We start from the raw sequence: 56,243 nt of genomic DNA, 5'->3' as shown, positions 1-56,243 counted from the left end.
GGGTGCCAACAATCTGATGTTTCCAAACGTTGGCATGCCGAACGTCTTGGTAGGCCTGCAAGGTCGTCAATACATCGGCTGTAAGCAGGTGCAAGTGGTTGAGGATGGCAAGAAGCTGTTCGATCCGTTGACCGGTACGCCTATTACTCATGAGGCCTGCGATCAGTTGGTTGTTGAGCCTAAGACCGGCCAGCTGAGCGCTGAGGAGTTCGATGAGAAGATCCAGAACCTGGTGACCTTCCTCGCGTACTCGGCCAATCCGGTTAAGTTGAAAAGTCAGCGTATCGGCACCTACGTTCTGCTGTATCTTGCTTTCTTCTTTGTCTTCGCCTATCTGCTTAAGCGTGAGTACTGGAAGGACATACATTAATACGCTGCATCTCTGTTGTTGACCTGCGCGCCCCTTTGGGCGCGCAGGTTTTTCTGCTTTACATAACTTTAATAAGCGAGGAGAGACGTCATGGCCGTAGCCAATAGGTTGGCCTGTTACTCTGACCCCGCCGATCACTATTCCCACCGTGTACGTATCGTGCTCGCCGAGAAGGGTGTCAGCGCCGAGATCATCAGTGTCGAAAAGGGTCGCTACCCGGCCGGGTTGCTGGAGGTTAATCCCTACGCCAGCCTACCTACACTGGTGGATCGCGATTTGGCTCTGTATGAGTCAACAGTGGTGATGGAATATCTGGATGAGCGTTACCCGCATCCGCCGCTGCTGCCGGTGTATCCGGTTGCCAGGGCCAATAGCCGTCTGCTGATTCATCGCATTCAGCGTGATTGGTGTGCGCAGGTAGATCTGATTCTTGATCCACGTAGCAAGGAGCCGGCACGTGCACTGGCCCGCAAAGAGCTGCGCGAAAGCCTAACCGGCGTATCGCCGCTGTTTGCCGATAAGGCGTATTTCCTCAGTGAGGAATTGAGCCTGGTGGATTGCTGCCTGCTGCCGATTCTTTGGCGTTTGCCTGTTCTAGGCATAGAGCTGCCAAAGCCTGCCAAGCCGTTGCTAGACTATATGGATCGTCAGTTTGCGCGTGAAGCGTTTCAGGCAAGCCTTTCGCCTGTCGAACGCGATATGCGTTAACCCGAGGAGGTCATGATGAAGTCGAGTCGTCCTTATCTGGTTCGTGCCCTTTATGAGTGGATCGTGGATAACGACTGCACCCCGCACTTACTGGTTAATGCCGAGTTTGCCGGCGTGCAGGTCCCTAGCGGTTTTGCCAGCGATGGCCAAATTGTCCTGAATGTTTCGCCTACTGCGGTGCGTCATCTGCATATGGATAACGAAGCAGTCAGCTTTGAGGGGCGTTTTGCTGGGGTTCCGCAGCGTCTGTATGTCCCTGCCGCTGCTGTATTAGCGATCTATGCGCGGGAGAATGGCCAGGGCATGGTCTTTGATTCGGAGTCGTCGATGCTCGACGCTGGCGAAATCGATGACCCGGACGATCTGGGGCCGCCGGAGGGTGAGCCGCCGCGTCCGAGTGGCAGGCCGAGTCTGAAAGTGGTCAAGTAAATAAAAAGGCGATCCTAGGATCGCCTTTTTATTGCCATGAGAATGGACGGCTGTTCGTGCTGTCGCCGTTAGTTACTGTACTGGAACAGCTTCACTACTTTTTGCACCCCAGACACGCTTTGCACCAGATTAGTGGCGTGGGTGGCTTCGGCTTGCGAGACCAGGCCGAGCATGAACACAACGCCGTTCTCGGTGATGACCTTGATGCGTGAGCCCGGCACGCTGCTGTCGGCAAGCATCTGGGTCTTGATGCGGCTGGTCAGTAGCGAGTCGTTGCTGCGTGCCAGAAGCGAGGTTGGCTGCAAGACCTGCAGTTCGTTGTGCACCTTGCGGACATTATTGACCTTGCGTGCAGCTTGTTCGGCAATACCTTTGAGGTCGTTGCGCGGGGTCTGTCCGGCCAGCAGCACCACCCCGTTATAGCTGGTGACCACAATGTGTGAGGTCGGGCTGGTCAGGTCGATATGCGCGCGGGCCACGTTAGAACTTACTTCCGGGGCAATGAACTGGTCGTCAATCTTGTTGCCGACGCTACGGTTGCCGCATCCGGCCAGGGCGAGGGTCAATGCCAGTGCGGCAAAGACCAGAGGTGAGCGGGTCATTCTTCACTCCCAAAGAGTTGGCAGTCTATGAGGTCGCACAGGCAGTGGATGGCTAGCAGGTGCACTTCCTGAATGCGTGCGGTGACTTTCGCCGGGACGCGGATCTCTACGTCTTCAGGCAATAGCAATGAGGCCATGCCGCCGCCGTCGCGGCCGGTCAGGGCTACCACGGTCATTTCCCGATCGTGGGCCGCCTGGATGGCCTGGATCACGTTAGCCGAATTACCGCTAGTGGAGATCGCCAGTAGTACGTCGCCGGGTTGGCCCAAGGCGCGAATCTGCTTGGAGAAGATCTCGTTATAACTGTAATCGTTGGCAATCGAGGTGATGGTCGAGCTGTCAGTGGTCAGGGCAATAGCCGGCAAGCTCGGACGCTCGCGCTCGAAACGATTGAGCAGCTCCGAGGAAAAGTGCTGGGCATCGCCGGCTGAGCCGCCGTTGCCGCAGGTCAGAATCTTACCCTCGCTGAGCAATGCCTGGACCATGGCCTGGCTGCCTTGCTCGATAAAAGGGATGAGCACTTCCATGGCCTGCTGCTTGGTTTCAATGCTGGCTTGGAAATGTTGGCGAATACGGGCTTGCATATCCATTCGAGGTATAACCTTCAGTGTGGCGTCTGTTCAGGTATCAAAGGCGTTTTGAATCCAGTCCAGTTGCGCGGGGGCTTGGCTGTCGGCGGTTATGGCAATTACATCAAAACGGCATGGGTACTTGGCCCAGCGTGATTGTTGTTGCAGGAAGTGCTGTGCGGCGCGGCAGAGTTTCTCACGTTTACGTGCATCCACGCTTTCCGCTGCGCCACCCCAGGCGCTATAGCGCCGATAGCGAACCTCTACGAATACTACTGTATCGGCATCGAGCATGACCAGATCGAGCTCGCCGAGGCGGCATCGCCAATTCTGCGCCAGCAGGCGCAGGCCGTGCCGCTCGAGATGCTGTCGTGCCAGGGCTTCGGCAGCATCACCGCGTTGTTGTGTGCTGATGCGCTCGCTCAATTAATGCTGTCAGGTAATGGTTGGACCTGGCCGTCTCGGAACTCAGCCCATGGCAGTTCCCGCTCAATGCGTTGTGTCGAGTTCAGGCTAAGCGTCCCCGTCAGGCCTGGTAGTTGAGTGTCCGGCAAGGCTTTTAGTTGGTTCAGGCGCGGAGCCAATAGGTAGGCGTCGGCGCCCATCGCATAGAGGCGCCCAAGACTGGTGCCCGCTTGCGGCCACTGCGTGCTGGCTTGTTGGCGCAGCGGGTCGTTGACGTTGAGCAGCCAGGGCGTTTCGCAGAACATAATGCCGTTAAGGTCGAGGTACTGCGCCTGGTTATGGGTGCCGGTAAATAGGTGCGAGGTGGCGTATACAGGCACGTCGCCGGCGTATTGAAAGGCCAGGGTCGGTTTGATCTGCTGGGCTTGCTGTGGGGTTGCGGCGAGGAAGATAAAGTCGACGTCGCGGCGGCGCGACGGTGCTGCTGCGACGGTGCTGCCCAGAGTGCTTTGCAGGCGTTTACCACGGGCTTCGCTTTGGCGCAGTTGGAACAGGTCTGCGATCTGGTTAGCCAGTTCAACTGGCTGATCGACATGCTCTGCAGCGATTAAAGTGCCACCTTGGGCCTGCCAATCTTTGCGGAAGGCCGCGAGCACGCGGTCGCCCCAATCGCCAGCGGGTACCAAAGCGACAGCGCGACGCATGCCGTCAGCCCAGGCGCGGCGTGCGACTTCTCGCGCTTCGTCTTCGGCGGCTAGGCCGAACTGGAACAGCTGAGCTGGACCTTCCTGGCTGCCTTCGCTGTAATTCAGGGCGAGGGTGGTAATGGGCAGCTGTTCGCGGCTGTTGAGTTGGCTAACCAGATTTTTTTCCAGCGGGCCAATCACCAATTGCACGCCGGTGGCCTGAGCTTGGGCGTAGAAATCGTCCATTGAGCCGATGCGTGAGCTGTCGAACAGCTGGATGTTGGGTGGGTTTTGCCCGGCTTGCTGTGCTTGGTAGTGAGCAGCCAGGAAGCCGTCGCGGAGGGCGCGGGCTACGTTGGCCAATTGGCCGTCCTGCGGCAACAGCAGAGCGATCTCGTTTAGCGGTTGGATGGAGAGCTTTTTCAGCTCGGCCAAAGGTTGTGGCAGCTGTTGAGCGGCGGGGTGCTGCGCGTTTTCAGCAACCCAGGTGTCGATAGCGGCTTGCTGTTGCTCCAAGGTGCCCGCGCTCTTGGTGGTGCGCGCCAGTGCCAGCCAGCCGTCGAGGTCGCTATCACCGCTCGCTTGCAGCTCCGCCAGCGGTAAGCTGGAAACCAGACTCCAGATCGCTTCATTATTTTGTACTGCGCTGGTGCCGCTGAGCAGTGGTGCAATAAAGGCGCGTTCGCGGGCGGCGGAGAGAGTCTGTCCGGTGGCCTGTAGGGCGCTGGCGCGGACTAGTTGGCTGCGCACTTGTTGTTCGACGGGCAGTTCACCGAGACGCTCCATGCTCGAGTGGCTCAGGGCGCGCAGGGCAGCTTTGGGTTTGTGGTTGTGCATGTCCAGTTCGGCGCGCAGGGTGCTGGCGAAGATCTGTTGGGCTGGATTCAGGCTTTCCAATGAAACCTGTTGAAGAATGCTGCTGGCGCGGGCGTAGTCCTTTTGTGTGTACGCCAAGTCGGCGGCCGACAGGCGTAGCGGCGCTGCCTGTTCAGTTGGACTCTGCGTTGCTTGCTGCAACAGTTGTTCGATGCTGGCCTGAGGCGTGCGTGGCAGTTCGCCTAAGGTTGATGAGGGCTGGCTGGCGCAGGCGACGAGTAGGCCGGCAAGACAGAGGGCGGAAAGGGTGCGCAGGCGGGCGATCATGTAAGCGTTCCTGATACTTGATCAAATTGAGCGTTGAATTGTACCCAAGCCCACCGGGTGACGCGATGTCGAAGGTTGGAAACGGGCTACAATACGCGCTTTGTTGATTTTGAGAGGCCTGTGCTGTGACCCCTTCCGCTGCAGCGAATTCGCCTTTGGGCAGTCTTTATGTGGTTGCCACGCCGATTGGTAACCTGGATGACATCAGTGCGCGGGCACTGAATATCCTGCGCAGCGTTGCTCTGGTCGCCGCAGAAGACACCCGCCATTCGGCGCGGCTGATGCAGCATTTCGGTATAGGTACGCCGCTGGCGGCCTGTCATGAGCACAATGAGCGTGACCAGGGTGGGCGTTTTCTCGCGCGGCTACTGGCGGGTGATGATGTTGCGCTGATCTCCGATGCAGGCACGCCGCTGATTTCCGATCCAGGCTATCACTTGGTCCGCCAGGCGCGTGCGGCCGGTATTGCGGTGGTGCCCGTGCCGGGTGCCTGTGCGCTGATTGCCGCATTGTCTGCCGCGGGCTTGCCGTCTGATCGTTTTATTTTTGAAGGTTTTTTGCCAGCCAAAACGGCTGGGCGACGAGCACGGCTTGAGCAGGTAAAAGAAGAGCCGCGCACGCTGATTTTCTATGAAGCGCCGCATCGTATCCTCGAATGCCTGCAGGATATGCAGGCGGTGTTCGGTGATGAGCGTCCGGCGTTACTGGCGCGCGAGTTGACCAAAACCTTTGAGACCCTCAAAGGTATGCCGCTGGCTGAGCTGGCGGCCTGGGTAGCGGCCGACAGCAATCAGCAGCGCGGTGAGTGCGTGGTGCTGGTGGCGGGCTGGCAGGCGCCGGAAGGTGAAGAGGCGGTGAATGCCGAAGCGCTGCGTATATTGAATTTGTTGCTGGCAGAAATGCCGCTCAAGCGCGCGGCTGCTCTGGCGGCGGAAATCACCGGAGTGCGCAAAAATCTGCTCTATCAAGTGGCGTTGGGGCAGCAAAAAGACCTTTAAGCCTTGTTCTGTAAGGCGGGTGCCGTTAACCTTGCCCGCGGAGAGTCGATCGGACAGTCGCTGCCGTGTTGCGTTTTGCGTAATGCGGGGGAGGAAAGTCCGGGCTCCATAGGGCGGAGTGCCAGGTAACGCCTGGGAGGCGTGAGCCTACGGAAAGTGCCACAGAAAATAACCGCCTAAGCACTTCGGTGCCGGTAAGGGTGAAAAGGTGCGGTAAGAGCGCACCGCGCGACTGGTAACAGTTCGTGGCTAGGCAAACCCCACTCGGAGCAAGACCAAATAGGGTTCCATTGGCGTGGCCCGCGCTGGAACCGGGTAGGTTGCTAAAGGCGTGCAGTGATGTACGTCGTAGAGGAATGACTGTCCTCGACAGAACCCGGCTTACAGATCGACTCTCCACCTTTTTCCGCTCATCCGCTTCAATGCTTCACCTCCTTTCTAATACCAAAAAAATCTTACTCTTAACAAACTACTTTAACTTCGTAGTTCAGGGGCCTGTATTGGCTTGTTTTTGCATCCGCATCTTCGAGTTACTTCTCTGCTCCTCCCCCACTAAGCTCGCTAAATCGCCGTTCTATAAGGAGTTTTCCCTCCATGGGTGCCTTGACGGTGGGGGGCGTGCATTCCTATAGTGTGCGTGAGTGGTAGGAAGTGGCATAAAGTGGGTTTCTTAGGCATGGATAGCCAATAAAAAGGGGATGCGCGATCGTGTTTCGCGGAGCAAACGCCATCAGTCTCGACGCCAAAGGGCGACTCGCGATGCCAAGTCGGTATCGGGATGAGCTTGTGTCGCGTTGTTCCGGCCAGCTTATTGTCACGATTGATGCCATTGATCCTTGCCTGTGTGTCTATCCGCTATCCGAGTGGGAGCTGATTGAAGCCAAGCTCCGTGAGCTCGCCTCATTTCGTGAAGAAAACCGCCGCTTACAGCGTTTGCTGATCGGCAATGCTGTTGACCTTGAGCTGGACGCCAGTGGGCGCTTTCTGGTGCCGCCGCGTTTGCGCGAGTACGCCAAGTTGGATAAGCGCGCGATGCTGGTCGGTCAGCTCAATAAATTCCAACTGTGGGATGAAGATGCCTGGAATGCGGTGGCCGATGCCGATTTGGCCGCGATCAAGCAACCCGGTGCTTTGTCCGACGACTTACGTGATTTGATCCTGTGACCATGACCAGTAACTACCGCCATATCACTGTGCTACTCGACGAGGCTGTCGAGGGGCTGGCTGCGCGCGCGAGTGGTTGCTATCTAGACGGTACCTTTGGTCGCGGTGGGCATAGCCGGTTGATCCTGGAAAGGCTCGGGCCAGACGGTCGCCTGCTAGGGTTTGATAAAGATCCCCTGGCAATTGCCACGGGGAATGCGCTAGCGGCCGAAGACGGCCGCTTTGTCGTTGTGCAGCGCAGCTTTGCCGAGTTGGCCGATGAACTCGCGCAGCGCGATCTGGCCGGCAAGGTCAGCGGCATTCTTCTCGATCTGGGCGTGTCTTCGCCGCAGCTGGATGATGCCCAGCGCGGCTTCAGCTTTATGCATGACGGTCCGCTGGACATGCGTATGAACCCGGATGCGGGCGTCAGTGCGGCGCAGTTCATCGCCAGTGCTGGCGAAGAAGAAATTGCCCGAGTATTCAAAGAGTACGGTGAGGAGCGCTTCGCCAGGCGAATGGCTCGTGCTGTGGTCCTGCGTCGCGTTGAACAGCCGTTTGAACGTACCGCCGACTTGGCGCAGGTGCTCACCGTGGCCAATCCGGCCTGGGAAAAAGGCAAGAATCCGGCGACCCGCGCGTTTCAAGGGTTGCGCATTTATATCAATAACGAATTGGGTGATCTGGAAAGCGGTCTCAATGCGGCCCTAGAAAGCCTTGAAGTGGGCGGCCGCCTGGTCGTAATCAGCTTCCACTCGCTGGAAGACCGCATCGTCAAACTGTTTATGCGCAAGCATGCCAAGGGCGAGGCGGACAAGCTGCCGCGTGACTTGCCCATCATCCCGAAAGCCTTCGAGCCGCGCTTGAAGTTGATCGGTAAGCCGGTGTTCGCCTCCGAGGCAGAGTTGCAAGCCAACCCGCGTTCGCGCAGTGCGGTGATGCGTATTGCCGAGAAGGTGCGATGAGCACCCTGTTCGCTAAGCCATTGCCGGGCGGCAGCTTGCTGATGCTGCTGCTGTTTCTGGCTGTGCTGGTGTCGGCCATTGGCGTTTCCTACAGCGCGCATTGGCATCGTCAACTGCTTAATAACTTGTATGCCGAACTGAGCGTGCGCGATAGGTCGCAGGCAGAATGGGGTCGGCTGATTCTTGAGCAAAGTACTTGGACAGCGCACAACCGCATCGAGAAGTTGGCGACTGAGCGCCTGAGTATGCGTATTCCAGATGCTGCTGAAGTTCGCATGGTGGCACCATGACCGGGCTTGAAGGCGCGCTCTATCCGTGGCGTTTTCGCTTAGTGCTGCTGTTGTTGGCATTGATGGTGGGCGCTATTGCCTGGCGCATTGTCGACCTACAGGTGTTTGATCAGCGTTTTCTACAGGCCCATGGCGACGCACGCAGTGTGCGCCATATTCCGATCCCAGCGCACCGCGGGCTAATCACCGACCGTAACGGTGAGCCGCTGGCCGTTAGTACGCCGGTGACCACTCTGTGGGCTAATGGTAAGGAGTTGCAAAGCGGCAAGGCCAGGTGGGATGAGCTGGCAGCCGCGCTGGGCCAAGATCCCAAGGCATTCGGTGTGCGCTTGCAGGCCAATGCCGAGCGCGAGTTTATGTATCTGGTGCGCGGGCTGACGCCTGAGCAGGGTCAGCGCATTCTCGATATGAAAGTGCCGGGCGTATATGGCATTGAAGAATTTCGCCGCTTCTATCCGGCGGGTGAAGTAGCGGCCCATGTGGTGGGATTTACCGACATTGATGACCGTGGCCGTGAAGGCATGGAGTTGGCGTTCGAGGATTGGTTAGCTGGGGTGCCCGGCAAGCGCCAGGTGCTCAAGGACAGGCGCGGCCGGCTGATTAAAGATGTACAGGTTGCGCAGAATGCCAAGGCCGGTAAGACCTTGGCATTGTCGATTGACCTGCGCTTGCAATACCTCGCCCATCGTGAATTACGCAATGCGCTGCTCGAGTTCGGTGCCAAGGCCGGTAGCCTGGTCATGGTCGATGTACGCACCGGTGAAGTATTGGCGATGGTCAACCAGCCGACCTACAACCCGAACAATCGCCGCAACCTGCAGCCAGCGGCGATGCGCAACCGGGCGATGATTGATGTGTTCGAGCCTGGCTCGACCATGAAGCCGTTCTCCATGAGCGCTGCCCTAGCAAGCGGTCGCTGGAAAGCGTCGGATACGGTCGATGTTTACCCGGGTACTCTGCAGATCGGTAAGTACACCATTCGTGACGTCTCGCGCAGCAGTGGCCCGCTCAATCTCACTGAGATACTGATCAAGTCGAGCAACGTCGGCATGAGCAAAATTGCCTTTGATATCGGCGGTCAGTCGATCTTCGAAGTGATGCAGCAAGTTGGCTTGGGTCAGGATACTGGGCTCGGCTTTCCGGGTGAGCGCATCGGCAACCTGCCGAACTACCGTGAATGGCGCAAAGCCGAAACGGCCACGCTGTCTTATGGCTATGGCTTGTCAGTAACGGCTGTACAGCTGGCTCATGCCTATTCAGTGCTGGCCAACAATGGCCGCAGCACCCATCTGTCACTAGCACGTGTCGACCGCAAACCGGACTCCGTTCAGGTGATTCCCGAAGCGATTGCGATCACCATGCAGGGCATGTTGCAGCAGGTGATTGAAGCGCCGGGTGGGGTTTATCGCGCCAAGGTTCCGGGCTACCACGTGGCCGGTAAGAGCGGTACCGCGCGCAAGGTTTCAGTGGGTAGCCGTGGCTATCGAGACAATGCCTATCGCTCGTTGTTTGCCGGGTTTGGTCCGGTCAGCGACCCGCGTATTGCCGTGGCCATTGTAATTGATGAGCCAAGCCAGGGCGGTTACTACGGCGGCCTGGTCTCCGCACCGGTATTTGGCAAAGTCATGGCCGGCGCCCTGCGCCTGATGAACGTCGCACCGGACAACCTGCCAGAACCGCAAACGGCGGTCGTCGAAGCCATTAAAGGAGGGCGTATCTAATGCCTATGCCCCTCAGCAAGCTGCTCCCTGAAGCAGTCAGCTCTACCCTGATTCGTGAATTGACTCTGGACAGCCGCAAGGTCCGCCCGGGTGATCTGTTTCTTGCCGTCCCCGGTACTCAGCAGGATGGGCGCGTACATATCGCCGATGCCGTTGCGCGTGGCGCAGCGGCAGTGGCATTTGAAGCTGAAGGCGCGGCCGAGATGACGGCCAGCAGCAGCGAGCTGGTCGCCATCAAAGGCTTGGTGGGCCAGCTTTCAGCGATTGCCGGGCGTTTCTATGGTGAGCCAAGTCGCGGCCTCAACCTGGTTGGTATCACCGGCACCAACGGCAAAACTAGCGTCAGTCAATTGCTGGCTCAGGCGCTGGACCTGCTCGGCCAGCGCTGCGGCATTATCGGCACCCTCGGCAATGGTTTTTATGGCGCCTTGGAGCAGGGTCGTCACACCACGCCTGACCCCATCGGCGTGCAAGCCACCTTGGCCGATATGAAAAATGCCGGTGCCCGTGCGGTGGCAATGGAAGTGTCATCCCACGGTCTGCATCAGGGCCGTGTCACGGCCTTGGCGTTTGATGTGGCAGTACTGACCAATCTGTCCCGTGATCATCTGGATTACCACGGTTCGATGCTGGCTTACGCTGAGGCAAAAGCGGCGTTGTTCGTCTGGCCGGGTCTGCGCTGCCGGGTGCTTAACCTGGATGATGCCTTTGGTCGTGAGTTGGCGGGTGCTGTGCATGAGTCGCGCCTGCTCAGCTACAGCCTGGAAGATGCAAGCGCCTACCTGTATTGCCGCGATGCGCAGTTTGACGAGCAGGGCGTGCGCGCCACGCTGGTCACCCCACGCGGTGAAGGCAATCTGCGCAGCTCGCTGCTCGGCCGTTTCAACCTTAGCAACCTGCTGGCGGTGGTCGGCGCGCTGCTCGGCCTGGATTATGCGCTGGATGAAATTCTCAAGGTGCTGCCGCAGTTGCAGGGCCCGGTTGGCCGTATGCAGCGCCTAGGCGGCGTTAAGCAGCCGCTGGTGGTGGTTGATTACGCGCACACCCCAGATGCTCTGGAAAAAGTCCTCGAAGCCCTGCGTCCACACGTCAAAGGTCGCCTGCTGTGCCTGTTCGGCTGTGGCGGTGATCGCGACAATGGCAAGCGTCCGTTGATGGCAGCCGTGGTCGAGCGTCTGGCCGATGCTGTGTTGGTCACCGATGACAACCCGCGCAGCGAAGCCCCAGCGCAGATTTTCAGCGATATTCGCAGCGGGTTTGTCAGCCCCGAAGCGGTGCAGTTCGTTCACGGCCGTGGCCAGGCGATTGCCCAGCTGGTTGCCGCGGCTTCAGCCGATGACGTGCTGGTGCTGGCTGGCAAGGGCCATGAGGACTACCAGGAAATCAATGGCGTGCGCCAGCCGTTCTCCGACCTAGTCGAAGCAACCAAGGCTTTGGCAGCATGGGAGGTGGCGCATGCTTAAGTCGCTGCTCTTGAGCGACGTAGCTGAGCCATTGAACGCCCGCGTGATCGGTGCGGATGTGGCGTTCAGTGCCGTCAGCAGCGACAGCCGGGTGATTCAGCCGGGTCAGCTGTTTGTCGCCCTGGCCGGCCCGCGTTTTGATGGCCATGACTACCTGGCTGACGTCGCGGGCAAGGGCGCAGTGGCGGCCCTGGTTGAGCGTGAGGTGGTTGGCGCACCATTGCCGCAACTGCTGGTTGCCGATACCCGTTTGGCCCTCGGCCAGCTGGGCGCGCTCAATCGCCAGGCGTTCAGCGCGCCCGTGGTGGCGATTACCGGTTCCAGCGGCAAGACCACTGTTAAGGAAATGCTCGCCAGTATTCTGCGTGAAGGCCTGCAAGGCCCGGTACTGGCGACTCGCGGTAACCTGAATAACGACCTCGGTGCGCCGCTGACGTTGCTGGAGCTGGCGCCTGAACATGTGGCGGCGGTGATCGAATTGGGCGCCAATCATGTCGGCGAAATCGCCTACACCGTGGGTTTGACCCAGCCGCAGGTGGCCATCATCAACAATGCCGGCACGGCGCATGTGGGTGAGTTCGGCGGGCCAGAGAAAATTGTCGAAGCCAAGGGTGAAATTCTCGAAGGCTTGAGCGACAGCGGTGTGGCCGTGCTCAACCTCGACGACAGGGCTTTCGCCATCTGGCAGCAGCGTACCAATGGTCGCGTTGTCAGCTCTTTTGCATTGAATAACTGCGCGGCCGACGTCTACGCCAGTGACTTAGTGCGCGATGTCCGTGGTTGCTCGGCCTTTACCCTGCACTGCGCCAGCGACCAGGTGCGTATTCAGCTCAACCTGCTTGGCGAGCACAATGTGGCTAACGCTCTGGCCGCTGCTGCTGCCGCTTTGGCGTTAGGGATTGATCCTGCTGCGATCAAGGCCGGGCTGGAAAAATTACAGCCAGTCCAAGGCCGCTCCGTCGCGCAGATTTCGCCGAATGGCTTACGGGTGATTGACGATAGCTACAACGCCAACCCGACCTCCGTGTGCGCTGCCATCGATATCCTCGCCGGTTTCTCGGGGCGTCGGGTGTTGGTGTTGGGTGATATCGGCGAACTGGGTGAGTGGGCTGAGCAGGGCCATCGTCAGGTCGGTGGCTACGCCGTTGGCAAAGTTGATGCGCTGTATGCCGTGGGTCCCCTGATGGCCTATGCCGTCGAAGAATTTGGTTCTGCTGGCCGGTATTTCAATGACCAGGCCAGCCTTATTGCTGCGCTGCAAGACGAGCAGGGCGATACCACCCTTCTAATTAAAGGTTCACGCAGCGCGGCGATGGAAAAAGTCGTAGCAGCGCTGTGTGGCACATCCGGGGAGATTCACTAATGCTGCTGCTGCTGGCGGAGTACCTGCAACAGTTCCACAAGGGTTTTGCAGTGTTTCAGTACCTGACACTGCGCGGCATTCTGGGCGTGTTGACTGCCTTGGCACTGTCGCTTTGGCTGGGGCCGTGGATGATTCGTACGCTGCAGATTCGCCAGATCGGCCAGTCGGTGCGTAACGACGGCCCGCAGTCGCACCTGTCAAAAAAGGGCACGCCGACCATGGGCGGTGCGCTGATTCTTTCAGCGATTGCCGTCAGCACTCTGCTGTGGGCTGATCTGTCCAATCGCTACGTGTGGACTGTGTTGGCTGTCACCCTGCTGTTCGGTGCAGTCGGCTGGGTTGATGACTACCGCAAGGTCATCGAGAAAAACTCTAAGGGCCTGCCGAGCCGCTGGAAGTACTTCTGGCAATCGGTGTTTGGTCTGGGCGCTGCGCTGTTCCTTTATATGACAGCGCAAAGCCCGGTAGAAACCACCCTGATTTTGCCGATGCTCAAGGACTTCAGCCTTGAGCTGGGCCTGGGCTTTGTGGTGCTGAGCTACTTCGTCATCGTCGGCTCGAGCAACGCAGTGAACCTGACCGACGGTTTGGATGGCTTGGCGATTCTGCCCACTGTGATGGTTGGCGGCGCGTTGGGGATTTTCTGTTACCTGTCAGGCAACGTGAAGTTCGCCGAGTACCTGTTTATTCCCTATGTGCCGGGCGCGGGTGAGCTGATTGTGTTCTGCGCCGCGCTGGTTGGGGCTGGCCTGGGTTTCCTCTGGTTCAACACCTACCCGGCGCAAGTCTTTATGGGCGATGTCGGCGCACTGGCGCTCGGTGCGGCCCTGGGCACGATTGCGGTGATCGTCCGTCAGGAAGTGGTGCTGTTCATCATGGGCGGCATCTTCGTGGTGGAAACCCTGTCAGTGATCATCCAGGTCGCATCTTTCAAGTTGACCGGTAAGCGCGTGTTCCGCATGGCGCCGATTCATCACCATTTCGAACTCAAAGGCTGGCCCGAGCCGCGCGTGATCGTGCGCTTTTGGATCATCACCGTGATTCTGGTGCTGATCGGCCTTGCCACCCTGAAACTGCGTTGAGGAACCCATGAGCCTGATCGCTTCTGACCACTTCCGCATCGTTGTCGGCCTCGGCAAGAGCGGCATGTCCCTGGTGCGTTTCCTCGCACGTCAGGGCTTACCGTTTGCCGTGGTCGACACGCGTGCCAACCCGCCGGAACTCGCCACCTTGCGTGAGCAGTTCCCGCAGGTTGAAGTGCGCTGTGGCGAACTGGATGTGGACTTCCTCTGCCGCGCCAGTGAGCTGCTCGTCAGCCCGGGGCTGGCCGTCGCTACTCCGGCGTTGCAGGCGGCTGCGGCGCGCGGGGTGAAGCTGTCGGGTGACATCGACCTGTTTGCTCGCTATGCCAAGGCGCCGATCATCGCCATCACCGGTTCTAACGCCAAAAGCACCGTCACCACCCTAGTGGGCGAGATGGCCGCTGCGGCCGGTAAGAAGGTCGCCGTGGGTGGCAACCTTGGCACCCCGGCGCTGGATTTGCTGGATGACAGCATTGAGCTGTATGTCATGGAATTGTCGAGCTTCCAGTTGGAAACCACCGACCAACTCAATGCGGAAGTGGCGACCTGCCTGAACATTAGCGAAGACCACATGGATCGTTACGCCGATCTGCCGGCCTATCACCTGGCGAAGCATCGCATTTTTCGCGGCGCGCGGCAGGTGGTGGTGAACCGCGATGACGCATTGTCACGGCCACTGGTCGCCGATCAGTTGCCATGCTGGTACTTCGGTTTGGGCAAGCCTGACTTCAAGCGCTTCGGTCTGATTGAGGAAAATGGCGAGAAGAGTTTGGGCTACCAGTTCGCTGCCTTGTTGCCAGTGCGTGAATTGAAGATTCGTGGCGCACACAATCAGTCCAACGCCCTGGCGGCCTTGGCGTTGGGTCATGCCGTCGGTCTGCCGTTCGAGCCGATGCTGGCAACGCTCAAGCAGTTCGCTGGCTTGCCGCATCGTTGCCAGTGGGTCGGCGAGCGCAATGCCGTGAGCTATTACGACGACTCTAAGGCCACCAACGTTGGTGCCGCACTGGCGGCCATCGACGGTCTGGGCGCGGATATCGACGGCAAGCTGGTGCTGATCGCCGGTGGTGATGGCAAAGGCGCTGATTTCTCGGCGCTGAAGAAGCCAGTCGGTCAGTTTTGTCGTGCGGTGATGCTGCTCGGGCGCGATGCTGAACGCTTGGCTGATGTGCTGGGCGACGCTGCCCCGCTGATCCGAGTCAAGACGCTTGAGGAAGCAGTACGGCGCGCTACCGAGTTAGCCGAGGCAGGCGATGCCGTGCTGCTGTCGCCGGCCTGCGCCAGCCTGGATATGTTCAAGAATTTCGAAGAGCGCGGACGTCTGTTCGCCCAAGCCGTGGAGGGTTTGCGCTGATGCTTGCCCGACTGCTCGCCGCGCCATCGCCCCTGCATACCCGTCGCGGGATCGACATCGACTTCCCGCTGCTGGCCGGTTGCCTGGCACTGCTCGGCTTGGGTTTGGTAATGATCACTTCAGCGTCCTCGGAAGTAGCGGCGGCGCAGACGGGTAACCCGCTGTACCACATGATTCGTCACCTGATTTATTTGGCTATCGGCATCGGCGCTGCACTGGCCACGCTGCTGGTGCCCATGGCCCTGTGGCAGCGTTACAGCGGCATGCTGTTACTGGCGGCGGTGGTGTTGCTAGTTTTGGTGTTGTTGCCGGGCATTGGCCGTGAAGTCAACGGTGCCAAGCGCTGGATCGGCCTGGGTATCTTCAACTTGCAGCCGTCTGAGCTGGCCAAGCTATTTAGCGTGATGTTTATCGCCGCCTATCTGGTGCGTCGCCAGACCGAAGTGCGTGAGAAACTCACCGGCTTTATTAAACCGATGATGGTGCTGGGACCCATTGCGGCATTGCTGCTGGCCGAGCCCGACTTTGGCGCGACCGTGGTCTTGGTTGGGGCTGCCATCGCTATGTTGTTCCTCGGCGGGGTCAACTTGTTGCGTTTTATTCCGCTGGCCACTGGCGTGCTGGGGCTTGGCGTGTGGGTGATGACCAGTCAGGCCTATCGCCTAGAACGCCTGACCAACTTTGTTGACCCGTGGGCGGACCAGTATGGCGCCGGGTACCAGCTGAGTCAGGCGCTGATCGCCTTCGGCCGTGGCGAGTGGTTAGGCGTTGGCCTGGGTAACAGCGTGCAAAAACAGTTCTACCTGCCGGAAGCGCATACCGACTTCGTGTTTGCCGTATTGGCCGAAGAGCTGGGCATGGTCGGTGCCTTGCTTACGGTTGGTTTGTTCGTGTTTGTCAGCGTGCGCGCTCTGTATATCGGCTTGTGGGCAGAGAAGGCCAAGCAGTTCTTCTCCGCCTATGTGGCCTATGGCCTGGCTTTCCTGTGGATCGGTCAGGTGCTGATCAACATTGGTGTGAATGTCGGTTTGCTGCCAACCAAGGGCTTGACCCTACCATTCCTCAGTTATGGCGGCAGTTCTCTGGTGATTTGCTGCATCAGCTTGGCGCTATTGCTGCGTATCGAGTGGGAGCGCCGCACGCAACTGGGCAGCGAAGATGTTGAATTTAAAGAATCCGATTTCTTCGAAGGCCAAGCCGTCGAGGAGGTTCAGCATGCGCGGTAATGTCCTGATCATGGCCGGTGGTACCGGTGGCCATGTATTCCCCGCTCTTGCCTGTGCCCGCGAGTTCAAGGCGCGCGGTTACAGCGTGCATTGGCTGGGTACGCCTCGCGGCATTGAGAATGAGTTGGTGCCTGCGGCTGGCCTGCCGCTGCATTTGATTGATGTCAGCGGTTTGCGCGGCAAAGGCAAGCTGTCCCTGCTGAAAGCACCCTTCCAGTTGATCAAGGCGCTGTTTCAGGCACGCAAAGTGATGCATGAGCTGCAGCCAGTGTGTGTGCTGGGTATGGGTGGTTATGTCACCGGTCCAGGCGGCCTGGCTGCGCGGATGAATGGCGCACCATTGATCATCCACGAGCAGAACGCTGTAGCCGGTACGGCCAACCGCAGCCTAGTGCCATTCGCCAGCCGCGTCTGTGAAGCCTTCCCGAATACCTTCGGCAATAGCGCAAAGCGCCGCACCACCGGTAACCCGGTGCGCGAAGAGCTGTTTCTAGAAACCCCACGGGATTCGCTGCGCAATCGTCAGCCACGCCTGCTGGTGCTGGGCGGCAGCCTGGGCGCCGAACCCTTGAACAAAATGCTGCCTGAGGCCCTGGCGCTGGTGGCTGCTGAGCTGCGCCCTGAGGTGTTTCATCAGGCCGGCAAACAACATGATGCAATTACCGCTGAACGCTATCGCGCGGTTGGCGTCGAAGCGCAGGTCGCACCATTTATCCAAGACATGGCGCGGGCTTATGCCTGGGCGGACTTGGTGGTCTGTCGTTCCGGTGCGCTCACGATCAGCGAGCTGGCCGCCGCCGGCCTGCCAGCTTTCCTGCTGCCGTTGCCGCATGCGATCGACGACCACCAAACCCGTAATGCCGATTACTTGGCCAGTGCCGGCGCTGCCGTACTGCTGCCACAACGTTCCACTGACGCCGCCACGCTGGCCGCGCAGCTGACCGAGGTTTTGATGCACCCCGAACAACTCACTCAAATGGCGCAGACGGCTCGTCGTCTGGCCAAGCCGGATGCAACCTGCACCGTAGTCGATATCTGCCTGGAGGTGGCCCGTGGCTAAGTCTCCCGCTGCTGCTCGTTCGGAAATTCGCCGTATGCGTCGCATCCGTCGTATTCATTTTGTCGGCATCGGTGGTGCCGGCATGTGTGGCATTGCCGAAGTGCTGCTCAACCTTGGCTATGAGGTCTCCGGCTCCGACTTGAAAGTGTCGGCGGTGACCGAGCGCCTGGAAAGCTTCGGTGCGCAGATTTTCATTGGCCATCGTGCTGAAAACGCCGAGCAGGCTGACGTGTTGGTGGTCTCCAGTGCGATCAACACCAGTAATCCGGAAGTCGCCATCGCTCTGGAGCGACGCATTCCTGTGGTGCCGCGTGCGGAGATGCTTGCCGAGCTGATGCGCTACCGCCACGGCATCGCCGTCGCCGGCACCCACGGTAAAACTACCACCACTAGCCTGTTGGCCTCGGTGTTCGCCGCCGGTGGTCTGGACCCAACATTCGTCATCGGTGGCCGGCTGAATGCAGCGGGCACTAACGCGCAGCTGGGTAGCAGCCGTTACCTGATCGCCGAAGCCGACGAAAGCGATGCCAGCTTCCTCCACCTGCAGCCCATGGTCTCGGTCGTGACCAATATCGACATGGACCACATGAGTACCTATGGCGGCGACTTCAATAAGTTGAAGGCCACCTTCGTCAAGTTTTTGCACAACCTGCCGTTTTATGGCCTGGCAGTGATGTGTGTGGATGACCCGTTTGTGCGCGAAATTCTGCCGCAGGTGTCGCGACCTATCGTGACCTATGGCTTCGATGAGGGCGCCGATGTGCGCGCTATCAATGTGCGTCATCAGGGTATGCAGACCTTCTTCACCGTGCTCCGTCGCGACCGCGAGCCGCTGGATGTGTCGGTCAACATGCCGGGCAATCACAACGTACTGAACGCCCTGGCCACCATCGCCATTGCCACCGATGAGGGCATTAATGATGACGCCATCATCCACGGCCTGTCGGGCTTTCAGGGTGTCGGTCGACGCTTCCAGGTATATGGCGACCTGCCAGTCGAGGGCGGCAGCGTGATGCTGGTCGACGATTATGGTCACCACCCGCGCGAAGTCGCCGCCGTGATCAAGGCCGTACGCAGCGGGTGGCCTGAGCGCCGTTTGGTGATGGTTTACCAGCCGCACCGCTTCAGCCGTACCCGTGATCTGTATGACGACTTCGTGCAGGTATTGGGCGATGCCAACGTGTTGTTGCTGATGGCCGTCTATCCGGCGGGTGAAGAACCCATTCCGGGCGCGGACAGCCGTCAGCTGTGCCACAGCATTCGTCAGCGCGGCCAAATCGATCCGATCTATATCGAGCGCGGGGTAGACCTGGCGCCGATCGTCAAACCGCTGCTGCGCGCGGGTGACATTCTTCTTTGCCAAGGTGCCGGCGATATCGGCGGCCTGGCCCCGCAACTGTTGCAAAGTCCGCTGTTCGCGGCGGTTGAAGGTCAGTCGAAATGAGTGCCGAGAACTTGAAATCCCAGTACCCCGTCAGCGCCTTCGGCCGTGTCGCTGTGTTGTTCGGCGGCAAGAGCGCCGAACGTGAAGTGTCGTTGAAGTCCGGTAATGCCGTGCTGCAAGCGCTGCTGAGCGCCGGCGTGGATGCTTTTGGTATCGATGTTGGGACGGATTTACTGCAGCGCCTAAACAGTGAAAAAATCGACCGAGCCTTTATCGTCCTGCACGGCCGTGGCGGTGAAGATGGTGCGATGCAAGGGTTGCTGGAGTGTGCAGGTATTCCTTACACCGGCAGCGGCATCCTGGCCTCGGCGCTGGCCATGGACAAGCTGCGCACCAAGCAGGTGTGGCAGAGCCTTGGCTTGTCGACCCCGCGCCATGCGGTATTAGCCTCGGCTGCTGATTGTGAAGCGGCGGCGCTTGATCTGGGCTTCCCACTGATCGTTAAGCCTGCGCATGAGGGCTCGAGCATCGGTATGGCCAAGGTTGGCGACCTGCAGGCATTAATTGCAGCCTGGCAGGATGCCAGTGGCTACGACTCGCAGGTGTTGGTTGAGCAATGGATCGCCGGCCCTGAGTTCACCATCGCCGTGCTGCGCGGTCAGGTGTTGCCGCCGATCGCCCTGGGCACCCCACACAGCTTCTACGACTACGACGCCAAGTACCTGGCCAATGACACCCAGTACCGCATTCCTTGCGGTCTGGACGCTGACAAAGAAGCCGAGCTTGTAGAACTCACTGCGCGCGCTTGCGAAGCGGTTGGTATTCAGGGCTGGGCCCGTGCTGACGTGATGCAGGATGGCAATGGCCGGTTCTGGCTGCTGGAAGTCAACACGGTTCCCGGTATGACCGACCATAGCCTGGTACCGATGGCGGCCAAGGCAGCCGGTCTGGATTTTCAACAGCTGGTGTTGGCGATTCTTGCTGACAGCCTAGAAGCACGGGGTTAACTCATGACCGCCTCCTTGCGTCACCAGCCAGGTTCTTCCCGCGCCCCCGTGCGCGGCAAGCCTGTGCCGCGCGGCGCCAGCCGTTTGGTGGCCAAGGAGCCGATCAGCCTGCGTGTAAGCCTGCCGAAAACTAATTTTTCATGGTTGAAGCGTCTGGCATGGCCGCTGTTGCTGTTGGGTCTGGGTTATGGCGCCTACGAAGTATCCCTGCGTGCCTTGCCTTATGCCGACCAGCCAATTGCCAAAATTAGCGTTGAAGGCGATCTCAGTTACGTCAATCAACAGGCTGTGCAGCAGCGTATTGCGCCATATGCCAACGCCAGTTTCTTCAGCGTCGATCTGCCCAGTCTGCGCCATGAGCTGGAAACGATGCCTTGGATTGCCAGTGCTCAGGTGCGCCGCGTATGGCCAGATCAGCTGGTAGTAAGGCTGGAAGAACAATTACCGATTGCTCGCTGGGGTGATGAGGCGCTGCTGAACAACCAAGGGCATGCGTTTGCACCGCAGGAGTTGGCGAACTATCAGCACCTGCCGCAGCTGTATGGCCCCAAGCGTGCGCAACAGCAGGTAATGCAGCAATACCAAGTGATCAGCCAGATGCTGCGTCCCGTGGGGTTTTCCGTGGCGCGCCTGGAGCTGCGTGAACGTGGCAGCTGGTTCCTCTCCACCGGGCAGGGCATTGAGTTGCTGCTGGGGCGTGATCATCTGGTAGAAAAAATGCGGCGTTTCACGGCCATTTATGACAAGGCCCTGAAAGAGCAACAAGCGAATATCGCGCGCATCGATTTGCGTTATGCCAACGGCCTGGCCGTGGCATGGCGTGAGCCAGTCGCGCCCACGGCGGCACCAACCGCTGTCGTGCAGTGAATCAGGAGAAGGCAAGAGCCATGGCAAATATGCAGAGCGGCAAGATGATCGTCGGTCTCGATATCGGTACCTCCAAGGTGGTGGCATTGGTTGGAGAGGTGAATGCGGACGGCCAGCTGGAAATCGTCGGCATCGGCACCCATCCATCACGCGGTCTGAAGAAGGGCGTGGTAGTAAATATTGAATCGACTGTGCAATCGATCCAGCGCGCCGTCGAAGAAGCCCAGCTGATGGCCGGTTGCCGTATTCACTCGGCCTTTGTCGGCCTGGCCGGTAACCATATCCGCAGCCTTAATAGCCACGGCATCGTGGCTATTCGTGATCGCGAAGTCAGTGCCGCTGACCTTGAGCGGGTGCTCGATGCCGCCCAGGCGGTGGCCATTCCCGCCGACCAGCGTGTACTGCATACCTTGCCGCAGGATTACGTGATTGATAACCAGGAAGGCGTACGTGAGCCACTGGGCATGTCCGGCGTGCGCCTGGAAGCCAAAGTGCACGTCGTCACCTGTGCGGTGAATGCCGCGCAGAACATCGAGAAGTGCGTGCGCCGTTGCGGCCTGGAAGTTGACGACATCATTCTTGAGCAGCTGGCCTCGGCCTATGCCGTGCTGACCGACGACGAGAAAGAGCTGGGCGTGTGCTTAGTCGATATCGGCGGCGGCACCACCGACATCTGCATCTTCACCGAAGGCGCGATTCGTCACACCGCAGTGATCCCCATTGCGGGCGATCAGGTCACCAATGACATCGCCATGGCCCTGCGCACGCCAACCCAGTATGCCGAAGAGATCAAGATTCGTTATGCTTGCGCGTTAGCCAAACTGGCGGGCGCGGGCGAAACCATCAAGGTGCCGAGCGTCGGTGATCGTCCGCCGCGCGATTTGTCGCGTCAGTCCCTGGCTGAAGTGGTAGAGCCACGTTACGACGAGTTGTTCACCCTGATTCAGGCTGAGCTGCGTCGCAGTGGTTATGAGGACTTGATTCCGGCCGGGATCGTTCTTACTGGCGGTACAGCGAAGATGGAAGGAGCCGTCGAGCTGGCCGAAGAAATTTTCCATATGCCGGTACGTCTGGGTATTCCCCAGGGTGTCAAAGGATTGGCCGACGTCGTGCGTAACCCCATCTATTCCACAGGCGTAGGCCTGTTGCTGTACGGGCTGCAAAAGCAGGCCGACGGCGTATCGATGTCTGCGCTTGGCAGCTACAACGATGAACCCAAGCAACCTGTTCTGGAACGGCTGAAGCGCTGGGTCCAGGGCAATTTCTGATTTTGCAGTAGGCGTTATAACTAGAAAGTAAAGGAGAGGGAAAATGTTTGAACTCGTAGACAGCGCTCCAGCAAGTGCGGTTATCAAGGTCATCGGCGTGGGTGGCGGCGGCGGTAATGCTGTCAATCACATGGCGAAAAATAACATTGAAGGCGTTGAGTTCATCTGCGCCAATACGGATGCGCAGGCACTGAAAAACATCGGCGCCCGTACCGTCCTGCAATTGGGCACGGCTGTAACCAAAGGCCTCGGCGCGGGTGCTAATCCCGAAGTCGGTCGTCAAGCGGCGATGGAAGACCGTGAGCGTATCGCTGAAGTGCTGCAAGGCTGCGACATGGTCTTCATCACCACCGGCATGGGCGGCGGTACCGGCACCGGTGCAGCCCCAGTAATTGCTCAGGTGGCCAAGGAAATGGGCATCCTCACCGTTGCGGTGGTGACCCGTCCGTTCCCGTTTGAAGGCAAAAAACGCATGCTGATTGCCGAAGAAGGCATTCGCGCCCTGGCAGAAAGCGTTGATTCGTTGATCACCATCCCTAACGAAAAACTGCTGACCATCCTCGGTAAAGACGCCAGCCTGCTGTCCGCCTTCGCTAAAGCGGATGACGTACTCGCCGGTGCCGTGCGCGGTATTTCCGACATCATCAAGCGTCCGGGCATGATCAACGTCGACTTCGCCGACGTGAAAACCGTGATGAGCGAAATGGGCATGGCGATGATGGGCACTGGCTGCGCCAGCGGTCCGAACCGTGCGCGTGAAGCCACCGAAGCAGCAATCCGCAATCCGTTGCTGGAAGACGTTAATCTGCAGGGCGCACGCGGCATTCTGGTCAACATTACTGCCGGTCCTGACCTGTCCCTGGGTGAGTACTCAGACGTCGGTAACATCATCGAGCAGTTCGCTTCCGAGCACGCCACCGTTAAGGTCGGCACCGTGATCGATCCGGATATGCGCGACGAGTTACATGTCACCGTGGTTGCCACGGGTCTGGGTGCGCGTATCGAGAAACCAGTCAAGGTTATCGATAACACTGTGCAGGTTTCGGCCAACACGCACAGCAACGCGGCCGCACCGGCGCGTGGCGAGCAAAGCGTCAATTACAAAGACTATGAGCGTCCTACCGTTCAGCGTCAAAGCCACGGCGGCGCGGCCACGGCGGCCAAGCTGAACCCTCAGGATGATCTAGATTACCTCGACATTCCGGCCTTCCTGCGTCGTCAGGCCGATTGATGAAATGTATCAGGAGTATTGGGGCGATTGGTGTTCAGCAAAGGCCGGTTCTGCTATCATCGCCGGCCATTGTTGAAAACTATTCGCAACTAGTGCTATAGCGGTCCAATCCATGATCAGACAACGCACCCTGAAGAACACCATCCGCGCCACTGGCGTAGGTTTGCATTCCGGGGAAAAGGTATACCTGACCCTAAAGCCGGCACCAGTAGACACCGGTATCGTGTTCCGTCGTACCGACTTGGACCCTGTCGTGGAAATTCCCGCGCGTGCAGGCAATGTCGGTGAAACCACCATGTCGACCACATTGGTCAATGGTGATGTCAAGGTGGATACGGTAGAGCACCTGCTTTCGGCCATGGCTGGCCTGGGCATCGATAACGCCTACGTCGAGCTCTCCGCATCCGAAGTACCGATCATGGATGGCAGTGCGGGTCCTTTTGTATTCCTGATTCAATCGGCAGGGCTGGAAGAGCAGGACGCCCATAAGAAGTTCATTCGCATTCTTCGTGAAGTGACGGTTGAAGAGGGCGACAAGCGCGCCACTTTTGTGCCTTTCGAAGGGTTTAAGGTGAGCTTCGAGATCGATTTCGATCATCCGGTGTTCCGCAATCGCACCCAGTCAGCCAGCGTAGACTTCTCCAGCACCTCGTTCGTGAAGGAAGTTAGTCGCGCGCGTACGTTCGGTTTTATGCGTGATATCGAGTTCCTGCGTTCACAGAACCTGGCGCTTGGCGGCAGCGTGGATAACGCCATCGTAGTGGATGAGTTCCGCGTGTTGAACGAAGACGGCCTGCGTTATGAGGACGAATTCGTCAAGCACAAGATTCTCGATGCGATTGGTGACCTTTACCTGCTTGGTAACAGCCTGATTGGCGAGTTCAAAGGTTTCAAGTCGGGTCATGCGCTGAACAATCTTCTCTTGCGCACTCTGATCGAGCAAACCGATGCATGGGAAGTTGTCACCTTTGATGACCCCAATACTGCGCCAATCTCTTACATGCGTCCGGTTGCGGCTGTGTAACGCAATACCCTCCTTTTTTGCTTTCTGAGGCTGCCCTAGGGTGGCCTTTTTTTATCATTAGCCCTGCAGGTGACCAATCTTCGAGTGGTCACAGCCTAAAGTTTAAAATATTGGCTGATCACTTTTGCGTGCTGTTTTAGTCTGCTGTTTTGTCACTTTTGGTGTGCTTGGCCAGTCGTTCTAAGGCCGCCCGGAGTTTGGGGTCGCTGATGCCTTCGGCGGTAGCCTGGATGTTTTCTGCGGCGCTGTTGGACAAGTTCATTGTGAGACTTGGTGCACGCCTTTCAGCGGGCGGAGGTTGCACCTTGAACAGGATCTTCGTTAAGGTCGCGAACTCTTCGAGTGCCTGCAGCTGTTTCAGTAAACGCTTTTGTTGATAGCGCAGGCGCGTGGCCCAATGGCCATCGGTGATTATCAGTAACAGGCAACCCTCGCGCCATGATGCTACATGGCAGTGTTCGCGAGCAGCCGGTTGCAGCTGGCTTTCCAGAAGATGCTGCAGGCGATCAATGCGTTGCGCTTGATTGAACAGCGCTTTCAGAGGTTTCGCTTCGCGCAACAGCGCGGCGGGAGCCCGGGCCGGCAAAGGACGAAATGTCATGGCAGGACGCCTGAAAAAGTGAGGTCGTTATGGTAGCAGAATCGCTGCTGCCGGCTGTGGCTTCACCGCTAGGGGAAAGTTGTGCAGATCATTTTACTCAGTCGGCACCACGGTGCCGCACGTTCACTCAGCCTGGATTTACGCGGGTTACTGCTGGTTATGCTACTAACGCTTGCTGCGGTCCTGGCCAGCGGTGTTGCGGTCGGTGCCTGGTGGGCGCCTGCCACCTTGAGGGTGCAAGACGACACGCAAATCAATCAGGTGTTGGATCAGCAGCGCGCTGAAGTCGGTGCTGTGCGTTTGGATGCGCAGCGCCAGTTGGATGCGTTTGCTGTTCATGTGGCTGAGTTGCAGGCGCGCCTGACGCGCCTGGATGCCCTCGGTGCACGACTGACCGAATTGGCTGATTTGGATGCCAGTGAATTCGATTTCTCGCTCAACGTCGGTCAAGGTGGTGCAGAGGATGCCTTGGGCGATGCGGCGTATGCGCCACCGCTGTTTATGGATGAGCTCGACCGCCTGACCCTACGCCTGGACAGTCGTGAGCAGTTATTGGAGGTGCTTGAGCAGTTGATCGGCGAGCGCCAGCTTAGCGAGGCTGAATACCTTTCTGGCATGCCGGTGCGCCATGGCTATATGTCCTCATCGTTCGGTAGGCGTGTGCACCCGCTGACAGGGCGTAATACCCAACATAAAGGCGTCGACTTTGCCGCTAAACCGGGTAGTGATGTGGTGGCTGTTGCTGCTGGGGTCGTGAGTTTTTCTGGCGTTAAATCGGGTTATGGTAATGTCGTGGAGGTCAGTCATGCTGACGGCTATACCACGCTGTATGCGCACAATCAGAGCAATCTGGTGCAGATTGGTGATTTGGTGCAACGTGATCAGACGATTGCCAAGGTGGGGCGCAGCGGGCGCGCCAGTGGTTACCATGTACACTTCGAAGTCGCTAAGAATGGTCGGGTGGTCAATCCGGCCAGCTACATCGCTCGAGTTGGCGACGTCGAATAACGCCGCTTTCCTCATCGGCGTTTCCGAGTAGAATGCCCACCTCGCACGCAGCCTTAAGTGCTGCATGGGTCGCTGTTCAGTAGCCCTCAATCCATACGCCTGGAAGATCCTGTCGATATGTTTGCGCCTTTGTTGAAGAAACTCTTTGGAAGCAAGAACGAGCGTGAAGTTAAGCGCATGCTCAAGGCGGTCATTGCCGTCAATGCCTTCGAGGAGCAGATGCTTGCCCTTTCCGATGAGCAACTGCGAGCCAAGACGGATGAGTTCAAAGATCGTCTAGCCAAAGGCGAAACCCTCGATCAGTTGCTTGCTGAGGCCTTTGCGGTTGCCCGCGAAGCCGGTAAGCGGGTGATGGGCATGCGCCATTTCGACGTGCAGTTGATCGGTGGTATGACCTTGCATGAAGGCAAGATCGCTGAGATGCGCACCGGTGAGGGCAAGACTCTGGTGGCAACGCTGGCGGTGTACCTCAATGCGCTGTCGGGTAAGGGCGTGCACGTGGTCACGGTCAACGATTACCTAGCTCGCCGCGACGCGAACTGGATGCGTCCGTTGTATGAGTTTCTCGGCCTAACTGTCGGTGTCGTCACGCCGTTTATGCCGCCAGATGAAAAGCGTGAAGCCTACGCGTCCGATATCACCTACGGTACCAATAACGAATTTGGTTTCGATTACCTGCGCGACAATATGGCCTTCAGCCTGGAAGATAAATTCCAGCGCGAGCTTAACTTCGCTGTAATCGACGAAGTAGACTCTATTCTCATCGACGAAGCCCGCACCCCGTTGATCATCTCCGGTCAAGCTGAGGACAGCTCGCGCCTTTACACCGAGGTCAACAAGCTGATACCGCGCCTCAAGCTGCATATTGAGGAAGAAGAGGGCGTGGTGACTCAAGAAGGTCACTACAAGGTCGACGAGAAGTCCCGTCAGGTCGAACTGAATGAGGCCGGTCACCAGTTTGTCGAAGAAATGCTCACTGAAGTTGGTCTGCTGGCCGAGGGCGAAAGCCTGTATTCGGCGCACAACCTAGGCCTGCTGACCCATGTTTATTCGGGCCTGCGTGCGCACAAGCTGTTTAACCGCAACGTTGAATACATCGTACAGAAAGACCAGGTGCTGCTGGTTGACGAGCACACCGGTCGTACCATGCCGGGTCGTCGACTGTCCGAGGGTCTGCATCAGGCTATCGAGGCTAAAGAAGGCCTGCCGATTCAGGCTGAAAGCCAGACCCTGGCTTCGACCACTTTCCAGAATTACTTCCGCCTGTACAACAAACTGTCTGGCATGACCGGTACCGCTGATACCGAAGCGTTCGAGTTCCATCAGATTTACGCGCTGGCGGTGATCGTGATCCCGACCAACCGTGAGTTGGCGCGTAAGGACTTCAACGACCTGGTCTACCTGACTGCGGACGAGAAATACGCCGCCATCGTCACCGATATCAAGGAAAGCATGGCGCTGGGGCGGCCGGTACTGGTTGGTACAGCCACCATTGAAACCTCCGAGCATATGTCCGCACTGCTCAATCAGGAAGGTATCGAGCACAAGGTACTCAACGCCAAGTTCCACGAGAAAGAAGCTGAAATCATTGCTCAGGCGGGGCGTCCGGGCGCACTGACCATTGCCACTAACATGGCCGGTCGCGGTACCGACATCCTCTTGGGCGGTAACTGGGAAGTCGAAGTTGCCAACCTGGAAAACGCCACACCTGAGCAAACGGCGCAGATCAAGGCCGACTGGCAGAAGCGTCATCAGCAGGTAATTGAATCCGGTGGTTTACATGTGATTGCTTCCGAGCGTCATGAGTCGCGCCGTATCGACAACCAGCTGCGTGGCCGTTCCGGTCGTCAGGGTGACCCGGGCTCCAGCCGTTTCTACTTGTCGCTGGAAGACAGCCTGATGCGCATCTTCGCCTCCGATCGGGTGAAGAACTTTATGAAGGCCTTGGGCATGCAGTCCGGTGAAGCCATCGAGCATCGCATGGTCAGCAATGCCATCGAAAAAGCCCAGCGCAAGGTTGAAGGGCGTAACTTCGACATGCGCAAGCAGCTGCTGGAATACGACGACGTGGCCAACGAACAGCGCAAAGTGATCTATCACATGCGTAACACGTTGTTGGCTGCCGACAACATTGGCGAAACCATCGCCGAGTTCCGTCACGAAGTCCTTGAGAGCCTGATCAACGAGCATATCGCGCCGCAGTCTCTGCCAGAGCAGTGGGATATCAGTGGTCTGGAAGAAGCTCTATACACCAGCTTCAACCTGCGTCTACCCATCCAGCAGTGGCTAGACGACGACCACAAACTTTACGAAGAAACCCTGCGCGCGCGCATTCTCGAAGAGCTGATTACGGCCTACAACGAGAAGGAAATCGAGGCCAGCGCCGAGGCCCTGCGGACCTTTGAGAAGCAGATCCTCCTGCGCGTTCTGGATGATCTGTGGAAAGATCACCTGTCGACTATGGATCACCTGCGTCACGGTATTCACTTGCGTGGTTATGCGCAGAAGAACCCCAAGCAAGAATACAAGCGTGAGTCCTTCACCCTGTTCCAGGAACTGCTGGATTCGATCAAGCGCGACACCATCCGCGTGCTTTCGCATGTGCAGGTGCGCCGCGAAGACCCTGCTGAAGAAGAAGCACGTCTGCGTCGAGATGCTGAAGCCCTGGCTGAGCGTATGCAGTTCCAACACGCTGACGCCTCAGCCTTGCCGCAACACACGGCTGAAGAAGAGGGTGACGTCGCAGTTGCCGTGGCCCCCGTTCGCACTGAACAGAAGATCGGTCGCAACGAGAGCTGTCCGTGTGGCTCCGGCAAGAAGTACAAGCACTGCCACGGTCAAGTGAGTTAAACCGGTTGTAAAATGGCTTGAGCCAACCATCAGGTTGGCTATGCTTGGCTCAGCTTGATCAACGCCGCGAACGGTTTAACCGCTCGCGGCGTTTTACCATCGTAAACAGATGCATCACCTTCTCAAGGAGCGTTTCCTATGGCTGTTGGTCTTGGCCCGTTGTCTACCCTGCACCCAGTTCCAGGTTTTGAGTTGGGCATCGCCTCGGCGGGCATCAAGCGCCCTGGGCGCAAGGATGTGGTAGTCATGTGCTGTGCCGAGGGCTCCAGCGTAGCAGGGGTGTTTACCCTTAATGCGTTCTGCGCCGCTCCGGTAATCCTGGCCAAGAAGCGCGTGCTGGGCAGCGTACGTTATTTGCTGACCAACACCGGTAATGCCAACGCGGGCACGGGCGAGCCGGGCTTGCTGAATGCCCAGCGTACTTGTTCGGCCCTGGCCAAGCTGGCTGGAGTCGATGAGAGCGCAGTGCTGCCGTTCTCCACCGGCGTTATTGGTGAACCGTTGCCGGTTGAGAAAATCGAAGGTGCGCTGCAGGCCGCGCTGGATAACTTATCCGAGGCTAATTGGGCGGATGCAGCAACCGGCATCATGACCACTGATACCTTGCCCAAAGGTGCAAGCCGCCAGTTTGTTCACGACGGTGTGACGGTCACCGTCACTGGTATCAGCAAGGGTGCCGGCATGATCAAGCCGAACATGGCGACTATGCTCGGCTACATCGCCACCGACGCCAAGGTTGCCCAGGCTGTGCTGCAAGACTTGCTGCGTGATGCGGCGAATAAGTCGTTTAACCGCATTACCATCGACGGCGACACCTCGACCAACGATTGCTGCATGCTGATTGCCACCGGTCAGGCGGCCCTGCCAGAGATCACCCAGGCAAGCGGCGATCTGTTCGCCAAGCTCAAAGAGGCAGTGTTCAGTGTGTGTATGGACGTGGCGCAGGCCATCGTGCGTGACGGTGAGGGTGCAACCAAGTTCGTCACCGTTCAGGTGAACGGCGGTGCAACCCATCAGGAATGTCTGGATGTGGGTTACGCCGTGGCGCATTCGCCGTTGATCAAGACGGCACTGTTCGCCTCCGATCCAAACTGGGGGCGTATTCTTGCTGCTGTCGGCCGTGCCGGTGTGGCGCAGCTGGATGTCAGCCTGATCGACGTCTTCCTCGGTGAGGTGTGTATCGCCAGCCGCGGTTGCCGAGCCGCTAGCTACACCGAAGAACAAGGCTCTGCGGTAATGGCTGAGGAAGAAATCACCATCCGTATCGAGCTGGGTCGTGGCAGCTGCAGCGAGACCATCTGGACCACCGACCTGTCCCACGAGTACGTGAAAATCAACGCGGAATACCGCACCTGATCATTCGCCCAGGTACTGCGTTAACCCTGCATTCCCGTTGCTTATGTACCCATAAACAACGGGAATTTGCTATTCAAAGAGTCGCCTTTTAAGGTCAAGTGACTTTCCTGCCTCGAGCGCCGCCCATGTCCCTTACCCTAGTTATCGGTGATAAAACTTATTCGTCCTGGTCGTTGCGTGCGGCGCTAGCCTTGGAGTTGACGGGTACGCCTTATAGCGAACAGCTGATTACGCTATACCGCTCTGACACTCGCACGCAGATTCTGCAGTATTCCCCGACCGGTAAAGTGCCGTTGCTGCTCTGTGATGAAGGCGCGATCTGGGATTCGCTGGCGATTGCTGAGTATCTGGCCGAATGCTTCCCCGCGGCGCAACTGTGGCCGCAAGCACGAGCCGCCCGAGCATTGGCACGCAGCGCCTGCGCGGAAATGCACAGCGGTTTTGTCGCCTTGCGCACGCACCTGCCAATGGACCTCAAGCGCCATCAGGCGCTGGCCGAGATGCCAGCCGATGTGCTGGCCGATATTGAGCGCCTCTGCGGCCTGTGGGCTGAGTGTCGGCAGCGTTTTGCTCAGGGCGGTGCCTTTCTGTTTGGCCAGGCCAGCCTAGCCGATGCCTTCTTTGCTCCGGTGGCGGCGCGGTTGCGCAGTTATCAGGTGGCGCTGCCGGCTGAGGCTGCTGCCTATGTCGAGACAATCTATCAATGGCCGGCGTTTCAGCGTTGGTACCAAGCCGCCCAGGAGGAATATCTGGCGTGAAGCGTATTCATGTAGCTGCTGCAGTCATTCGTGGTGAAGACGGGCAAATTCTGCTCGCCAAGCGTGCCGATGATCAACATCAAGGCGGGCTCTGGGAGTTTCCCGGCGGTAAGGTCGAAGCCGATGAAACGGTGCAAGTGGCCCTAGCGCGTGAGCTGGAAGAGGAGCTGGGCATTTGCCCGAGTAGCTCGCGCCCGTTGATTCAGGTACGTCACGATTACCCAGACAAACAGGTGCTGCTGGATGTCTGGGAGGTCTCGACTTTTACCGGCGAGCCGCATGGCGCCGAGGGGCAGCCGCTGGCCTGGGTCAGCCCCCGGCAGTTGGGCGACTATGACTTTCCGGCGGCCAATCGGCCCATTGTCGCGGCTGCGCGGTTACCTGAACGTTACCTGATCACTCCAGATGGCCTGAGTGGGCCTGAGCTGTTGCGCGGTATCCAGACGGCTCTGAAAAATGGCATCCGCCTGCTGCAATTGCGCGCCCCGGCCATGTTCGATGCGCAGTACCGTGATATTGCCGTCGACGCTTTAGGGCTGTGCGCGGGTAAGGCGCAACTGATGCTCAAAGGCCCGCTGGAGTGGTTGGGTGACTTTCCCGCCGCCGGCTGGCACCTGACGGCGCAGCAGTTGCGTGAGCTGAGCGCAGCGGGGCGGCCGTTTCCGCGCGAGCGTTGGCTGGCTGCATCCTGTCACTCGGCCGACGAACTCGCGCTGGCCACGCAGATGAGTGTGGACTTCATCACCCTGTCGCCGGTGCTGGCCACCCAGACCCATCCCGATGCTCAGCCGCTGGGTTGGGCGCAGGTTGCCGCGTTATTGCAGGGCTTTAATCAGCCGGCCTACTTGTTAGGCGGGATGGCCTCGAGCGATGTCGAGCGGGCTTGGCAGGCCGGAGCCCAGGGCGTCGCGGGTATTCGTGCGTTCTGGCCGGAGTCTGCGCGCTGATTGGTGGGCGTCAGCTAAAGGACGTTATAGTTGCGCCCTTTAATGGTGCGTAAAAGGCAGGCGTTTAACAGTGCACAGCATCAACAGGTGGTTGAAAGGCTTCTGGCCGGCGCCGATGACGGTTAGCCTAAGCGAGCGGGTACTGAGTTGTGTCGGTGCGGTGCTCGGCTTGCTGTTCAGTGGCTGGCTCTGCCGTGAGGCATTGGGCAGTGCCAGCCCCTGGCTGATTGCCCCTATGGGCGCCTCGGCGGTACTGCTGTTTGCCGTGCCGGCCAGCCCCTTGGCGCAGCCTTGGTCGATTGTTGGCGGCAACCTGATTTCCGCGTTGGTCGGCGTCAGCTGTGCCGCCTGGCTCGGTCATGGCGCGCCGGTGGCCGCCCTGGCTGGTGGTTTGGCGATTGCCGCGATGTTTGCCCTGCGCTGCCTGCACCCGCCCGGTGGCGCGGTGGCGCTGACTGCGGTGTTGGCGGGCCCTGAAGTGGTTCAGCTGGGCTATCACTTCGCCCTTTATCCGGTAGGCTTAAACTCGCTTGGCCTATTGCTGATTGCGCTGCTGTTCAATAACGCCTTGCGCCGGCAATACCCTCATCAACCCTTTGCGCATGGCAACGTGCACAAGACCCGCGACCCGATCCCGCGTGAGCGCTTGGGCTTTACCCCGGATGACTTAGACGCAGTGCTCGAAGCTCGTGGCGAGCTGCTCGATATATCCCGCGAAGACCTCGAAGACATTCTCCTGCAGACCGAAGCGCGGGCCTATCAGCGGCGTTTTGGCGAGGTGCGCTGCGCCGATATCATGTCCCGTGACGTGCAAACACTGGCCCCGGCTACGGGGCTTGGCGCAGCCCGCGCCAGCCTGCATGAGCACCGCCTAACCGCGATGCCGGTGGTCAACGTCCAGGGTGAGCTGCTTGGTATGCTCGGGCTGCACGAACTGTTGCAGGCACCCACTGATGCCGAGGATGTCGGCGCCTGCATGCGCCGTGAGGTGCCAACCTGTCGCGTGGACTGGCCGGTCACCGACCTGCTGCAGATGCTCACCGATGCCGATGTGCATCAGGTGCCGGTGATCGATGAAGCACGGCGGGTCGTGGGGATTGTCAGCCAGTCCGACCTGCTGGCGGCCATCTTCCGTATAGCCTTGCAAGGCTCTGGAGCAGCCGCAGCAGGCAGCTGACGACTGCATCTGGGTTATCCTTTGGGCTTTCCGCTGTCTGGCTGTTGAGTGTGTCCATGTCGATAGATGCTCGTTCCCCCTCGAATATGCGCCCCAGTACGTTGCACTTGCCGCGCGGCAGCTGGGCGACGGTGTTCGAGTGCCTATGCGCGCACTTCCCGGCAATTAAGCCGGCGGTGTGGCAGGAACGCATCGCCCGTGGTCGGGTGTTGGACGCTCAAGGGCAGCCAATCAGCCTGCTTACGGCCTATCGCGAAGGGTTTAAGGTGCATTACTTTCGCGAAGTGCCAGCAGAGACGCCGATACCTTTCGAAGAAAGCGTGCTGTATGTCGATGAGCATGTGCTGGTTGCCGATAAGCCGCACTTTCTACCAGTAATGCCGGCCGGCGAGTATGTCGAGCAGACCTTGCAAGCGCGGCTGGCCAAGCGCTTGGGCAATGCCGACTTGGTGCCCCTGCACCGGATCGATCGGCATACCGCCGGCCTGGTGTTGTTTTCCACTAACCGCGAGAGCCGTGGTCAGTACCAGGCACTGTTTCGCCTGCGGCAGATGAACAAGTGCTACGAGGCGTTGGCCCTAGCCCTGCCGCACCTGAACTTCCCACTGTTGCGTGCTACGCGCCTGGACGCGGCTGAGCCGTTCTTTCGCATGCAGGAAGTCGCTGGCGTTGCCAATACCGAAACCCGCATCGAAGTTGCCCAGCGCCTGGGCCAGCACTGGCTGTACCGGCTCTACCCGGTGACGGGCAAGAAGCATCAGCTGCGCGTGCACTTAGCTGCACTGGGCGCGCCAATCCTCAATGACCCCTTCTATCCCGAGGTCACAGGTGCACCGGGCAGCCCTGACGACTACAGCAAACCCTTGAAGCTACTGGCTCGCGGCTTGGGGTTTGATGACCCGTTGACCGGCGAGCGGCGCAGTTTCGAGAGCCGGCTCAGGCTGCTTTAGCTTTGCGGTTCTTTGGCCGCTGCCTGCCACAGTACTTCATCAATCTGCTGACGTTTGGCGATCACCCGTGCGGCAACGAAGAGCAGGTCTGACAAGCGGTTGACGTACGCCAGGCCAACGTCGCGAATCGGCTCCACGGCATTCAGGTGCTGACAGCGGCGCTCGGCGCTGCGCGCTAGGCTGCGGCAGACGTGGGCTTGGGCGATCAAGCGTGAACCGCCGGGCAGGATGAAATTCTCCAGCGGCCCGACTTCTTCGTTCCAGCGGTCGATGGCCGCTTCCAAGCGTTCGATCTCCGGTGCTTGCAGGGCCTGATAATCAGGCATCGCCAGTTCCCCGCCCAGATCAAACAGGCGATGCTGGCAGGGGGCGAGCACCTCGATAATTTCGGCCAGTCCCGGGTGTGTGGTCTGTTGTTTGGCCAGGTCGGCGAGCAGTAGACCAATCTGACTGTTCAGTGTGTCCACCTCGCCCATGGCATCCACACGTGGGTGGTCCTTAGTCACGCGGCGGCCGTCGGCCAGGCCGGTTTCGCCGGTGTCGCCGGTGCGGGTGTAAATTTTCGAGAGTCGGTAACCCATATTCAGAGGCCTTTATCAGGAGTGGCGGTTGGGAGTGGCAGGCGCAGGGTGAAGCAGGTGCCTTGGTCCGGCTTGGACTGCACTTCCATCTGCCCTTTGTGGTTGTTGATGATGATGAAGTAGGAAACCGACAGGCCGAGCCCGGTGCCCTGGCCGACTTCCTTGGTAGTGAAAAACGGCTCGAAGATGCGTTTGCGTACCGATTCGGGCATGCCGACGCCGTTGTCTTCTACTTGGATCTCCGCCCAAGGCCCGGCCAGGCGTATACGCAGGATGATCTGTCCGGGGGGGGCATTGTCACCGCGCTGGTGAATGGCTTGAGCAGCGTTTTTCAGCAGGTTGAGCAGCACTTGTTCGAGTTCGTTAGCGGTGGCGGGCACAGCGGGTAGATCGCTGGCGAACTCACGCTGGATGCTCAAGCTTTTGAAGTCAAAACTGTCGGTCAGGTCGAAGTCATTGCTGGCGATTTCTACAGCCTGATCGAGCAAGGCCGGCAAGTGACACGGAGCGAGCTGGCGATCACTGCGTCGGCTGAAATTGAGCATGTTGCTGACAATCTTCGCCGCGCGGCTGCCGGCTTGCTGAATGCCATCAAGCAGGCGCGGAATCTCCCGGGCCTGCAGGTAAAGGTCGATAGCCTCAAGGCAGATGCCCGTTTGTTCGGCCTGCTCGCGGTTTTTTTCCAGGTCGGGTGATAGACGCCTACGGATGTTCTGCACGTTGTGCAGGATGGCCCCCAGCGGGTTGTTGATCTCATGCGCCATACCGGCGGCCAGGCCGCCGACGGAGAGCATTTTCTCCGATTGCACCATCATTTCTTCGAGGTTGAGGCGTTGGGTAATGTCATCGATGCGAATCACCACGCCACGGCCGCTGCCGCCGGTCAGCGGGTAGAAGGTCAGGGCGAAGTGCAGCGGTTGTTCATTGCTCCCCCAGGTTACGCGCTCAATTTTTTCCACCTGATGCTGCTCGACAGTGCGCTTTAGCTGAGGCAGGAAGGGTTTGAGCAGCGGGAACGCGAGAAAAATTGGTTGATTCAGCGCCTCATCCAGGCGCGTGCCAGACAGGCTGCTGGCTTCCTGATTCCACTGGGTGACGTACAGCTGCTCATCGAGGGCAATCAGCGCCGAGGGCATGGAGTCGATGATGCTGTTGAGGTAGTTCTGAAAGCCAGTGAGCTTCTTTTCGATCTTGCTGCGCACTTGCACTTCCAGCTCCAGCTTGCGGTTGGAGTGACGGGTTTCCTCCGCTAGGTGCTGGGCTTGATCGAACGCTTGTTGGGCGTCATCACGGGCGCGCTTGAGCTGCTGCTCGCGGGCCTCAATTCGCACCAGCATGGTGTTGAAGGCATCTGCCAGGCTGCCGATTTCGTCGGCGTTGCCGCGCCGGGCGCGCAGGGCGTAGTTCTCCTCGCGGGTGACCTGGCGTGAGAGCTCTTCCAAACGCCGAATCGGCCGGGTGATTAGGCGACGCACCTGGCGCGAGACGATCAGCCAGAGCACGACGCTCAGGGCAAGAATCACCAGGCTGGCGGTCAACGTACCGGTATAGAACACCCCCGGCAGTTCGCTGGAGGCCACCAGCAGCAAATAGCCGGAGTTGCCTGCGACCTGCGGCAGCTCGACCAGCTGATTGATGCGGAATTCACTGTGCCGCCAGGACTCGACCTCTGCGAGGCGCAGCGGCAGCTGCAATTTTGTGCCGCGTTGTAGCTGCGCCAGGCTCAGGCCCTCAGCGTCATAAATCATCGCCGCGCGCAGTGGTGCATAGTCATCCAGGCGCTTGAGCAAGGCTTCTGCAGCAGCGGGAGAGCTCAGTGCGTGCTTGCTCAGTTGTGGGCTGGCAATCAACCGGCCGAGGGTGTGCAGGGCCTGGGGGGCCACGCTTTCCTGGGAGATCCAGTAAGCCGCGCTGATAAACGCCAGGTTGGCCACCAGCAGCACGGTGGCCAACAAAGCCAGCAAGGCGACCAGCAGTTTGCGGCCGACCGGTAAATTTTCAAGGCGCTGACGCAAAGGCATGGCGGGGAGGGTCGGTGATGAGCGTGCGGGCAGGTTAACGCGCGGCTCAGTGGCTGGGCAATCCGCGTGCGTTTAGGTGAGTCAGCAGCTGGCGGTGCAAGGCGTGTAAGTGTGGCAACTGCAGCTGATGGCGCTGCGCCGCGTTACAGGCATAACCCAGCAGGTAGGCGATTTCCGTGCGCCGACCCTGGCTGACATCCTGATGCATGGACGAGTAGTTTGCGGCGGTGGCGAGGATGACCCGTTGCACATCGTCATGCAGGTTCTCCGCAGCAGCGCTGTGGCCGCAGCGGTGCAGCAACTCAGTCAGCTCGCTGCACAAACAGGTCACCTGCGCCGGGTGTTCGCGCAACCCACCATTGCGGCAATCGTGCAGCACGGTGAGCGGATTGATGGCGCAGTTCAGTGCGAGCTTACGCCACAGACGACTGAGGATATCCACGCTCCAGTCATGGGCAATTCCGGCTTGGTGTAAATCTGCCAGCCAGGCGGGCGGTTGCAGATCAAGCGGATCGCCGAGCCAGGTATGTCCGTGGCCGGCAAACACCACCTGAAAGTCCGCCTGGCGAAACGCGCCTTCGGTGCTGGAAGCCATAATGCAGCGCGCATGCGGGGCTGCGCGCGCGACCTCATCCTGGCTGCCCAGACCATTCTGCAGCAGCAGAATTTCCGCTCCGGCAATCAAGCGTGGCGCGAGCTGGCTCACTGCCGCGGCGGCGTCATAGGCTTTGCAGGCCAGCAACAGGCGCTGGATTGGTTGCGGGTGGTCGGCTGTTTGGGCCGCGATGGCGTAGCGTTGCGCTTGACCTTGTTCAATGAGAGTCAGGCCGCCGGCTTGTTGATAGCGTTTTAGGCGCTGCGTGTCACGCAGGAGCAACTGCACCGGCAGACCGGCCCGCGCCAGGCGGGTTGCCCACAGGGAACCCAGGCTGCCCGCACCGAGGATATGCCACATGTTAAGCGCGGATTACTGTTGCAACGGCAGACGTAGCGCCGTTACCCGGCCACTGCTGTAAGACTCTGCCAGCAATTTTTCGGCCTGTTTAATGATCTGCTCCGGCGAGCAGGGCAGGCCTTTAACGTCGAGGCCAACCAGGCTGATTCCGGCTTTGAGGCTGATAAAACCTTCGCTGGTTTTGAAGGCTTTGAGGTTGATACCCTCGTGCAGGCGCTTGAAACTGCTGGGCGAGCACTCGTGCAGGTCGGTCATTAAGGTGATCAGGCCGAAGTGGTTTTCATCCAGGCGCACCAGCACATCCAGCGGTCGTACCAGCTGTTGCAGGCGACGGGCGACACTGCTGAGCAGTTCACTGTAGAAAGCCTCGCCATGCTGCTGGTGCAGCGTGTGGATATCCTGCAAGCCAATCAGCAAGTAGCACAGCGCGCCCCCGCGCGATTCAACCTGACGCAAGCTGTCGAGCATCTTCTGTTGTAAGTAACGGTTGTTGCCCAGGCCCGTGAGTGGGTCGATCAGGTTGCGCTGTTCCAGGCTGGCGATGTTATCAGTGAGCAGGCGGTTTTCCTGTAGCAGGCGCTGTAAGGTGTTGCACAAACGGTCGGCGGCGAAGACCCGCGGCACAAGTTGCTCATTCATTGCCGCTTTGCTGATGAAATCATCGACGCCGCTGTCGAAGGCCTCGCTCAGCACGTTTTCGCCTTCTTTGCCGGTGAGCAGGATTACATAGGTGTAGTGGTGGGCCATTTCATCGAACTGGCGCACCTGTACGGTCAACTCCAGGCCATTCATCTCTGGCATCAGCCAGTCGGCCAGCAAGACACTGGCGGGGCGTTGTTCGAGCAGGCTGATGGCTTCAGCCGCGCTGCTGGCGAAGCGCAGGTCCTGATAGCCCGCCTGGCTGAGGGCGCGACCGATCATGGCGCTGGAGAATTTGGCGTCATCGACGACCAAAATGCTCAGGTGGGAGTTAGGCATGGGCAGGCTCGCTAGGTGAAATCACGTGGACCCAGTACTTCGCCGGGCAGTCTGTATCGCGACCATTATATAATGGTCGCGTTTTTTTACCGTCAAGCCAGGCGTGTCCCGTTCGTGATACAGGGCGCGCCGTCTATCAGGAGTAAGCCCATGCCCTCGTTCGACGTGGTGTCCGAGCTGGACAAACATGAAGTGACCAACGCCATCGACGGCGCCCTCAAAGAGCTGGAGCGCCGTTATGATCTGCGCGGTAAAGGTAGCTTTGAGCTGAAAGAGCTGACTATCAACCTAACAGCAGATGCTGATTTCCAGTTGGAGCAGATGGTTGAGATTCTCAAGCTCAGCCTGGTCAAACGCAAGATCGATGTTCAGTGTCTGGAATTCAAGGACGCTTATCCGTCGGGCAAGAGCGTCAAACAGGAAGTGATCCTGCGTGAAGGGATCGAGAAGGACCTGGCGAAGAAAATCGTCGCACACGTCAAGGATTGTAAGCTCAAGGTTCAGGCCGCTATCCAGGGCGAGCAGGTGCGTATCACCGGCAAGAAGCGCGATGACCTACAAGAGGCGATTGCTGCTCTGCGCAGCAAAGATTTCGGTATGCCCTTGCAGTTCAACAACTTCCGCGATTAAAGCGTGAGTATTGAACCTTGTCGTCGTGCAGGCGTCGCAACGCTGCATGTGCAGTAAAACCGCCACGGCTTGCCGTGGCGGTTTGTTTTTAAGCTTTACAAGGATTAGCAGATGGATTTTAACGTCGAACAACTCGTGAAAATGTCGGAAGCCTGGTTGCCGGTTGTACTGGAGTACAGTGGCAAGCTAACCCTGGCTTTGATCACCTTTTTGATTGGTTGGTGGTTGGTCAGCAAGCTCGTTAGCAGCATTGGCCGTTTACTCGAAATGCGTCAGGTTGACCGGGCGCTGGGCAGTTTTATCTGCAGCCTGGTCGGCATCGTGCTGAAGATTTTACTGCTGGTCAGCGTGGTCTCGATGGTCGGGGTGGAAACTACTTCCTTTATAGCCGTCATCGGTGCCGCTGGTCTGGCCATTGGCCTGGCGTTGCAAGGCAGCCTGGCGAATTTCGCCGGCGGCGTATTAATCATGCTGTTTCGCCCATTCCGTGCCGGCGACTGGATCGAGGCGCAAGGTGTTTCGGGTAGCGTCGACAGCATTCAGATTTTCCACACCACGCTGAAAACCGCCGATAACAAGGTGGTGATCGTGCCCAATGGCATTCTGTCGAATGGGCATATCACCAATTACTCGCGCGAGCCCAAGCGCCGCGTCGATATTAGCGTGGGTATCGATTACTCCAGTGATATCAAAACGGCGCGCGATGTGCTGCTGGAAATCGCCAAAGACCCGCGCGTGCACAGCGACCCCGCGGCTGTGGTGTTTGTGACGGGGCTGGGCGACAGTGCGGTCAACCTGTCACTGCGGGTGTGGGTGGCAACGCCCGATTTCTGGCCGGTTACTTTTGCCTTCACCGAGCAGACCAAGGAGCGCATGGACGAAGCGGGTATTGGTATTCCATTCCCGCAACGCGTGGTGCATTTGGTGCAGCAGAGCAGTTAAGCCCTGCCTGAGCGCTCGCCGCGTTAGCGGCGAGTGGCGTTGTAGAGCATTTTGAAGTCGCGGCCCATCGCCTGTTGATAGTGGCTGACCAGGTTCTGCCAGTCAGCTTGATCCCAGGGCGAATGGCGCCGCAGCTGCAGCATGTCGTGCATGGCTGCTTGCTTGCTGGTCAGGCGCCGCCGGCATTTCTCTAAATCAAGCAGTGCGACTTCGGGCACAGCTGCAGAGTCCTCGCCGCTAATGCGCACAAAAATATGCTTGATATAGATGCAGCCATGTTGCCAGCGCGCCGTGTGTAGGCGGGCAAGCGTGCGAGCGACCTCTATCAGCAGTTGCTGATGCAATGCTTCGCCATACTGCTCGCGGCCGTTGCTGGCGTACCACTCATCAATCGGCTGAAAGCCTTCCAGCGCCTTGGTGATAAGCAGGGCTCGCCAACCATCGCTGCTGCGCTCTGCCGCGCAGTAAACAATTTCGGGAACTTTAACCCCTGCCTTGCGTGCGCCTAGCAGGGCTTCTTGCTCACGCAGCACGGTTGGCCGGCCAAAAGGATGGAGCAGGCTGCGGTGAATATGACCCGTTTGACGTTTGGCGTAGAGCAGCGTTGTGTCTTTGTAAATACGCTGCACGCCACTGTAGCCGCCGCGGCGGTCATTAGGCTCTTCGACCCATTCACCCTGGATCTGCCACCAGTTGTCGAAGCTGGCTGAGTTGGATGAGATATCTAGGGTGCTGAATGTTGCTGCCATAATGAGTCCTTAATATGGGTGTCAGCTGCTAGCAAAACCTACGCCAGTTTGGCTGATATGACCATTCTCGGATTATTCTTGCTCGATCGGGGCCACTCCGCTGGCATCATCTTGCCGTGATTGTTCGCGCCGCCATTGCAGAATGATCAGGATCAAGGTTGGGACGCCCAACACTGCAGTCACTAGGAAGAACTGGGCGTAGCCGAAGGTTTCCACCATGACGCCTGAATAACCACCGATCAGTCGTGGTAACAGCAACATGATCGAGCTGAGCAGGGCGTATTGGGTGGCGGAGAATTTCAGGTTGGTCAGGCTCGATAGGTAAGCGACAAATGCCGCCGTCGCCAGACCTGCGCTGAAGTTATCGGCAGAAATAGTCACGATCAACATCTGCAGATCAGCGCCCATGCCAGTCAGCATCAGGAACAGCAGATTAGTCGCGGCCGAAGCGGCGCCGCCGATAAATAGGATCGGCATGATGCCGAAGCGCACGATCAGTAAACCGCCAAATCCGGCCCCTACGAGGGTCATCACCAGGCCAAATAGCTTGCTGACACTGGCGATCTGATCTTTGGTAAAGCCCTGATCGATATAGAACACGTTGGCCATCACGCCCATCACGGTGTCTGACATGCGATAGGTGGCGATCAGGCCCAGTAGCAAAAACGCCTGCCAGCGGTAGCGCACAATAAAGTCGTTGACCGGCGTCAGTACGGGGGCTAGACCGCGTCGCCCCATGGACGACAGGCACAGGGCGCTGAGAACGGTGTAGAGCAGGGCACGCAGAAACGCGCGGTCTTCCAGCAGTAGGTCGAGCACGCTGTTCTGGCCATTAACCAGGCTGGCGAAGTCGGTGTAATAAAACTGGGTGAACATCGCGGGCACCGACACCAGCAGCACAATCAATACCAGTACCGAGGCAATCTGATGGCTAAAGCCATAACGCGCCGCGGCCAGTTGGGTGCGCAGTGGCACATCTGGCTCGCGCATCCACAGGCTGGTCAGCAGCCCGGGGAGCATCAACATGGCAAATAGCATGTAGGTTCCAGCCCAGGCACCGTGCTGATAAAGCAGGGCAGTAGAGCCAAAGCCTTCGGCGAAATACAGTGCCCCCGCAGTGGCGAGCAGGGCGGCAACGCGATAGCCGGCCATATAGCTGGCGGCCAGGGCCGCTTGGCGGGTGTCGTCAACTATTTCCAGGCGGTAGGCGTCGACGGCGATGTCTTGTGTGGCTGAGGCGAAGGCGACTAATACGGCCAGGGAAATCAGCCAGGTTAGGTGGGTTTGCGGGTCACACAGCGCCATACCGGCTAGGCCGATGGCGATCAGAATCTGTGACAGCACCAGCCAGGAACGTCGGCGGCCTAGTTTGCCCAGCAGCGGCAAACGCCATTGGTCGAGCAGCGGTGACCAGACCCATTTGAAGGCATAAGCCAGCCCGATCAGGCTGGCAAAGCCAATGGTGTCGCGCGCTACACCGGCTTCGCGTAACCAGACTGAAAGGGTCGAGAACACCAGCATGTAGGGTAGGCCGGCGGCGAACCCTAGCAGGAGCAGCACCAGTGTCGACGGGCTGGAGTAGGCAGCAATGGCATCACGCCAGCTTTTACGGGGCATTGAAGGGGTATCAGCCTGAGATTGACCTAACAAAGGGCGCACTCTAACCGCTGTGCTCTGTTGGGCGCCAGCCATAGCGCGGCATATCCACCCGATCATTGTGCACGGGCACACCTTCGTCACGTAAGCGGCAACGTTGTTCTGCGCCGGCGTGGCTGCCAGTAGGCAAACCGAGGCGTCCGCCTGCGCAAATGACCCGGTGCCAGGGTAGGGTCGTGCCGTCCGGCAGTTGGCTGAGGATACGTCCGACCCAGCGCGCTGCGCGGCCCAAACCAGCGTGGGCAGCCAGTTCTCCGTAACTCACCACGCAGCCTGCCGGTACCTGAGCCAGCGCTGCATAAAGTGCCGTACACCGCTCAGTCTGGCTTGCTGTGGGCTGACTTGGCGCGGCATGCTTCGGCACTTCCCCTGGTTCGCTATCTGGCTTTTCCACCATGCTGCTACGTACCCCGCTGTGTTTATTGATTATCAGTCTGGCCGCGCCTGTGTGGGCGGACACGGTGTGGTTGAACAATGGTGACCGTCTAAGCGGCGAGATAGTTCTACTCGATGGCGGCAAACTGGCCTTGAAGACTAAATATGCCGGACAGGTGCTGATTGCCTGGAAGGATATCGACACCCTGCGCTCGGACAAACCCCTGTTGATTCGGCGTCAGGGCCTCGACAGCGAGCGCAGCAACCAGCTGGAAGCCGCCGGCCAGGGCATGGTGCGGGTGGTCAGTGAACGTACACAGACTGTGCCGCTGGCCAGCATCAAGCGACTGATTCCGCCGCGTGCGGTGCTGCAGGACCGCTTCTGGGAGGGCAATTTGGATGCCAAGCTTGATATGGAGCGCGATGACGATGACACCGATGAGTGGAAGCTAAAAGGCAACACACGCATGGAGCATGGACGCTGGCGTCACGTGCTCAATGGCGAGCTGGAGCGCAAGGTCAAGAATAGAGCGAAGACCGCCGATAACTGGCAGCTGGAATATGATCTTGACCGCTTTATCACGGATAACTGGTTCTGGCGGGTCGGTGCCGAGCATAACGAAGATGAGTTGGCCTTCTTCACCCGCCAGCGTTCGCTGGGAACTGGGCCGGGTTATCGTTTCTGGGACAACGAGTTGGGTCGGCTGGATGTGGTTGGTCAATTCAATCGTTTACAGCTGGAAACCCGCGATACCGATCTGGCACTCAATACCTACTCACTGTCCTGGGATTATAAGCGTCTGCTCTGGGGCACCCGGCTGGAGTTTTACAGTACGGCCGAGGTGCAGCTGCCGGATATCGAGCAGATCGACTACGTGCTCGACGGTGAAATAGGCCTGCGTTACCGCCTGAATCAGTGGGCGCGGTTATCGCTGCTGTACGAGCTGGACCAAGTGCGTGGCCTTGGCCAGAGCTCGAGTGAGCGGCGCTATCTGTTGGGGGTGGGTGTCGGCTGGTAGGCGAGTGGGGTGAACTCAGGGTGCTTCTGTCGGTCAGTACTTGCTCTGTTGCTGCGCTTACGGATAATGCTCGGCCCTTCGCACATACCTAGATAGAAAGCCCCTTCCTATGTTTTCCAGATCCCTGTTATGCCTGGCCCTCACGCTCGCTGCTACATCCGCAGTAGCGGACACCGTGTGGCTGAAAAACGGTGACCGTTTGACCGGTAAGATCAAGTTCTATGACGGTGGCAAGCTGGTGCTGGCAACCGACTATGGCGGCGCTATTGCGCTGAGCTGGGACAAGATCGCGACTCTTGAAAGCGACCAGGAATTGTTGATCAAGGAGAATGCCGTCGTTGGTGAACGCGCCAAATCGCTGCGCCCTGCCGAGCCAGGCAAGGTCACACTGGTCAACGGTGACGCCCCCAAAACCATCGAGCTGGCCAGCATCCAGCAGATGCTTAAACCCAAGCCGTTGATTGAAGATTTCGTCTGGAAGGGCAATATCGACGCGGGGCTTGACTACAAGCGGGCTGAGTCTGATACCGACGATTATGACGTCAGCATGAAGACCAAGGCGCGCCATGGCCTATGGCGCCACAACGGCGAAGCTGACTACGCCCGCGAATTCCAGAATGATGTGGTCACCACCGATAACTGGGGTGCTGAATACGCCCTCGACCGCTTCCTGACCGAGCACTGGTTCTGGCAGGGTCGCATGGAATATAAGCGTGACCGTATCGAGGAGGTACGTCGTCAGCGCACGGTCGGTTCGGGGCCGGGTTACCAGTTCTGGGATAATGAGCTGGGCGCTTTTTCCGTAGCGGGCTTGCTCAACCGCACCGACTACGAATATGACACGGGTGAACGTGACAACTTCTATGCGGTGAGCATGAAGTGGGATTACAACCGCTACCTGATCGGTAAGAGCGTTGAGCTGTTCAGTGATGGTGAAGTCGGTAAGCCGCTGAATAATGTGGCCGAATACACCCTGGATGCGGCCCTCGGGCTGCGTTACAAACTGACCGACTGGGCCTCGCTGAATATGAAGGCAGAGAAAGACCTGGTCAGCGGATCGCAAGGCGAGCTGGACGAAACCCGCTACAGCCTGGGTTTTGGTATCGGCTGGTAAGTAGGCTTCTGTCGCCAATAAAAAGCCCCGCGTTTGCAGGGCTTTTTATTTTCAACTGTTCTAGAACTTGCGAGCTAGAGCCAGGCAAGGCGTTACGTTAGTAACAGCCTTTGGCTGGTCGAACGACCGAGGGCGCGGTATTTACGGGCTGTAAATGAGCAGTACTCGTTTCACTCGCCCTTCGGGCCGCGCTGAAGCGCGTTAGCCGCAAGCGGCTTCCGAGGGTCGTTTTCAACACAGGGTGGCCGACGCGCAGCAGATCGGTGCGGATTACAACCGCAGGCCGCCGTCCAGCTCCAGAATGCGACCGGTGTAGTAGTCGTTTTCCAGGATGTAGGCCACCGAGTGGGCGATCTCGGCCGGCTTGCCCATGCGGCGCAATGGGATGACCGAGGTCATGCGCTCCAGCGCTTCTGGCTTCATGCTGGCAACCATCTCCGTTTCGATAAAGCCTGGGGCCACGCCTGCAACACGAATGCCGTAACGCGCCAGTTCCTTGGCCCAGACCACGGTGTCGGCGGCTACCCCGGCCTTGGCGGCGGAGTAGTTCGCCTGACCGATGTTGCCGGCGCGGGAGATGGACGAGATGTTGATGATCGCGCCTTCGTTCTTCAGCTCAATCATCTTTGCGGCTACTTCACGGGTGCAGAGGAAGACGCCGGTGAGGTTGACGTCGATCACCGATTGCCACTGAGCCAGGCTCAGCTTGGTCATTTCGCCATCCTTGACCTTGATAGTCAGGCCGTCACGCAGGATGCCGGCGTTGTTCACCAGGCCATTGATTGCGCCGAAGTCGTCGGCAATCTGCGTCACGGTCTGGATCACTTGCTCTTCGTTGGCGACGTTACACAGGTAAGCGCGAGCTTCCACGCCCATGGCCTTGCAGGCAGCCACGGCTTCGTCGAGTTTTTCCTGGTTGAGGTCGACCAGCGCCAGCTTGACGCCTTTCTCGGCCAGGTACTCTGCCATGGCGCGCCCCAGGCCCTGGCAGCCGCCGGTGATGACGATAACTTTGTCTTTGAGTTGCATTGCGTATCCCCAAGTAATTTGAAGCGCTGCGCCCTCAGCGGCGCCCGGGCTGTCACGGGTTAAACGTGTTTGGCCCAGCTAGCGAGAGGCTCAGCAGCTTGTTCGGTGTAACCTTGCCGGCGCAGTAACCGTTATCCTAAGCGCCTGTCCGTTAGTGACGGATTCTATGCAAGGAGTCATAAGGTGAGCGTGAAAGCCGGCAAGCATGCCCGAGAATTAATGCTCAAGGAATACCGGGGCGTGCTCAGCACCCATTCCAAGGCGATGCCGGGTTTCCCTTTCGGATCAGTGGTGCCCTATTGCCTGGACGCGCAGGGCTATCCGCTGATTTTGATCAGCCGCATTGCCCAGCACACCCACAACCTCAAGCAGGACGGCAAATGCTCACTGCTGGTGGGCGAACGTGACGCGCAGGATGTGCAGGCGGTTGGCCGCTTGACCCTGCTCGCTGAAGCCCGGCAGTTGCAGGATGGCGCACAAATGGAGGCGGCGGCGCAGCGCTATTACCGCTATTTCCCGGAGTCGCGCGGTTATCATCAGGCACATGACTTCGACTTCTGGCGGTTGGAGCCGGTGCGCGGGCGCTATATCGGTGGTTTTGGTGCGATTCACTGGCTGGATCAGGTGGCCCTGGCCAACCCTTTCGCCGGTGACAGTGAAGTCAACATGCTGGAGCATATGAACAGCGATCATGTCGCGGCCATCGCTCACTATGTCGCTCTGGCAGGCTTACCCAGTCAGGTGCCTGCGGAGTTGGTCGGTATCGACAGCGAGGGCTTCCACCTGCGCATCGGCCAGGGGCTCTATTGGCTGGCCTTTCCAACATCCTGTAACAGTCCGCTTGAGGTGCGCCAAGCCTTGGTGGTGCTGGCGCGGGCGCCGGTGTGGCCGACCGACGGTAAGGCTTCAGCTTGAATTCAGCGTAACACCCCATACTTCATCTCTACTGGAAGCTGTTCTTCCTTCAAGGACCCTTAGATGCGTGCTTTTCTGTTTCTATTTTTGCTCTTTCCGTTCATCGAGCTGGCCGTACTGATCCAAGTGGGTGGTGCGATCGGGGTGTTGCCGACCCTGCTGCTGGTCATTGGCTCGGCGGTTCTCGGCGGTGTGCTGCTGCGGGTGGCGGGTGTTGCCACGGCGTGGCGCGCCCGCGAAAGGCTTTCCCGCGGCGAGTTGCCCGAGCAGGAAATGCTCGAAGGTCTGCTGATCGCCGTCGGTGGTGGCCTGTTGTTGTTGCCAGGCTTTATCAGCGACATCTTCGGCATCTTCTGTCTGATCCCCTTCACCCGTCGCTTGCTGGTCAACAGAGTGCGCCTGCGTGCAGCTGAGCAAGCCATGCGCCAGCGTGCTTTTTTCGACGACCAGGCTGCCCGCTCCGGGTCAGTTCGGCCGAATGCCGCCCAGCCGAACGTGCTGGAAGGTGAATACGAGCGTCGTGAGTGAGTGTCTCGGGGCGTCAGTATCAGTAAAGATTTCGTCCTCAGCCCTTGAAATCCCCCTGCGCGCCCTTATGTAGCGGTCACCGCAAGGTTTTTTGTCGCTTAGACAAATCAGACTTCAGCGTTGCGCCTGGCGCAGGGCTACCGGCCTAGCCGGATTTTGCTAACCCGTCGGTGAATTCGCCGGCCGTATAAATAAACTATTGGGAGAGATCGACCATGAAGCTTCGTCCTCTGCATGACCGCGTCGTAATCCGTCGCAGCGAAGAAGAAAAGAAAACCGCAGGCGGCATCGTGCTGCCAGGTTCCGCTGCTGAGAAAGCCAACAGCGGTGAGATCCTCGCTGTCGGTACCGGCCGCGTGCTGGACAACGGTGAAGTTCGCGCGCTGGCCGTCAAGGTCGGTGACAAAGTGGTATTTGGCCCGTACTCGGGCAGCAACACCGTCAAAGTTGACGGCGAAGACCTGCTGGTAATGGCTGAGAACGAAATTCTCGCCGTTATCGAAGGCTGATTGCAGCGCTTAGTCGCTACGAATCCCGCTCTATTTGAACGCATTAAGGAATAACCATCATGGCTGCTAAAGAAGTTAAATTCGGCGATTCCGCCCGTAAGAAAATGCTCGTTGGCGTCAACGTCCTGGCTGACGCAGTAAAAGCGACCCTGGGTCCGAAGGGCCGCAACGTTGTGATCGAGAAGAGCTACGGCGCTCCGACCATCACCAAAGACGGCGTTTCCGTTGCCAAAGAAATCGAGCTGAAAGATCGCTTTGAAAACATGGGCGCTCAGCTGGTTAAAGACGTTGCTTCGCGCGCTAACGATGACGCAGGCGATGGCACCACCACCGCTACCGTTCTGGCTCAAGCCATCGTCAACGAAGGCCTGAAAGCCGTCGCTGCTGGCATGAATCCAATGGACCTGAAGCGCGGCATCGACAAGGCAACCATCGCCATCGTTGCTGAGCTGAAGAACCTGTCCAAGCCATGCGCTGACACTAAAGCCATCGCTCAGGTCGGTTCGATCTCCGCCAACTCCGACACCTCCATCGGCGAAATCATTGCCGAAGCTATGGAAAAAGTCGGTAAAGAAGGCGTCATCACCGTTGAAGAAGGCTCGGGCCTGGAAAACGAACTGTCGGTTGTTGAAGGCATGCAGTTCGACCGTGGTTACCTGTCCCCGTACTTCATCAACAAGCCAGACACTATGGTGGCTGAGCTCGACGGCCCGCTGATCCTGCTGGTCGACAAGAAGATCTCCAATATCCGTGAACTGCTGCCAGTTCTGGAAGCTGTAGCCAAATCCGGTCGCCCGCTGCTGATCGTGGCTGAAGACGTTGAAGGCGAAGCTTTGGCGACTCTGGTTGTGAACAACATGCGCGGTATCGTTAAAGTCGCTGCCGTTAAGGCGCCAGGCTTTGGTGATCGTCGCAAGGCCATGCTGCAGGACATCGCCGTGCTGACTGGCGGTACCGTTATCTCCGAAGAGATCGGCCTGAGCCTGGAAAGCGCCACCCTGGAGCACCTGGGTAACGCCAAGCGCGTCATCCTCAGCAAAGAAAACACCACCATCATCGACGGTGCTGGCGTTCAGGCTGATATCGAGTCGCGCGTTCTGCAGATCCGTAAGCAGATCGAAGATACCTCGTCCGACTACGACAAAGAGAAGCTGCAAGAGCGTCTGGCCAAACTGGCTGGCGGTGTTGCCGTGATCAAAGTCGGTGCCGGCACCGAAGTTGAAATGAAAGAGAAGAAAGCCCGCGTTGACGACGCTCTGCACGCAACCCGCGCAGCCGTTGAAGAAGGCGTGGTACCTGGCGGCGGCGTGGCACTGGTTCGCGCTCTGCAGGCCATCAGCGAACTGAAAGGCGAGAACGCCGATCAGGACGTTGGCATCGCACTGCTGCGTCGTGCTGTTGAAGCACCGCTGCGTCAGATCGTTGCCAACGCTGGCGGCGAGCCAAGCGTAGTAGTCGACAAGGTCAAGCAGGGTTCGGGTAACTACGGCTTCAACGCCGCCACCGACACCTACGGCGACATGATCGAGATGGGTATTCTTGATCCGGCCAAGGTCACTCGTTCGGCGCTGCAGGCAGCTGCTTCGATCGCCAGCCTGATGATCACCACCGAAGCGATGATTGCCGAAGTGGTTGAAGACAAGCCGGCTGGTGGTGGTATGCCAGACATGGGTGGTATGGGTGGCATGGGCGGCATGATGTAAGCCAGCCCGGCCCCTAGCAGGCCGCCGCCAGGCGGCTTGTCAGCTGTAAAGAAAACCCCGTGCCTGTCACGGGGTTTTCATTTTTCTGCGCTATAACAGTCCCGTGCGGCAAAGCGGTATGGCAATTGCTTTGATTAATACGCGCTCCCGGACTGGAGCCTGTCAATCAGCCCTGTGCGGATGATCTGCATAAGCGCTTCTTGTTATGACCTCACCAGGATGTGCTCTACCACGCTGCTTTTGCCGTGTGGGCGGAGATTTTTATTGGCTGTGGTTGGCCTGCGACTGTTTAAAACCGCTAGCGCTATTGCGCACCGCTCTAATGCACATGGGCAGTTAAGTGACTCTGGCGTGTTACCTCCGCTCACGGGGATACGGCGCCAGCCTTTGCTTTGATCAACGGTTGAACCATTGGCAGTCGTATGGTTCGAAGGTCTGCCTGCTAGATGGCTGGCTTGTGGATCAGGATGACCGGGTTGTCGGCCGCGTTCGCAGTAACCACCGTTGGTCACTAAGTGCGCCGCTAGGTTTATCAGTGGTCTAGGGTAAGTAAACAGCGTTTGGCAGCGCTATCAAGAGGTTGCAGTAATGAAGTTAGAAATTGCACGAGGTCTGTTCTTGGTGGCCGCACTTAGCGTGGCCTCACTGGCGGCGGCGGCTTGGCAGGAAGCCAGCCCCCAAGTCATCACGCTTAACCAGCAGCTGGGTTATTGCCCATTACCACCCCAGGCACGACTGACCGAGGTGATGCGCCCGGACCAAGACCTGCTGTTGTTTATGTTCAGCCTGACCCAAGGCGCAGGTGTGCAAGGCTAGTTCTGCTGGCTGGCAACCAAGTGAGCCCTTGAAAAAGCCCTGCTATGCAGGGCTTTTTTGTGACCTGCCATCCATGGCAGTCTGCCGCTGGTTCAGTCGTGAGCTTGAGCCTGCTTAGGCGATGGGTCGGGCTGGGCCAGCAAGCTGTACACACAGGGCAGCACGAACAGGGTGAACAAAGTGCCGATCGACATGCCGGTGGCGATCACCAGGCCTATGTCGAAACGGCTCACGGCGCCCGCGCCAGTTGCCAAGATCAGTGGCACCATGCCGAACACCATGGCGGCTGTGGTCATCAGCACCGGGCGCAGGCGAATGGCTGCGGCTTCCTCGACCGCTTCACGCCGCGAAAGGCCTTTCTCACGACGCAGTTGGTTGGCGAACTCGACGATCAGGATGCCGTGCTTGGTGATCAAACCAATCAGCGTCACCAGGCCGACCTGGGTGTAGATATTCATGCTCGAGAAGCCAAGGAACAGCGGGATCAATGCGCCACAGATCGATAACGGCACCGTGACCATGATCACCAGCGGGTCGCGGAAGCTTTCAAACTGCGCCGCCAGCACCAAGAAAATCAGCGCCAGAGCCAGGCCGAAGGTCACGTACAGCGCGCTGCCTTCTTGTACCAGCTGGCGTGATGCCCCAGCAAAATCGTAGGCAAAGCCTGCTGGCGCTTCCTCACGCATGATCTGCTCAACGGTTTCGATGGCCTCACCCATGCTGACGATTGGCACGCCCTGGATGATCGCCGAGTTGAGCTGCTGGAACTGGTTGAGCTGAGTTGGCCGTGCGCGGTCACTGACCTTAACCAGCGTCGATAGGGCCAGCATCGCGCCGCTTTCGCTCTTCACGTAATAGCTGCTTAGCCACTGCGGATTGTCGCGGTAGGCGCGCTCGACCTGGGCAATCACCTTGTAACTGCGGCCGTCGATGGTGAACCGGTTGATCTCACCTTCACCGAGTAAGCTGGCCAGCGTCAGCCCGAGGTCTTCCATGGAAACGCCCATTTGTGCAGCTTTTTCACGGTCGATTTCCACCACCACTTCCGGCTTGTCAAAGGCCAGGTCAACGTCGAGGAAGGCAAACTTGCCCGATTCCACCGCGCGTGTTTTGACCTTCTCCGCCACCTGCAGCAGTGACTGATAGTCGCTCGGGGTGTTGATCACGAACTGGAACGGTAGGCCCTGACCCGTACCCGGTAGTGAAGGCAGGTTGAAGCCGAATATTTGCAGGCCGGCAATCTGTGACAAGCGACCTTGCACCTCGGGCAGAATCTCCATTTGCGTGCGTTCACGTTCGTTCCACGGCGTCATCAGAAAGCCGCCTATACCTGATTGCACGCCGTTGAAACCGTTGATCTGGAACGAAGAGTAGTACTCGGGGAACTCCTTGAAGATGCTGACGAACTCGTCGGTGTATTTGTTCAGGTATTCCAGGTTGGTCGGCTGCGGCGCATTGGCAATCATGAAAATGATGCCTTGGTCTTCTTCCGGGGCCAGCTCGTTCTTGGTGAACTTAAGCAGAACGGGGATCAGGCACATGACGATCACCGCGAACACCAATACTACCGGGCGTGTATCGAGAGTGCCGTGCAGGGCACGCTGATAGCGCTGCTTGAGGCCGTCGAAGATTTGGTCGAGCTTGTGTGCCAGGCCGGACGGGTTCTCTTCATGGCGCAGCAGTTTGGCGCACATCATCGGCGACAGGGTCAGGGCGACGATGCCAGAGATGATCACGGCGCCCGCCAGGGTCAAGGCGAACTCTTTGAACAAGGCGCCCGTGAGCCCTTCAAGGAAGCCGATGGGCGCGTATACCGCTGCCAGGGTGATGGTCATCGAGACCACTGGAACGGCAATCTCTCTTGCGCCCTCAATAGCCGCATCGAACGGTGTTTTGCCGTCTTCGATGTGCCGGTGAATGTTCTCTACCACCACGATGGCGTCATCCACCACCAGGCCGATGGCCAGCACCATGGCCAGCAGCGTCAGCAGGTTGATCGAATAGCCCATCAGCTGCATGAAGAACAGCACGCCGATCATCGACAGCGGAATGGTGATCACCGGGATCAGCACCGAGCGGAAGGCCCCGAGGAACAGGAACACCACGACTATGACGATTAGTACCGCTTCGAACAGGGTTTTCACCACCTCATCGATCGAGGCCTGAATAAACAGCGTGGCGTCGTAGGCGATCGATACCTTAAGGTTTGGCGGCAGTTGCGACTCAAGGTCGGGCATGACCTTACGCACCTCCTTGATCACATCCAGCGGGTTGGCCCCAGGTGTGCCTTTGATGGCGATATACACCGACGGCGTGCCATCGAAGGAGCTGATCGAGTCGTAACTTTCTGCGCCCATCTCCACCCGTGCGACATCGCGGATCAATACGCGGCTGTCACCCACGGTTTTCAGTGGGATGGCGGCAAAGGCCTCGGCTGACTTGAGGTCGGTTTCAGCATTAATGCTGGTGACCACGTACTCGCCTTTCACCTCGCCGGCGGCGGAGAGGAAGTTGTACTTACGCACGGCACTGTTAACGTCGCCAGCAGTCACGCCGTAGGCGCCCATCTTCACCGGATCGAGCCACAGGCGCATGGCGAATACCTGGTTGCCGAGGATCTCCGCCTCAGCCATACCGGGCAAGGTGGCTAGCTTGGGCTGAATCACTCGGGACAGGTAGTCGGTGATCTGCGGGTTGGACAGTTCATCGCTGTAGAAACTGACGTACATCAGCGCCGTGGAGTCAGCAGCTTCCTTGCTCAACACCGGATCTTGAGCGTCCTGCGGTAGCTGGTTTTTCACCTCATTGGCCTTGGCCAGCAACTCGGTGAACAAACGGTCGCTGTTGGCACCAATGCGCGCATAGATCGAGATGATCGACACGTTCTGCCGACTCACCGAGGTCATGTAATCAATGCCGTCGGCGCTGGCCAGGCTCTGCTGCAGCGGCTGGGTGATATAGCCCTGGATGGTCTCGGCATTTGCCCCGGGGTAAGCCGTGGTCACCGTGATCAGGGCGTTTTCCATCTGCGGATACTGGCGGATGGTCAGTTTGCTGAATGCCTGGAAGCCAAGCAGGATGATCAACAGACTGACCACAGTCGCCAGTACCGGGCGACGGATAAAGGGATCAGTAAAAGCCATAAATAAGTTCCTTTGAGCCGCGCCCGATTAGTCGGCGCTCGGCTTGGCTTGCGCGTTGGCGATGCTCACATGGGCGCCGTTGTCCAGCTTCAGCTGGCCGGCGGACACCACTTGTTCACCTGCTTGCAGCCCTTTGCTAATCACCACCTGGCCTTCACGGCGTTCGCCGGTTTCGACAAAGCGACGCTCGACGGCTAGCTCGGCCTGGCCTTTTTCGTCTTTGACGACCTGGCCGTCTTCACCCATTTTTTCGCTGATGAGGTACACCGAGTTACCATAGAGGGTGTAGGTGATCGCGGTTTCAGGTACGACGACTACGTTTTGCTCACCCGGCAGCAGCACCTCCAAGTTGGCGAACATGCCTGGCAGCAGTTTGCTATCGGGGTTGGCTAGCATGGCGCGCACTTGCACATTACGTGTGGTGTCTTCGACTTTAGGGTTTATCGCGTCAATTTCGCCCTCGAAGATTTCGCTCGGGTACGCCGCTACGCTGAAGCGCACGCGTTCACCGACAGCCAGCTTAGGCACCGCCTGCTCCGGCAGGAAGAAGTCGACGTAGAGCTTGCTCAAGTCCTGCAGCGTGGCGATGGTGGTGCCGGAAGCGAGGTAGTCACCGACATCGACCTGACGGATGCCGATGGTGCCGGCAAACGGCGCAAGAATGCGCTTCTTCGCCAGTAACGCCTGCAATTGGGCCACGCTGGCGTTGGCTTTCTGCAAATTAGCGGAGAGGCGGTCAAACTCGCTTCTCGAGAGACTTCCGCGTTTGACTAGGCTGCGGCCGCGCTCGAATTCCACGCGCGCGAGGCCTAATTCTGCCTGCGCGGTGGCTAGGGTTGCCTGCTCGACATCGCTGTTCATCTGGATCAGCGGTTGCTCTAAGCCGACGCGTTCACCCGAGCGGAAGTGCACCTTTTGCACGGTGCCGCCGACCTCAACCGTTAAGTCGACGCCCTGAAACGCTATCAGCGTGCCGATCGCTGGCAGGCGGCTCTGCCAAGGCTGCTCTTGTGCTGTTGCAGCGTCCACGCTAATGGCCGGCTGCGGCGCCGAGAACATCTGCACTTGTTGGTAGATGGAAAAGCCTTTGTAGGCGGCGAGGGCGAGTACTACGACGAGTACCACACCGAGCATGATCAGCATGCGGCGGAGCAACATATTCCGGTTCCTTGGCGAGGCGGATAGAGGGCCTGGGAATAGGCAAGACGGGCACAGTAGTCCTCGCGCTGGTAGCTGTCAAAGATTCGCATTTGCAAATTTTTGCGGACGTTACAGGTGCTGACTAATGGGGCCACTATTAAGCAAAATGCCAGCATAGGCTGGCATTTTGTGGGTGTTGGCTGAGCGCTGCAGCTGCTTGCTGACTTAGGCGCTCAGGCGTTGGGTCACTTCATTGAGTTGGCCGGACAGCTCATGCAGGTTCTGCCCGGCGCTTTCGGTACGCTGTACGTTCTCCTGATTCGCCGTGGCAATGGCTGTGATCTCGGTGAGGTTGCGTGAGATGTCTTCGGCGACCGAGGTCTGTTCTTCGGCGGCCGTGGCAATCTGTCGGTTCATGTCGCGGATGGCTTCCACTGCTTGTGTGATCAGCTGCAGAGTAGCACCGGCCTCGGTGACCTGAGTCACGCCGTCCTCGCTGCGTTGTTGGCCGCTCTCAATCGCGCGTACAGCATTAATTGCCCCGGTTTGTACGGTGTCGATAATCTGGTGAATTTCTGCCGTGGACTCGGCCGTACGCTGGGCCAGGGTCCGCACCTCGTCGGCGACTACGGCAAAACCACGGCCCTGATCGCCGGCGCGGGCGGCTTCGATGGCAGCGTTGAGCGCGAGTAAATTGGTTTGTTCAGCAATCCCGCGAATCACTTCTAGTACCTTACCGATGCGGCCGGTATCGCCTTCCAGGCGACGGATCACCTCAGCGGTGTTGCTGATCTCGCCACGAATATCGGTGATGGTCTTGATGGTAGCTTGCATCACTGTTTCACCTTGGCGTGCGGCTTGGTCGGCATCGTCGGCGGCATTGGCTGCTTGAGCCGCATGGCGCGCCACTTCTTGGGCGGTGGCGGACATCTCGTGCATTGCTGTGGCGACTTGGTCGGTACGTGAGAACTGCTCGCGGGTGCCTTGGACCATCAGCGTAGCAATGGCGTTAAGTTCACCGCTGGCGGTGTCGAGGTCAGTGGTGCTGCGCTTGAGGCGAGTGAAGGTCTCAGCCAGGAAGTCATGCAGGATATTAGCCGCCACGGCCAAGTTGCCCAGCTCATCCTGACGGGTGGAGTCCACGCGCTTGCCGAAATTGCCCTTGCTCAGCAGGGCGATATAGTCGATCAGTTCACGGATGGGGTTGATCAGGTTGCGGTTGATCAGCCACAGGCTGAACAGCGCGATGACTACGGTCGCACCAAGCATCAACAAGGTGCCAAAGGTGACGGTGCGGTCGGCCTCCGCATTGATCAGGCTGGCCTGGTCGATGCTTTGTTTGTGCAGCTCTGCAGCCAGCTCGTCCATTTGCTGAGTGGTGTTGCGGTCGATGCCCGCAACTGCGGTGTCGCCGGCTTTGGCGTCAGCACCGGCG

Annotated in this window: 52 protein-coding genes and 1 other RNA gene (2 of these 53 only partly in view); 37 read left to right on the top strand and 16 right to left on the bottom strand. The window is 58.7% G+C overall.

The genetic code is table 11. The annotated features are described in order from the left end of the window. The 3 genes from BMZ32_RS04005 to BMZ32_RS03995 all read left to right on the top strand — a co-directional run. Window positions 1-370, top strand: the end of a protein-coding gene (locus BMZ32_RS04005) for a cytochrome c1 (protein WP_090239887.1). It extends 413 nt beyond the left edge of the window; only the last 370 of its 783 coding nucleotides appear in the window; its start codon lies beyond the left edge, outside the window; it ends in the stop codon at window positions 368-370. 90 nt (window positions 371-460) lie between these two features. Continuing rightward, window positions 461-1,078 (top strand): glutathione S-transferase N-terminal domain-containing protein, encoded by a 618-nt coding sequence (locus BMZ32_RS04000; protein WP_090239886.1) that lies wholly within the window; start codon window positions 461-463, stop codon window positions 1,076-1,078. 15 nt (window positions 1,079-1,093) lie between these two features. After that, on the top strand, window positions 1,094-1,507 hold the full coding sequence (locus BMZ32_RS03995) for a ClpXP protease specificity-enhancing factor (RefSeq protein WP_090239883.1): 414 nt from the start codon (window positions 1,094-1,096) through the stop codon (window positions 1,505-1,507). A gap of 68 nt (window positions 1,508-1,575) precedes the next feature. On the opposite strand, the gene BMZ32_RS03990 is transcribed toward BMZ32_RS03995, so the two are convergent. From BMZ32_RS03990 to BMZ32_RS03975, 4 genes are read right to left on the bottom strand one after another with little or no spacing between them, the layout of a single operon-like run. After that, window positions 1,576-2,109, bottom strand: coding sequence for a BON domain-containing protein (locus tag BMZ32_RS03990; protein ID WP_090239881.1), 534 nt, complete (start codon window positions 2,107-2,109; stop codon window positions 1,576-1,578). Beyond that, the gene (locus BMZ32_RS03985) at window positions 2,106-2,699 is read right to left on the bottom strand and encodes a phosphoheptose isomerase (RefSeq protein ID WP_090239877.1); all 594 of its coding nucleotides are present in this window, start codon (window positions 2,697-2,699) and stop codon (window positions 2,106-2,108) included. The genes BMZ32_RS03990 and BMZ32_RS03985 overlap by 4 nt, the downstream gene beginning before the upstream one ends. A 30-nt stretch (window positions 2,700-2,729) precedes the next feature. Then, window positions 2,730-3,104 carry a YraN family protein gene (locus BMZ32_RS03980; RefSeq protein ID WP_208598680.1) on the bottom strand — a complete coding sequence of 125 codons (375 nt, stop codon included), beginning with the start codon at window positions 3,102-3,104 and terminating at the stop codon, window positions 2,730-2,732. Continuing rightward, a complete protein-coding gene (locus BMZ32_RS03975) occupies window positions 3,101-4,912 on the bottom strand; it encodes a penicillin-binding protein activator (protein ID WP_090239873.1) in 1,812 nt (603 codons plus the stop codon). The genes BMZ32_RS03980 and BMZ32_RS03975 overlap by 4 nt, the downstream gene beginning before the upstream one ends. Before the next feature lie 155 nt (window positions 4,913-5,067). Here BMZ32_RS03975 and rsmI point away from each other — a divergent pair, with 155 nt between their 5' ends. The 18 genes from rsmI to lpxC all read left to right on the top strand — a co-directional run bounded on the left by rsmI (window position 5,068) and on the right by lpxC (window position 24,358). Then, a complete protein-coding gene (rsmI, locus tag BMZ32_RS03970) occupies window positions 5,068-5,910 on the top strand; it encodes a 16S rRNA (cytidine(1402)-2'-O)-methyltransferase (protein ID WP_167376710.1) in 843 nt (280 codons plus the stop codon). Window positions 5,911-5,951: 41 nt separating this feature from the next. Continuing rightward, window positions 5,952-6,310, top strand: an RNA gene (gene rnpB, locus BMZ32_RS03965) — RNase P RNA component class A. Between the two features lie 308 nt (window positions 6,311-6,618). Next, the gene (gene mraZ / locus BMZ32_RS03960; protein WP_090239869.1) at window positions 6,619-7,074 is read left to right on the top strand and encodes a division/cell wall cluster transcriptional repressor MraZ; all 456 of its coding nucleotides are present in this window, start codon (window positions 6,619-6,621) and stop codon (window positions 7,072-7,074) included. A gap of 2 nt (window positions 7,075-7,076) precedes the next feature. Next, the gene (gene rsmH / locus BMZ32_RS03955) at window positions 7,077-8,018 is read left to right on the top strand and encodes a 16S rRNA (cytosine(1402)-N(4))-methyltransferase RsmH (RefSeq protein ID WP_167376709.1); all 942 of its coding nucleotides are present in this window, start codon (window positions 7,077-7,079) and stop codon (window positions 8,016-8,018) included. Further along, a complete protein-coding gene (gene ftsL / locus BMZ32_RS03950) occupies window positions 8,015-8,308 on the top strand; it encodes a cell division protein FtsL (RefSeq protein WP_090239864.1) in 294 nt (97 codons plus the stop codon). The genes rsmH and ftsL overlap by 4 nt, the downstream gene beginning before the upstream one ends. After that, window positions 8,305-10,029: a peptidoglycan D,D-transpeptidase FtsI family protein gene (locus tag BMZ32_RS03945; protein ID WP_090239860.1), complete on the top strand. Its 1,725-nt coding sequence runs from the start codon at window positions 8,305-8,307 to the stop codon at window positions 10,027-10,029. The genes ftsL and BMZ32_RS03945 overlap by 4 nt, the downstream gene beginning before the upstream one ends. Then, window positions 10,029-11,492, top strand: a complete 1,464-nt coding sequence (locus BMZ32_RS03940) for a UDP-N-acetylmuramoyl-L-alanyl-D-glutamate--2,6-diaminopimelate ligase (RefSeq protein WP_090239858.1) — start codon at window positions 10,029-10,031, stop codon at window positions 11,490-11,492. The genes BMZ32_RS03945 and BMZ32_RS03940 overlap by 1 nt, the downstream gene beginning before the upstream one ends. After that, the gene (locus tag BMZ32_RS03935) at window positions 11,485-12,855 is read left to right on the top strand and encodes a UDP-N-acetylmuramoyl-tripeptide--D-alanyl-D-alanine ligase (protein ID WP_090239856.1); all 1,371 of its coding nucleotides are present in this window, start codon (window positions 11,485-11,487) and stop codon (window positions 12,853-12,855) included. Before BMZ32_RS03940 ends, BMZ32_RS03935 begins: the two co-directional genes overlap by 8 nt. Then, a complete protein-coding gene (mraY, locus tag BMZ32_RS03930) occupies window positions 12,855-13,937 on the top strand; it encodes a phospho-N-acetylmuramoyl-pentapeptide-transferase (RefSeq protein ID WP_090239854.1) in 1,083 nt (360 codons plus the stop codon). The genes BMZ32_RS03935 and mraY overlap by 1 nt, the downstream gene beginning before the upstream one ends. Before the next feature lie 7 nt (window positions 13,938-13,944). After that, window positions 13,945-15,291 (top strand): UDP-N-acetylmuramoyl-L-alanine--D-glutamate ligase, encoded by a 1,347-nt coding sequence (murD, locus tag BMZ32_RS03925; RefSeq protein WP_090239852.1) that lies wholly within the window; start codon window positions 13,945-13,947, stop codon window positions 15,289-15,291. Beyond that, window positions 15,291-16,517, top strand: coding sequence for a putative lipid II flippase FtsW (gene ftsW, locus BMZ32_RS03920; RefSeq protein WP_090239849.1), 1,227 nt, complete (start codon window positions 15,291-15,293; stop codon window positions 16,515-16,517). The genes murD and ftsW overlap by 1 nt, the downstream gene beginning before the upstream one ends. Further along, window positions 16,507-17,577, top strand: a complete 1,071-nt coding sequence (gene murG, locus BMZ32_RS03915) for an undecaprenyldiphospho-muramoylpentapeptide beta-N-acetylglucosaminyltransferase (protein WP_090239846.1) — start codon at window positions 16,507-16,509, stop codon at window positions 17,575-17,577. The genes ftsW and murG overlap by 11 nt, the downstream gene beginning before the upstream one ends. A 34-nt stretch (window positions 17,578-17,611) precedes the next feature. After that, window positions 17,612-19,021: a UDP-N-acetylmuramate--L-alanine ligase gene (murC, locus tag BMZ32_RS03910; protein WP_244153940.1), complete on the top strand. Its 1,410-nt coding sequence runs from the start codon at window positions 17,612-17,614 to the stop codon at window positions 19,019-19,021. Beyond that, a complete protein-coding gene (locus BMZ32_RS03905) occupies window positions 19,018-19,968 on the top strand; it encodes a D-alanine--D-alanine ligase (protein ID WP_090239841.1) in 951 nt (316 codons plus the stop codon). The genes murC and BMZ32_RS03905 overlap by 4 nt, the downstream gene beginning before the upstream one ends. A 3-nt stretch (window positions 19,969-19,971) precedes the next feature. Then, window positions 19,972-20,835: a cell division protein FtsQ/DivIB gene (locus BMZ32_RS03900; RefSeq protein WP_090239839.1), complete on the top strand. Its 864-nt coding sequence runs from the start codon at window positions 19,972-19,974 to the stop codon at window positions 20,833-20,835. Window positions 20,836-20,855: 20 nt separating this feature from the next. Next, window positions 20,856-22,103, top strand: a complete 1,248-nt coding sequence (gene ftsA / locus BMZ32_RS03895) for a cell division protein FtsA (RefSeq protein WP_090239836.1) — start codon at window positions 20,856-20,858, stop codon at window positions 22,101-22,103. Window positions 22,104-22,146: 43 nt separating this feature from the next. Then, on the top strand, window positions 22,147-23,334 hold the full coding sequence (gene ftsZ / locus BMZ32_RS03890) for a cell division protein FtsZ (protein WP_090239834.1): 1,188 nt from the start codon (window positions 22,147-22,149) through the stop codon (window positions 23,332-23,334). Between the two features lie 112 nt (window positions 23,335-23,446). Beyond that, window positions 23,447-24,358, top strand: coding sequence for a UDP-3-O-acyl-N-acetylglucosamine deacetylase (lpxC, locus tag BMZ32_RS03885; protein WP_090239831.1), 912 nt, complete (start codon window positions 23,447-23,449; stop codon window positions 24,356-24,358). A gap of 136 nt (window positions 24,359-24,494) precedes the next feature. Here lpxC and BMZ32_RS03880 read toward each other — a convergent pair whose 3' ends face one another. Beyond that, the gene (locus tag BMZ32_RS03880) at window positions 24,495-24,959 is read right to left on the bottom strand and encodes a DUF721 domain-containing protein (RefSeq protein ID WP_090239829.1); all 465 of its coding nucleotides are present in this window, start codon (window positions 24,957-24,959) and stop codon (window positions 24,495-24,497) included. Window positions 24,960-25,040: 81 nt separating this feature from the next. Between BMZ32_RS03880 and BMZ32_RS03875 the strand changes: the two genes are divergently transcribed. The 7 genes from BMZ32_RS03875 to BMZ32_RS03845 all read left to right on the top strand — a co-directional run bounded on the left by BMZ32_RS03875 (window position 25,041) and on the right by BMZ32_RS03845 (window position 34,005). After that, window positions 25,041-25,967 (top strand): M23 family metallopeptidase, encoded by a 927-nt coding sequence (locus BMZ32_RS03875; RefSeq protein WP_090239827.1) that lies wholly within the window; start codon window positions 25,041-25,043, stop codon window positions 25,965-25,967. A 117-nt stretch (window positions 25,968-26,084) separates the two neighbouring features. Further along, on the top strand, window positions 26,085-28,817 hold the full coding sequence (gene secA, locus BMZ32_RS03870; RefSeq protein ID WP_090239824.1) for a preprotein translocase subunit SecA: 2,733 nt from the start codon (window positions 26,085-26,087) through the stop codon (window positions 28,815-28,817). Between the two features lie 138 nt (window positions 28,818-28,955). Then, window positions 28,956-30,173 (top strand): bifunctional glutamate N-acetyltransferase/amino-acid acetyltransferase ArgJ, encoded by a 1,218-nt coding sequence (argJ, locus tag BMZ32_RS03865; protein WP_090239821.1) that lies wholly within the window; start codon window positions 28,956-28,958, stop codon window positions 30,171-30,173. 125 nt (window positions 30,174-30,298) lie between these two features. Next, window positions 30,299-30,931, top strand: coding sequence for a glutathione S-transferase family protein (locus BMZ32_RS03860; protein WP_090239819.1), 633 nt, complete (start codon window positions 30,299-30,301; stop codon window positions 30,929-30,931). Then, the gene (locus tag BMZ32_RS03855) at window positions 30,928-31,878 is read left to right on the top strand and encodes a Nudix family hydrolase (protein WP_090239817.1); all 951 of its coding nucleotides are present in this window, start codon (window positions 30,928-30,930) and stop codon (window positions 31,876-31,878) included. Before BMZ32_RS03860 ends, BMZ32_RS03855 begins: the two co-directional genes overlap by 4 nt. A 115-nt stretch (window positions 31,879-31,993) precedes the next feature. Then, window positions 31,994-33,055, top strand: a complete 1,062-nt coding sequence (locus tag BMZ32_RS03850; protein ID WP_090241536.1) for an HPP family protein — start codon at window positions 31,994-31,996, stop codon at window positions 33,053-33,055. A gap of 56 nt (window positions 33,056-33,111) precedes the next feature. Next, window positions 33,112-34,005 (top strand): pseudouridine synthase, encoded by an 894-nt coding sequence (locus BMZ32_RS03845; RefSeq protein ID WP_090239815.1) that lies wholly within the window; start codon window positions 33,112-33,114, stop codon window positions 34,003-34,005. Here the strand turns inward: BMZ32_RS03845 and BMZ32_RS03840 are convergent. From BMZ32_RS03840 to BMZ32_RS03825, 4 genes are read right to left on the bottom strand one after another with little or no spacing between them, the layout of a single operon-like run. Continuing rightward, window positions 34,002-34,586, bottom strand: a complete 585-nt coding sequence (locus BMZ32_RS03840; RefSeq protein ID WP_090239812.1) for a cob(I)yrinic acid a,c-diamide adenosyltransferase — start codon at window positions 34,584-34,586, stop codon at window positions 34,002-34,004. The genes BMZ32_RS03845 and BMZ32_RS03840 overlap by 4 nt on opposite strands. A 2-nt stretch (window positions 34,587-34,588) precedes the next feature. Next, on the bottom strand, window positions 34,589-36,607 hold the full coding sequence (locus BMZ32_RS03835; RefSeq protein WP_090239809.1) for a sensor histidine kinase: 2,019 nt from the start codon (window positions 36,605-36,607) through the stop codon (window positions 34,589-34,591). Window positions 36,608-36,653: 46 nt separating this feature from the next. Next, window positions 36,654-37,562: a putative 2-dehydropantoate 2-reductase gene (locus tag BMZ32_RS03830; protein ID WP_090239806.1), complete on the bottom strand. Its 909-nt coding sequence runs from the start codon at window positions 37,560-37,562 to the stop codon at window positions 36,654-36,656. Between the two features lie 12 nt (window positions 37,563-37,574). Next, entirely contained in the window at window positions 37,575-38,540 is a 966-nt protein-coding gene (locus BMZ32_RS03825; protein WP_090239804.1) for a GGDEF domain-containing response regulator, read from the bottom strand. 150 nt (window positions 38,541-38,690) lie between these two features. Between BMZ32_RS03825 and BMZ32_RS03820 the strand changes: the two genes are divergently transcribed. Together BMZ32_RS03820 and BMZ32_RS03815 are read left to right on the top strand one after the other, a co-directional pair. Further along, on the top strand, window positions 38,691-39,170 hold the full coding sequence (locus BMZ32_RS03820) for a YajQ family cyclic di-GMP-binding protein (RefSeq protein ID WP_090239801.1): 480 nt from the start codon (window positions 38,691-38,693) through the stop codon (window positions 39,168-39,170). Between the two features lie 111 nt (window positions 39,171-39,281). Then, entirely contained in the window at window positions 39,282-40,112 is an 831-nt protein-coding gene (locus tag BMZ32_RS03815) for a mechanosensitive ion channel family protein (protein ID WP_090239799.1), read from the top strand. 23 nt (window positions 40,113-40,135) lie between these two features. Here BMZ32_RS03815 and BMZ32_RS03810 read toward each other — a convergent pair whose 3' ends face one another. The 3 genes from BMZ32_RS03810 to BMZ32_RS03800 form a co-directional block, all read right to left on the bottom strand. Beyond that, window positions 40,136-40,861 carry a lipopolysaccharide kinase InaA family protein gene (locus BMZ32_RS03810; RefSeq protein WP_090239796.1) on the bottom strand — a complete coding sequence of 242 codons (726 nt, stop codon included), beginning with the start codon at window positions 40,859-40,861 and terminating at the stop codon, window positions 40,136-40,138. Window positions 40,862-40,933: 72 nt separating this feature from the next. After that, a complete protein-coding gene (locus tag BMZ32_RS03805) occupies window positions 40,934-42,478 on the bottom strand; it encodes an AmpG family muropeptide MFS transporter (protein WP_090239793.1) in 1,545 nt (514 codons plus the stop codon). Window positions 42,479-42,521: 43 nt separating this feature from the next. After that, on the bottom strand, window positions 42,522-42,914 hold the full coding sequence (locus BMZ32_RS03800) for an MGMT family protein (protein ID WP_090239791.1): 393 nt from the start codon (window positions 42,912-42,914) through the stop codon (window positions 42,522-42,524). Here BMZ32_RS03800 and BMZ32_RS03795 point away from each other — a divergent pair. Further along, a complete protein-coding gene (locus BMZ32_RS03795) occupies window positions 42,913-43,911 on the top strand; it encodes a DUF481 domain-containing protein (RefSeq protein WP_090239788.1) in 999 nt (332 codons plus the stop codon). The genes BMZ32_RS03800 and BMZ32_RS03795 overlap by 2 nt on opposite strands. A gap of 109 nt (window positions 43,912-44,020) precedes the next feature. Further along, entirely contained in the window at window positions 44,021-45,025 is a 1,005-nt protein-coding gene (locus tag BMZ32_RS03790) for a DUF481 domain-containing protein (protein ID WP_090239786.1), read from the top strand. Window positions 45,026-45,295: 270 nt separating this feature from the next. Here BMZ32_RS03790 and BMZ32_RS03785 read toward each other — a convergent pair whose 3' ends face one another. After that, complete coding sequence (locus BMZ32_RS03785) at window positions 45,296-46,054, bottom strand: SDR family oxidoreductase (RefSeq protein WP_090239783.1); 759 nt, start codon at window positions 46,052-46,054, stop codon at window positions 45,296-45,298. Window positions 46,055-46,237: 183 nt separating this feature from the next. Between BMZ32_RS03785 and BMZ32_RS03780 the strand changes: the two genes are divergently transcribed. The 5 genes from BMZ32_RS03780 to BMZ32_RS03760 all read left to right on the top strand — a co-directional run bounded on the left by BMZ32_RS03780 (window position 46,238) and on the right by BMZ32_RS03760 (window position 50,525). Then, entirely contained in the window at window positions 46,238-46,969 is a 732-nt protein-coding gene (locus tag BMZ32_RS03780) for a HugZ family pyridoxamine 5'-phosphate oxidase (RefSeq protein WP_090239781.1), read from the top strand. Window positions 46,970-47,032: 63 nt separating this feature from the next. After that, window positions 47,033-47,497, top strand: coding sequence for an FxsA family protein (locus tag BMZ32_RS03775; RefSeq protein ID WP_090239778.1), 465 nt, complete (start codon window positions 47,033-47,035; stop codon window positions 47,495-47,497). 215 nt (window positions 47,498-47,712) lie between these two features. After that, on the top strand, window positions 47,713-48,006 hold the full coding sequence (locus tag BMZ32_RS03770; RefSeq protein ID WP_019827816.1) for a co-chaperone GroES: 294 nt from the start codon (window positions 47,713-47,715) through the stop codon (window positions 48,004-48,006). Window positions 48,007-48,065: 59 nt separating this feature from the next. Continuing rightward, window positions 48,066-49,709: a chaperonin GroEL gene (gene groL / locus BMZ32_RS03765; RefSeq protein ID WP_090239774.1), complete on the top strand. Its 1,644-nt coding sequence runs from the start codon at window positions 48,066-48,068 to the stop codon at window positions 49,707-49,709. A gap of 588 nt (window positions 49,710-50,297) precedes the next feature. Next, the gene (locus tag BMZ32_RS03760; protein WP_090239772.1) at window positions 50,298-50,525 is read left to right on the top strand and encodes a hypothetical protein; all 228 of its coding nucleotides are present in this window, start codon (window positions 50,298-50,300) and stop codon (window positions 50,523-50,525) included. A 92-nt stretch (window positions 50,526-50,617) separates the two neighbouring features. Here the strand turns inward: BMZ32_RS03760 and BMZ32_RS03755 are convergent, their stop codons facing one another. The 3 genes from BMZ32_RS03755 to BMZ32_RS03745 form a co-directional block, all read right to left on the bottom strand. After that, window positions 50,618-53,668 carry a multidrug efflux RND transporter permease subunit gene (locus tag BMZ32_RS03755; RefSeq protein WP_090239766.1) on the bottom strand — a complete coding sequence of 1,017 codons (3,051 nt, stop codon included), beginning with the start codon at window positions 53,666-53,668 and terminating at the stop codon, window positions 50,618-50,620. Between the two features lie 27 nt (window positions 53,669-53,695). Next, entirely contained in the window at window positions 53,696-54,826 is a 1,131-nt protein-coding gene (locus BMZ32_RS03750; RefSeq protein WP_090239763.1) for an efflux RND transporter periplasmic adaptor subunit, read from the bottom strand. Between the two features lie 207 nt (window positions 54,827-55,033). Then, window positions 55,034-56,243 carry the 3' portion of a methyl-accepting chemotaxis protein gene (locus BMZ32_RS03745; protein ID WP_090239760.1) on the bottom strand. It continues 416 nt past the right edge of the window, so only the last 1,210 of its 1,626 coding nucleotides appear in the window; its start codon lies beyond the right edge, outside the window; it ends in the stop codon at window positions 55,034-55,036.

Origin of the sequence: Pseudomonas guineae (assembly GCF_900113745.1) — a bacterium.
Classification (GTDB): Bacteria; Pseudomonadota; Gammaproteobacteria; order Pseudomonadales; family Pseudomonadaceae; genus Aquipseudomonas; species Aquipseudomonas guineae.
This window is presented reverse-complemented; position numbering and strand designations above follow the sequence as displayed.

Bases quoted from the DNA above. Each gene is read 5' to 3' on its own strand.
- BMZ32_RS04000 (WP_090239886.1), top strand. From the start codon at position 461: ATGGCCGTAGCCAATAGGTTGGCCTGTTACTCTGACCCCGCCGATCAC.
- BMZ32_RS03995 (WP_090239883.1), top strand. From the start codon at position 1,094: ATGAAGTCGAGTCGTCCTTATCTGGTTCGTGCCCTTTATGAGTGGATC.
- BMZ32_RS03990 (WP_090239881.1), bottom strand. From the start codon at position 2,109: ATGACCCGCTCACCTCTGGTCTTTGCCGCACTGGCATTGACCCTCGCC.
- BMZ32_RS03985 (WP_090239877.1), bottom strand. From the start codon at position 2,699: ATGGATATGCAAGCCCGTATTCGCCAACATTTCCAAGCCAGCATTGAA.
- BMZ32_RS03975 (WP_090239873.1), bottom strand. From the start codon at position 4,912: ATGATCGCCCGCCTGCGCACCCTTTCCGCCCTCTGTCTTGCCGGCCTA.
- rsmH (WP_167376709.1), top strand. From the start codon at position 7,077: ATGACCAGTAACTACCGCCATATCACTGTGCTACTCGACGAGGCTGTC.
- ftsL (WP_090239864.1), top strand. From the start codon at position 8,015: ATGAGCACCCTGTTCGCTAAGCCATTGCCGGGCGGCAGCTTGCTGATG.
- BMZ32_RS03945 (WP_090239860.1), top strand. From the start codon at position 8,305: ATGACCGGGCTTGAAGGCGCGCTCTATCCGTGGCGTTTTCGCTTAGTG.
- BMZ32_RS03940 (WP_090239858.1), top strand. From the start codon at position 10,029: ATGCCTATGCCCCTCAGCAAGCTGCTCCCTGAAGCAGTCAGCTCTACC.
- BMZ32_RS03935 (WP_090239856.1), top strand. From the start codon at position 11,485: ATGCTTAAGTCGCTGCTCTTGAGCGACGTAGCTGAGCCATTGAACGCC.
- mraY (WP_090239854.1), top strand. From the start codon at position 12,855: ATGCTGCTGCTGCTGGCGGAGTACCTGCAACAGTTCCACAAGGGTTTT.
- murD (WP_090239852.1), top strand. From the start codon at position 13,945: ATGAGCCTGATCGCTTCTGACCACTTCCGCATCGTTGTCGGCCTCGGC.
- ftsW (WP_090239849.1), top strand. From the start codon at position 15,291: ATGCTTGCCCGACTGCTCGCCGCGCCATCGCCCCTGCATACCCGTCGC.
- murG (WP_090239846.1), top strand. From the start codon at position 16,507: ATGCGCGGTAATGTCCTGATCATGGCCGGTGGTACCGGTGGCCATGTA.
- murC (WP_244153940.1), top strand. From the start codon at position 17,612: ATGCGTCGCATCCGTCGTATTCATTTTGTCGGCATCGGTGGTGCCGGC.
- BMZ32_RS03905 (WP_090239841.1), top strand. From the start codon at position 19,018: ATGAGTGCCGAGAACTTGAAATCCCAGTACCCCGTCAGCGCCTTCGGC.
- BMZ32_RS03900 (WP_090239839.1), top strand. From the start codon at position 19,972: ATGACCGCCTCCTTGCGTCACCAGCCAGGTTCTTCCCGCGCCCCCGTG.
- ftsA (WP_090239836.1), top strand. From the start codon at position 20,856: ATGGCAAATATGCAGAGCGGCAAGATGATCGTCGGTCTCGATATCGGT.
- ftsZ (WP_090239834.1), top strand. From the start codon at position 22,147: ATGTTTGAACTCGTAGACAGCGCTCCAGCAAGTGCGGTTATCAAGGTC.
- lpxC (WP_090239831.1), top strand. From the start codon at position 23,447: ATGATCAGACAACGCACCCTGAAGAACACCATCCGCGCCACTGGCGTA.
- BMZ32_RS03880 (WP_090239829.1), bottom strand. From the start codon at position 24,959: ATGACATTTCGTCCTTTGCCGGCCCGGGCTCCCGCCGCGCTGTTGCGC.
- secA (WP_090239824.1), top strand. From the start codon at position 26,085: ATGTTTGCGCCTTTGTTGAAGAAACTCTTTGGAAGCAAGAACGAGCGT.
- argJ (WP_090239821.1), top strand. From the start codon at position 28,956: ATGGCTGTTGGTCTTGGCCCGTTGTCTACCCTGCACCCAGTTCCAGGT.
- BMZ32_RS03860 (WP_090239819.1), top strand. From the start codon at position 30,299: ATGTCCCTTACCCTAGTTATCGGTGATAAAACTTATTCGTCCTGGTCG.
- BMZ32_RS03850 (WP_090241536.1), top strand. From the start codon at position 31,994: ATGACGGTTAGCCTAAGCGAGCGGGTACTGAGTTGTGTCGGTGCGGTG.
- BMZ32_RS03845 (WP_090239815.1), top strand. From the start codon at position 33,112: ATGTCGATAGATGCTCGTTCCCCCTCGAATATGCGCCCCAGTACGTTG.
- BMZ32_RS03840 (WP_090239812.1), bottom strand. From the start codon at position 34,586: ATGGGTTACCGACTCTCGAAAATTTACACCCGCACCGGCGACACCGGC.
- BMZ32_RS03835 (WP_090239809.1), bottom strand. From the start codon at position 36,607: ATGCCTTTGCGTCAGCGCCTTGAAAATTTACCGGTCGGCCGCAAACTG.
- BMZ32_RS03830 (WP_090239806.1), bottom strand. From the start codon at position 37,562: ATGTGGCATATCCTCGGTGCGGGCAGCCTGGGTTCCCTGTGGGCAACC.
- BMZ32_RS03825 (WP_090239804.1), bottom strand. From the start codon at position 38,540: ATGCCTAACTCCCACCTGAGCATTTTGGTCGTCGATGACGCCAAATTC.
- BMZ32_RS03820 (WP_090239801.1), top strand. From the start codon at position 38,691: ATGCCCTCGTTCGACGTGGTGTCCGAGCTGGACAAACATGAAGTGACC.
- BMZ32_RS03815 (WP_090239799.1), top strand. From the start codon at position 39,282: ATGGATTTTAACGTCGAACAACTCGTGAAAATGTCGGAAGCCTGGTTG.
- BMZ32_RS03810 (WP_090239796.1), bottom strand. From the start codon at position 40,861: ATGGCAGCAACATTCAGCACCCTAGATATCTCATCCAACTCAGCCAGC.
- BMZ32_RS03805 (WP_090239793.1), bottom strand. From the start codon at position 42,478: ATGCCCCGTAAAAGCTGGCGTGATGCCATTGCTGCCTACTCCAGCCCG.
- BMZ32_RS03795 (WP_090239788.1), top strand. From the start codon at position 42,913: ATGCTGCTACGTACCCCGCTGTGTTTATTGATTATCAGTCTGGCCGCG.
- BMZ32_RS03800 (WP_090239791.1), bottom strand. From the start codon at position 42,914: ATGGTGGAAAAGCCAGATAGCGAACCAGGGGAAGTGCCGAAGCATGCC.
- BMZ32_RS03790 (WP_090239786.1), top strand. From the start codon at position 44,021: ATGTTTTCCAGATCCCTGTTATGCCTGGCCCTCACGCTCGCTGCTACA.
- BMZ32_RS03785 (WP_090239783.1), bottom strand. From the start codon at position 46,054: ATGCAACTCAAAGACAAAGTTATCGTCATCACCGGCGGCTGCCAGGGC.
- BMZ32_RS03775 (WP_090239778.1), top strand. From the start codon at position 47,033: ATGCGTGCTTTTCTGTTTCTATTTTTGCTCTTTCCGTTCATCGAGCTG.
- BMZ32_RS03770 (WP_019827816.1), top strand. From the start codon at position 47,713: ATGAAGCTTCGTCCTCTGCATGACCGCGTCGTAATCCGTCGCAGCGAA.
- groL (WP_090239774.1), top strand. From the start codon at position 48,066: ATGGCTGCTAAAGAAGTTAAATTCGGCGATTCCGCCCGTAAGAAAATG.
- BMZ32_RS03760 (WP_090239772.1), top strand. From the start codon at position 50,298: ATGAAGTTAGAAATTGCACGAGGTCTGTTCTTGGTGGCCGCACTTAGC.
- BMZ32_RS03755 (WP_090239766.1), bottom strand. From the start codon at position 53,668: ATGGCTTTTACTGATCCCTTTATCCGTCGCCCGGTACTGGCGACTGTG.
- BMZ32_RS03750 (WP_090239763.1), bottom strand. From the start codon at position 54,826: ATGTTGCTCCGCCGCATGCTGATCATGCTCGGTGTGGTACTCGTCGTA.